Annotated in this window: 58 protein-coding genes (1 of these 58 running past the window's edge); 27 read left to right on the top strand and 31 right to left on the bottom strand. The window is 54.7% G+C overall.

Features of this window, described 5'->3' with window-relative positions; genetic code table 11:
• Positions 1 to 125: 125 nt before the first annotated feature.
• Entirely contained in the window at positions 126 to 1,613 is a 1,488-nt protein-coding gene (locus tag HX778_RS15070; protein WP_176982434.1) for a UxaA family hydrolase, read from the bottom strand.
• Positions 1,614 to 1,620: 7 nt separating this feature from the next.
• Positions 1,621 to 3,033: a glucuronate isomerase gene (gene uxaC, locus HX778_RS15075; protein ID WP_038476048.1), complete on the bottom strand. Its 1,413-nt coding sequence runs from the start codon at positions 3,031 to 3,033 to the stop codon at positions 1,621 to 1,623.
• 374 nt (positions 3,034 to 3,407) lie between these two features.
• Between uxaC and HX778_RS15080 the strand changes: the two genes are divergently transcribed.
• From HX778_RS15080 to HX778_RS15130, 11 genes are all read left to right on the top strand, one after another.
• On the top strand, positions 3,408 to 4,709 hold the full coding sequence (locus tag HX778_RS15080) for an MFS transporter (protein WP_038476051.1): 1,302 nt from the start codon (positions 3,408 to 3,410) through the stop codon (positions 4,707 to 4,709).
• A 108-nt stretch (positions 4,710 to 4,817) separates the two neighbouring features.
• On the top strand, positions 4,818 to 5,594 hold the full coding sequence (gene exuR / locus HX778_RS15085) for a transcriptional regulator ExuR (protein WP_038476054.1): 777 nt from the start codon (positions 4,818 to 4,820) through the stop codon (positions 5,592 to 5,594).
• Positions 5,595 to 5,914: 320 nt separating this feature from the next.
• Positions 5,915 to 6,577 (top strand): DedA family general envelope maintenance protein YqjA, encoded by a 663-nt coding sequence (gene yqjA, locus HX778_RS15090; RefSeq protein WP_038476057.1) that lies wholly within the window; start codon positions 5,915 to 5,917, stop codon positions 6,575 to 6,577.
• A 9-nt stretch (positions 6,578 to 6,586) separates the two neighbouring features.
• The gene (gene mzrA, locus HX778_RS15095; protein ID WP_038476060.1) at positions 6,587 to 6,964 is read left to right on the top strand and encodes an EnvZ/OmpR regulon moderator MzrA; all 378 of its coding nucleotides are present in this window, start codon (positions 6,587 to 6,589) and stop codon (positions 6,962 to 6,964) included.
• Between the two features lie 175 nt (positions 6,965 to 7,139).
• Entirely contained in the window at positions 7,140 to 7,508 is a 369-nt protein-coding gene (locus tag HX778_RS15100) for a DUF1090 domain-containing protein (protein WP_038476063.1), read from the top strand.
• 50 nt (positions 7,509 to 7,558) lie between these two features.
• Entirely contained in the window at positions 7,559 to 7,864 is a 306-nt protein-coding gene (locus tag HX778_RS15105; RefSeq protein WP_038476066.1) for a YqjD family protein, read from the top strand.
• A gap of 1 nt (position 7,865) precedes the next feature.
• Entirely contained in the window at positions 7,866 to 8,261 is a 396-nt protein-coding gene (locus HX778_RS15110) for a phage holin family protein (RefSeq protein WP_038476070.1), read from the top strand.
• Complete coding sequence (locus tag HX778_RS15115) at positions 8,261 to 8,551, top strand: YqjK-like family protein (RefSeq protein ID WP_176982435.1); 291 nt, start codon at positions 8,261 to 8,263, stop codon at positions 8,549 to 8,551. The genes HX778_RS15110 and HX778_RS15115 overlap by 1 nt, the downstream gene beginning before the upstream one ends.
• 249 nt (positions 8,552 to 8,800) lie before the next feature.
• Entirely contained in the window at positions 8,801 to 9,193 is a 393-nt protein-coding gene (locus HX778_RS15120; protein ID WP_038476076.1) for a DoxX family protein, read from the top strand.
• 73 nt (positions 9,194 to 9,266) lie between these two features.
• Positions 9,267 to 10,259, top strand: a complete 993-nt coding sequence (locus HX778_RS15125; protein WP_038476079.1) for a glutathione S-transferase family protein — start codon at positions 9,267 to 9,269, stop codon at positions 10,257 to 10,259.
• 104 nt (positions 10,260 to 10,363) lie between these two features.
• Positions 10,364 to 10,735, top strand: coding sequence for a DUF805 domain-containing protein (locus tag HX778_RS15130; protein ID WP_038476082.1), 372 nt, complete (start codon positions 10,364 to 10,366; stop codon positions 10,733 to 10,735).
• 51 nt (positions 10,736 to 10,786) lie between these two features.
• Here HX778_RS15130 and mpl read toward each other — a convergent pair whose 3' ends face one another.
• Positions 10,787 to 12,172, bottom strand: a complete 1,386-nt coding sequence (mpl, locus tag HX778_RS15135; RefSeq protein WP_038476085.1) for a UDP-N-acetylmuramate:L-alanyl-gamma-D-glutamyl-meso-diaminopimelate ligase — start codon at positions 12,170 to 12,172, stop codon at positions 10,787 to 10,789.
• A 175-nt stretch (positions 12,173 to 12,347) separates the two neighbouring features.
• Here mpl and fbp point away from each other — a divergent pair, with 175 nt between their 5' ends.
• A complete protein-coding gene (gene fbp / locus HX778_RS15140) occupies positions 12,348 to 13,346 on the top strand; it encodes a class 1 fructose-bisphosphatase (protein ID WP_038476089.1) in 999 nt (332 codons plus the stop codon).
• 48 nt (positions 13,347 to 13,394) lie between these two features.
• On the opposite strand, the gene HX778_RS15145 is transcribed toward fbp, so the two are convergent.
• Complete coding sequence (locus tag HX778_RS15145; protein WP_176982436.1) at positions 13,395 to 14,948, bottom strand: methyl-accepting chemotaxis protein; 1,554 nt, start codon at positions 14,946 to 14,948, stop codon at positions 13,395 to 13,397.
• A 281-nt stretch (positions 14,949 to 15,229) separates the two neighbouring features.
• Here HX778_RS15145 and ppa point away from each other — a divergent pair, with 281 nt between their 5' ends.
• Positions 15,230 to 15,757 (top strand): inorganic diphosphatase, encoded by a 528-nt coding sequence (gene ppa / locus HX778_RS15150; protein ID WP_004857176.1) that lies wholly within the window; start codon positions 15,230 to 15,232, stop codon positions 15,755 to 15,757.
• Positions 15,758 to 15,801: 44 nt separating this feature from the next.
• Here the strand turns inward: ppa and HX778_RS15155 are convergent, their stop codons facing one another.
• The 5 genes from HX778_RS15155 to tamA form a co-directional block, all read right to left on the bottom strand.
• On the bottom strand, positions 15,802 to 16,152 hold the full coding sequence (locus HX778_RS15155; RefSeq protein WP_176982437.1) for a type II toxin-antitoxin system ChpB family toxin: 351 nt from the start codon (positions 16,150 to 16,152) through the stop codon (positions 15,802 to 15,804).
• A complete protein-coding gene (locus HX778_RS15160; protein WP_176982438.1) occupies positions 16,146 to 16,397 on the bottom strand; it encodes an AbrB/MazE/SpoVT family DNA-binding domain-containing protein in 252 nt (83 codons plus the stop codon). The genes HX778_RS15155 and HX778_RS15160 overlap by 7 nt, the downstream gene beginning before the upstream one ends.
• A gap of 221 nt (positions 16,398 to 16,618) precedes the next feature.
• A complete protein-coding gene (locus tag HX778_RS15165) occupies positions 16,619 to 16,963 on the bottom strand; it encodes a gamma-glutamylcyclotransferase (protein WP_038476103.1) in 345 nt (114 codons plus the stop codon).
• Positions 16,964 to 16,965: 2 nt separating this feature from the next.
• The gene (locus HX778_RS15170; protein WP_176982439.1) at positions 16,966 to 20,742 is read right to left on the bottom strand and encodes a translocation/assembly module TamB domain-containing protein; all 3,777 of its coding nucleotides are present in this window, start codon (positions 20,740 to 20,742) and stop codon (positions 16,966 to 16,968) included.
• On the bottom strand, positions 20,739 to 22,475 hold the full coding sequence (gene tamA, locus HX778_RS15175) for an autotransporter assembly complex protein TamA (RefSeq protein WP_176982440.1): 1,737 nt from the start codon (positions 22,473 to 22,475) through the stop codon (positions 20,739 to 20,741). The genes HX778_RS15170 and tamA overlap by 4 nt, the downstream gene beginning before the upstream one ends.
• Positions 22,476 to 22,689: 214 nt before the next feature.
• Here tamA and msrA point away from each other — a divergent pair, with 214 nt between their 5' ends.
• Entirely contained in the window at positions 22,690 to 23,325 is a 636-nt protein-coding gene (gene msrA, locus HX778_RS15180; RefSeq protein WP_038476109.1) for a peptide-methionine (S)-S-oxide reductase MsrA, read from the top strand.
• A 194-nt stretch (positions 23,326 to 23,519) separates the two neighbouring features.
• Positions 23,520 to 24,857 carry a hemolysin family protein gene (locus HX778_RS15185; protein WP_038476112.1) on the top strand — a complete coding sequence of 446 codons (1,338 nt, stop codon included), beginning with the start codon at positions 23,520 to 23,522 and terminating at the stop codon, positions 24,855 to 24,857.
• A 59-nt stretch (positions 24,858 to 24,916) separates the two neighbouring features.
• Here the strand turns inward: HX778_RS15185 and HX778_RS15190 are convergent, their stop codons facing one another.
• A complete protein-coding gene (locus HX778_RS15190) occupies positions 24,917 to 25,123 on the bottom strand; it encodes a DUF1107 domain-containing protein (protein ID WP_008460430.1) in 207 nt (68 codons plus the stop codon).
• 325 nt (positions 25,124 to 25,448) lie between these two features.
• On the opposite strand from HX778_RS15190, the gene HX778_RS15195 reads away from it, so the two are divergent.
• Positions 25,449 to 26,003: a YtfJ family protein gene (locus tag HX778_RS15195; RefSeq protein WP_038476115.1), complete on the top strand. Its 555-nt coding sequence runs from the start codon at positions 25,449 to 25,451 to the stop codon at positions 26,001 to 26,003.
• On the opposite strand, the gene cysQ is transcribed toward HX778_RS15195, so the two are convergent.
• Positions 25,993 to 26,739: a 3'(2'),5'-bisphosphate nucleotidase CysQ gene (gene cysQ, locus HX778_RS15200; RefSeq protein ID WP_038476118.1), complete on the bottom strand. Its 747-nt coding sequence runs from the start codon at positions 26,737 to 26,739 to the stop codon at positions 25,993 to 25,995. The two genes, HX778_RS15195 and cysQ, sit on opposite strands and share 11 nt — an antisense overlap.
• Before the next feature lie 201 nt (positions 26,740 to 26,940).
• Between cysQ and HX778_RS15205 the strand changes: the two genes are divergently transcribed.
• Positions 26,941 to 28,872 (top strand): bifunctional 2',3'-cyclic-nucleotide 2'-phosphodiesterase/3'-nucleotidase, encoded by a 1,932-nt coding sequence (locus HX778_RS15205; protein ID WP_176982441.1) that lies wholly within the window; start codon positions 26,941 to 26,943, stop codon positions 28,870 to 28,872.
• 5 nt (positions 28,873 to 28,877) lie between these two features.
• Here the strand turns inward: HX778_RS15205 and HX778_RS15210 are convergent, their stop codons facing one another.
• On the bottom strand, positions 28,878 to 29,273 hold the full coding sequence (locus tag HX778_RS15210; protein WP_038476124.1) for a helix-turn-helix domain-containing protein: 396 nt from the start codon (positions 29,271 to 29,273) through the stop codon (positions 28,878 to 28,880).
• Positions 29,274 to 29,365: 92 nt separating this feature from the next.
• On the opposite strand from HX778_RS15210, the gene HX778_RS15215 reads away from it, so the two are divergent.
• The 3 genes from HX778_RS15215 to HX778_RS15225 all read left to right on the top strand — a co-directional run bounded on the left by HX778_RS15215 (position 29,366) and on the right by HX778_RS15225 (position 32,190).
• Entirely contained in the window at positions 29,366 to 30,214 is an 849-nt protein-coding gene (locus tag HX778_RS15215) for an SDR family oxidoreductase (RefSeq protein WP_176982442.1), read from the top strand.
• 108 nt (positions 30,215 to 30,322) lie between these two features.
• A complete protein-coding gene (locus tag HX778_RS15220; RefSeq protein ID WP_176982464.1) occupies positions 30,323 to 31,144 on the top strand; it encodes an AraC family transcriptional regulator in 822 nt (273 codons plus the stop codon).
• A gap of 80 nt (positions 31,145 to 31,224) precedes the next feature.
• A complete protein-coding gene (locus HX778_RS15225) occupies positions 31,225 to 32,190 on the top strand; it encodes a DMT family transporter (protein ID WP_176982443.1) in 966 nt (321 codons plus the stop codon).
• 62 nt (positions 32,191 to 32,252) lie between these two features.
• Here HX778_RS15225 and HX778_RS15230 read toward each other — a convergent pair whose 3' ends face one another.
• The gene (locus tag HX778_RS15230) at positions 32,253 to 33,908 is read right to left on the bottom strand and encodes a methyl-accepting chemotaxis protein (RefSeq protein ID WP_176982444.1); all 1,656 of its coding nucleotides are present in this window, start codon (positions 33,906 to 33,908) and stop codon (positions 32,253 to 32,255) included.
• Positions 33,909 to 34,152: 244 nt separating this feature from the next.
• Between HX778_RS15230 and ytfE the strand changes: the two genes are divergently transcribed.
• A complete protein-coding gene (gene ytfE / locus HX778_RS15235) occupies positions 34,153 to 34,815 on the top strand; it encodes an iron-sulfur cluster repair protein YtfE (protein ID WP_176982445.1) in 663 nt (220 codons plus the stop codon).
• A 72-nt stretch (positions 34,816 to 34,887) separates the two neighbouring features.
• Here ytfE and cycA read toward each other — a convergent pair whose 3' ends face one another.
• Both cycA and fklB read right to left on the bottom strand, forming a co-directional pair.
• Positions 34,888 to 36,300, bottom strand: coding sequence for a D-serine/D-alanine/glycine transporter (gene cycA / locus HX778_RS15240; protein WP_038476142.1), 1,413 nt, complete (start codon positions 36,298 to 36,300; stop codon positions 34,888 to 34,890).
• Positions 36,301 to 36,577: 277 nt separating this feature from the next.
• Positions 36,578 to 37,198, bottom strand: a complete 621-nt coding sequence (gene fklB / locus HX778_RS15245) for an FKBP-type peptidyl-prolyl cis-trans isomerase (RefSeq protein ID WP_038476145.1) — start codon at positions 37,196 to 37,198, stop codon at positions 36,578 to 36,580.
• Positions 37,199 to 37,472: 274 nt separating this feature from the next.
• Between fklB and HX778_RS15250 the strand changes: the two genes are divergently transcribed.
• On the top strand, positions 37,473 to 38,069 hold the full coding sequence (locus tag HX778_RS15250; protein ID WP_038476148.1) for an OapA family protein: 597 nt from the start codon (positions 37,473 to 37,475) through the stop codon (positions 38,067 to 38,069).
• A gap of 231 nt (positions 38,070 to 38,300) precedes the next feature.
• On the opposite strand, the gene rplI is transcribed toward HX778_RS15250, so the two are convergent.
• From rplI to rpsF, 4 genes are read right to left on the bottom strand one after another with little or no spacing between them, the layout of a single operon-like run.
• Positions 38,301 to 38,750 carry a 50S ribosomal protein L9 gene (rplI, locus tag HX778_RS15255; RefSeq protein WP_008460412.1) on the bottom strand — a complete coding sequence of 150 codons (450 nt, stop codon included), beginning with the start codon at positions 38,748 to 38,750 and terminating at the stop codon, positions 38,301 to 38,303.
• Positions 38,751 to 38,791: 41 nt separating this feature from the next.
• Positions 38,792 to 39,019 (bottom strand): 30S ribosomal protein S18, encoded by a 228-nt coding sequence (gene rpsR, locus HX778_RS15260; RefSeq protein WP_000135199.1) that lies wholly within the window; start codon positions 39,017 to 39,019, stop codon positions 38,792 to 38,794.
• Between the two features lie 4 nt (positions 39,020 to 39,023).
• Positions 39,024 to 39,338, bottom strand: coding sequence for a primosomal replication protein N (gene priB, locus HX778_RS15265; RefSeq protein WP_008460409.1), 315 nt, complete (start codon positions 39,336 to 39,338; stop codon positions 39,024 to 39,026).
• 8 nt (positions 39,339 to 39,346) lie between these two features.
• Entirely contained in the window at positions 39,347 to 39,742 is a 396-nt protein-coding gene (gene rpsF / locus HX778_RS15270; RefSeq protein WP_038476158.1) for a 30S ribosomal protein S6, read from the bottom strand.
• Between the two features lie 347 nt (positions 39,743 to 40,089).
• Here rpsF and yjfY point away from each other — a divergent pair, with 347 nt between their 5' ends.
• Positions 40,090 to 40,365 carry a DUF1471 family protein YjfY gene (yjfY, locus tag HX778_RS15275; RefSeq protein ID WP_038476161.1) on the top strand — a complete coding sequence of 92 codons (276 nt, stop codon included), beginning with the start codon at positions 40,090 to 40,092 and terminating at the stop codon, positions 40,363 to 40,365.
• Positions 40,366 to 40,447: 82 nt separating this feature from the next.
• Here the strand turns inward: yjfY and HX778_RS15280 are convergent, their stop codons facing one another.
• The 6 genes from HX778_RS15280 to ulaA are packed head-to-tail and all read right to left on the bottom strand — an operon-like array spanning position 40,448 to position 44,857.
• Positions 40,448 to 41,137 (bottom strand): L-ribulose-5-phosphate 4-epimerase, encoded by a 690-nt coding sequence (locus HX778_RS15280; protein WP_176982446.1) that lies wholly within the window; start codon positions 41,135 to 41,137, stop codon positions 40,448 to 40,450.
• Complete coding sequence (locus tag HX778_RS15285; protein ID WP_038476166.1) at positions 41,124 to 41,993, bottom strand: L-ribulose-5-phosphate 3-epimerase; 870 nt, start codon at positions 41,991 to 41,993, stop codon at positions 41,124 to 41,126. Before HX778_RS15285 ends, HX778_RS15280 begins: the two co-directional genes overlap by 14 nt.
• A 9-nt stretch (positions 41,994 to 42,002) precedes the next feature.
• A complete protein-coding gene (locus HX778_RS15290; protein WP_144244040.1) occupies positions 42,003 to 42,659 on the bottom strand; it encodes a 3-keto-L-gulonate-6-phosphate decarboxylase UlaD in 657 nt (218 codons plus the stop codon).
• A gap of 10 nt (positions 42,660 to 42,669) precedes the next feature.
• Positions 42,670 to 43,134 (bottom strand): PTS ascorbate transporter subunit IIA, encoded by a 465-nt coding sequence (gene ulaC / locus HX778_RS15295; RefSeq protein ID WP_176982447.1) that lies wholly within the window; start codon positions 43,132 to 43,134, stop codon positions 42,670 to 42,672.
• 9 nt (positions 43,135 to 43,143) lie between these two features.
• Positions 43,144 to 43,449 carry a PTS ascorbate transporter subunit IIB gene (gene ulaB / locus HX778_RS15300; protein WP_038476172.1) on the bottom strand — a complete coding sequence of 102 codons (306 nt, stop codon included), beginning with the start codon at positions 43,447 to 43,449 and terminating at the stop codon, positions 43,144 to 43,146.
• A 13-nt stretch (positions 43,450 to 43,462) separates the two neighbouring features.
• Positions 43,463 to 44,857, bottom strand: a complete 1,395-nt coding sequence (gene ulaA, locus HX778_RS15305; RefSeq protein WP_176982448.1) for a PTS ascorbate transporter subunit IIC — start codon at positions 44,855 to 44,857, stop codon at positions 43,463 to 43,465.
• A gap of 366 nt (positions 44,858 to 45,223) precedes the next feature.
• On the opposite strand from ulaA, the gene ulaG reads away from it, so the two are divergent.
• Together ulaG and ulaR are read left to right on the top strand one after the other, a co-directional pair.
• Entirely contained in the window at positions 45,224 to 46,288 is a 1,065-nt protein-coding gene (ulaG, locus tag HX778_RS15310) for an L-ascorbate 6-phosphate lactonase (RefSeq protein WP_176982449.1), read from the top strand.
• 99 nt (positions 46,289 to 46,387) lie between these two features.
• Entirely contained in the window at positions 46,388 to 47,143 is a 756-nt protein-coding gene (gene ulaR, locus HX778_RS15315) for an HTH-type transcriptional regulator UlaR (protein ID WP_176982450.1), read from the top strand.
• Between the two features lie 2 nt (positions 47,144 to 47,145).
• Here the strand turns inward: ulaR and yjfP are convergent, their stop codons facing one another.
• Positions 47,146 to 47,874: an esterase gene (gene yjfP / locus HX778_RS15320; RefSeq protein WP_176982451.1), complete on the bottom strand. Its 729-nt coding sequence runs from the start codon at positions 47,872 to 47,874 to the stop codon at positions 47,146 to 47,148.
• Between the two features lie 166 nt (positions 47,875 to 48,040).
• On the opposite strand from yjfP, the gene bsmA reads away from it, so the two are divergent.
• Both bsmA and yjfN read left to right on the top strand, forming a co-directional pair.
• Entirely contained in the window at positions 48,041 to 48,370 is a 330-nt protein-coding gene (gene bsmA, locus HX778_RS15325) for a biofilm peroxide resistance protein BsmA (protein ID WP_176982452.1), read from the top strand.
• 157 nt (positions 48,371 to 48,527) lie between these two features.
• Positions 48,528 to 48,803, top strand: coding sequence for a DUF1471 family protease activator YjfN (yjfN, locus tag HX778_RS15330; protein WP_038476187.1), 276 nt, complete (start codon positions 48,528 to 48,530; stop codon positions 48,801 to 48,803).
• A gap of 15 nt (positions 48,804 to 48,818) precedes the next feature.
• On the opposite strand, the gene HX778_RS15335 is transcribed toward yjfN, so the two are convergent.
• The 5 genes from HX778_RS15335 to HX778_RS15355 all read right to left on the bottom strand — a co-directional run.
• Positions 48,819 to 50,453 carry an isovaleryl-CoA dehydrogenase gene (locus HX778_RS15335; RefSeq protein ID WP_176982453.1) on the bottom strand — a complete coding sequence of 545 codons (1,635 nt, stop codon included), beginning with the start codon at positions 50,451 to 50,453 and terminating at the stop codon, positions 48,819 to 48,821.
• 108 nt (positions 50,454 to 50,561) lie between these two features.
• Positions 50,562 to 51,293, bottom strand: a complete 732-nt coding sequence (gene rlmB / locus HX778_RS15340) for a 23S rRNA (guanosine(2251)-2'-O)-methyltransferase RlmB (RefSeq protein ID WP_038476193.1) — start codon at positions 51,291 to 51,293, stop codon at positions 50,562 to 50,564.
• Positions 51,294 to 51,472: 179 nt separating this feature from the next.
• The gene (gene rnr / locus HX778_RS15345; RefSeq protein ID WP_176982454.1) at positions 51,473 to 53,920 is read right to left on the bottom strand and encodes a ribonuclease R; all 2,448 of its coding nucleotides are present in this window, start codon (positions 53,918 to 53,920) and stop codon (positions 51,473 to 51,475) included.
• A 38-nt stretch (positions 53,921 to 53,958) separates the two neighbouring features.
• Complete coding sequence (gene nsrR, locus HX778_RS15350; RefSeq protein WP_038476199.1) at positions 53,959 to 54,384, bottom strand: nitric oxide-sensing transcriptional repressor NsrR; 426 nt, start codon at positions 54,382 to 54,384, stop codon at positions 53,959 to 53,961.
• A gap of 177 nt (positions 54,385 to 54,561) precedes the next feature.
• A protein-coding gene (locus tag HX778_RS15355; protein ID WP_038476202.1) for an adenylosuccinate synthase crosses the window boundary here: on the bottom strand, positions 54,562 to 55,565 show its 3' portion. 295 nt of this gene lie beyond the right edge of the window; the window shows 1,004 of its 1,299 coding nt (coding positions 296–1,299); the start codon falls outside the window, past its right edge; it ends in the stop codon at positions 54,562 to 54,564.

Below are 55,565 nucleotides of genomic sequence, written 5' to 3' on the forward strand. Positions count from 1 at the left end.
CACGTTCACCGTGATCTGAACGTGCAGGGAAAACTGATCTGCAGGTGAACGGGATCACTGAGAAGTGAAATATATCTCCCGGAAGATTTAAAAAGGCTATGTGTGTAAGAGACGGGACCGGGAAATCAAAGCGTGACACCACTCTTAAACAGCGCCAGCTCGCGGAAATCATTTTTCTCGTTGCAGGTTGGCGCGCCGTTAACTTTCTCAACGATCGTCCCGATAAACTGCTCCAGCAGATCAGGCAGGGTGCTGCCGTGCAGCAGCTTCCCGGCGTCAAAATCGATCCAGTGCGGTTTCTTCGCGGCCAGCTCGCTGTTAGTGGCAATTTTCACCGTTGGCACAAACCCGCCGTAGGGCGTTCCGCGCCCGGTGCTAAACAACACCATGTGGCAGCCTGCCCCCGCTAAAGCGCTGGTAGCAACAGCATCGTTGCCGGGCGCGCTCAGCAGGTTTAATCCAGCCTGTTTTAACCTTTCGCCATAGCGAAGGACGTCAACGATTTGGCTTTCACCGGCCTTCTGCGTACAGCCGAGCGATTTCTCTTCGAGCGTGGTGATCCCGCCCGCTTTGTTGCCCGGGGAGGGATTCTCATAAATAGGCTGCCGGTGCTCGATAAAATAGCGTTTGAAGTCGTTGATCATCGCCACCGTTTTCTCGAACGTGGCTTCGTCACGACAGTGGCTCATCAGCAGCCTCTCCGCGCCAAACATTTCCGGTACTTCCGTCAGCACCGTCGTGCCGCCGTTCGCTACGACATAGTCAGAAAAACGGCCCAGCATAGGGTTCGCGGTAATGCCGGAGAGGCCGTCCGAGCCGCCGCATTCGAGCCCGAATTTCAGCTCGCTCAGTTTGCCCGGTTCGCGCCTGTCGTGGCGCATTGCCTCATACAAAGCGTGCAGATGCTCCAGCCCGGCTTCAACCTCATCGTCCTGCTGCTGAAGTGCCATGAAATGGACGCGCTCAGGGTCGTATTCCCCTAAGGTTTCGCGGAACGCGCTAATTTGGTTGTTTTCGCAGCCCAGGCCGACCACCAGCACCGCACCTGCGTTCGGGTGATGCACCATGTTTTGCAGCATGGTGCGGGTGTTGAGATGGTCGTCGCCCAGCTGAGAGCAGCCAAACTGGTGGCTGAACAGCCAGGCCCCGTCGATATCCGGCGCATTGCCCGTCTGCTGCAGAAAACGGCTCAGCATTTGCCGCGCAATGCCGTTCACGCAGCCGACGGTGGGCAGGACCCATAGCTCATTGCGGATGCCAACCGCGCCGTTGCTACGGCGATAAATGCTTACCTCACGGTCGCCGAAAGGTTCCACCGCTGGCACTATTTCCGGCTGGTAGCGATATTCATCGACATCATTAAGGTTAGTGCGCAGGTTATGGGAATGAAGATGCTCCCCGGCGGCGACATCGCAAAGCGCGTGGCCTATCGGCAGGCCGTACTTCACGACGTTTTCCCCTTCGGCAATCGGCTGGAGCGCGAACTTGTGGCCACGGGCGATCGGCTGTCGAAGCCTGAAAGTTTCCGCCGCAGCGCCCACCTCTTCGCCCTCCGCCAGGTCCACCAACGCAACCGCAACGTTATCCAGCGCATGGATCCTGATATATCGCATCTCAGCCTCAGTTCAGCTCAATGGCAAAGTAGTCGCGGGCGTTGTTGAAGCAGATGTTTTGCACCATCTCCCCTAACAGCGGCAAATCTTCAGGCACTTCGCCCGCCTGCACCCAATGGCCAAGCATGCGGCACAAAATGCGGCGGAAGTACTCGTGACGGGTGTAGGAGAGGAAGCTGCGGCTGTCGGTCAGCATACCGACAAAACGGCTCAGCAGGCCGAGCTGTGCAAGCTGGGTCATTTGCCGTTCCATACCGTCTTTCTGATCGTTAAACCACCAGCCGGATCCGAACTGCATTTTTCCCGGCATGCCCTCGCCCTGGAAGTTACCGACCATCGTACCAATCACTTCGTTGTCTCGTGGATTGAGGCAGTAGAGAATGGTTTTAGGCAACAGATTTTCCTCATTCTGTTTGCTCAGCAGCTTCGACAGCGGCTCGGCCAGCGGGCGATCGTTGATGGAATCAAAGCCTACGTCCGGCCCCAGCAGGCGAAACTGGCGCTGGTTATTATTGCGCAGCGCGCCGATGTGGTACTGCTGCACCCAGCCGCGACGGGCGTATTCGGTTCCCAGCCACGCCAGCACCGCCGTTTTAAACTGCGCGGCTTCGGTTTCATTGACCGGATTACCCGCCAGACGACGGGCAAGAATAGCGTCCAGCGTGGCTTCATCCGCTTCGGCAAAGACCACCACGTCCAGCGCATGGTCGGCAACCTTGCAGCCGTGGGCGGCAAAATGATCGAGTCTTTTACCTAACGCCGCCTGAAGATCGCCGAAGCGGCGGATGTCGGTATCAGAAACCGCTGACAGCGTCGAAATGTAGTCGCTGAACGTTGCCTGCTCGATATTAAAGGCCTTGTCCGGGCGCCAGCTCGGCAGCACTTTGACGTCGAAGCTGCCGTCTTTAGCTACGGCGGCGTGGTGCTCCAGAGAGTCCACCGGATCGTCGGTTGTCCCCACCATTTTCACGTTCATCTGCTGCATGATGCCGCGGGCGGTGAATGCGTCCTGCTCCAGCAGCCCGTTGCACTGATGCCAGATTTCATCCGCCGTTGCCGGGGAAAACAGCTTGCCGGTGATGCCAAACGGGCGGCGCAGCTCCAGATGCGTCCAGTGATACAGCGGATTGCCAAGGGTGTGCGGCACCGTTGCCGCCCAGGCGTCAAACTTTTCGCGATCGCTGGCATCGCCGGTACAAAGCCGCTCGGCCACGCCGTTAGTGCGCATCGCGCGCCACTTGTAGTGATCCCCTTTCAGCCAGATGTCATACAGGTTTTTAAAGCGATAGTTGTCGGCTATTTGCTGCGGCGGCAGATGGCAGTGGTAGTCAAAAATGGGCTGTGATTTCGCGTAGTCGTGATACAGGCGGCGGGCGAATTCGGTATCAAGAAGAAAATCTTCGGTCATAAACGGGGCCATAGTGGAGCGTCCTCAGCAAAGAGCGTTTCTGTGCTTGTGCATGATGGAACAAAGTTATCACACCAATTTTTAGGCAACGACCTCAATTTTGCGTTAAAGCTCACAAAACAGACACATCAATCCCGCCTTCTCACGGCAAAACAGGGCTAAATCCCGCACCATTTCTGGCTTCAAGCCGCTATCCAGCATGGTATTACCTGAAAATGCTTTTGTGATATCACTCAACTTATAAAGATGTATGACAAGTTATCTTTCAAGCCGTCGCAGTACCTCTTGCCGGGCAACGCTTGCCACGGCCCATAGGTGACAAGAGCAGGAACGGCAGCCGGTTTACCTGGAACAACGTTCACAATAAAGACGGGATGGGGTTATAAATGCGAAAAATTAAAGGCTTACGCTGGTACATGATAGCGCTGGTGACGCTGGGCACCGTGCTGGGCTATCTGACCCGTAACACGGTGGCCGTTGCGGCCCCCACGCTGATGAGCGAGCTGAATATCACCACGCAGCAGTATTCGTGGATCATTGCAGCTTATTCAGCTTGTTATACCATTATGCAGCCGGTTGCTGGCTACCTGCTGGACGTGCTCGGCACCAAAGTTGGCTACGCGGTGTTTGCCGTGGCCTGGGCGATATTCTGTGGCGCAACCGCTCTCGCGGGTAGCTGGGGCGGCCTGGCGCTAGCCCGTGGCGCGGTCGGTGCCGCTGAAGCGGCGATGATCCCCGCCGGATTAAAGGCCAGCAGCGAGTGGTTCCCCGCCAAAGAGCGCTCTATTGCGGTGGGCTACTTCAACGTGGGCTCTTCCATTGGGGCAATGATTGCCCCGCCGCTGGTGGTCTGGGCCATTGTGATGCACAGCTGGCAGATGGCATTTATGATAACCGGCGTGCTGAGTTTTATCTGGGCAATGGTCTGGCTGTGGTTCTATAAAAATCCGCGTGATCAGAAAAAGCTCTCCAGCGAAGAGCGCGAATACATCATTAGCGGCCAGGAAGCCCATCACCAGACTGATAACACGAAAAAGATGTCGGCCTGGAAAATCCTGCGCAACCGCCAGTTCTGGGGCATCGCTCTGCCGCGCTTCCTGGCAGAACCTGCGTGGGGCACATTCAACGCCTGGATCCCTCTGTTCATGTTTAAAGCCTACGGCTTTAATCTGAAAGAGATTGCGATGTTCGCGTGGATGCCGATGCTTTTCGCCGACTTTGGCTGCATTCTTGGGGGTTATTTGCCGCCGCTGTTCCAGCGCTGGTTTGGCGTCAACCTGATTGTTTCCCGCAAGCTGGTCGTGACGATGGGCGCGGTATTGATGATTGGCCCTGGCACCATTGGCCTGTTTACCAGCCCTTACGTGGCGATTGCTTTGCTCTGCGTGGGCGGATTTGCACACCAGGCGCTGTCCGGCGCGTTAATCACCCTGTCTTCCGACGTTTTCGGGCGTAACGAGGTGGCGACGGCTAACGGACTGACGGGAATGGCAGCCTGGACTGCCAGCACGCTGTTTGCTCTGGTTGTAGGTGCCCTGGCCGACACAATGGGCTTCAGCCCGCTCTTCGCGGCGCTTGCCGTGTTCGATCTTCTCGGCGCGATTGTTATCTGGACGGTGCTGAAAAACCAGTCTGCCAGCGAACTTGCGGCCGAGAGCGTCGTGCCAAACGCCGTGACACAATCCTGATCTCTGATGTCGCCTACGGGCGGCATTTCTCACCCTCGTTGCTAGAGCGCTATCGGAAAAAGTGGTATAACAAATTCACTCACGCGCAGCCCTCTTCCGGAGCAACTTATGGACGCCATTGAACCCCGCCGCCTTTACCAGCAGCTCGCCGCCGAACTTAAGCAACGTATTGAAACAGGTGTTTACCGGGTCGGAGAAAAACTGCCTGCGGAGCGTTACATTGCGGAAGAAAAAAACGTCAGCCGCACCGTTGTCCGTGAAGCCATTATCATGCTGGAAGTTGAAGGATACGTTGAGGTACGCAAAGGCTCAGGCATTCACGTCATGTCCAGCCAGGCGAAGTACATGACCGTGCCGGACGAGCGCTTTGAATTTGCCAATTATGGCCCTTTCGAACTTTTGCAGGCGAGGCAGCTTATTGAGAGCAATATTGCCGAGTTTGCCGCCACCCAGGTCACCAAGCAGGATATTGTGAAGCTGATGGAGATCCAGGAAAAGGCGCGAAACGAGCAAACGTTTCGTGATTCTGAGTGGGATCTCCAGTTTCATGTGCAGGTTGCGCTGGCAACGCAAAACGGCGCGCTGGCGACTATCGTAGAAAAAATGTGGAGCCATCGCGTTCACAATCCATACTGGAAGAAACTGCACGAACACATCGATATGCGCCCGGTGGATAACTGGTGCGACGACCACGATCAGATTCTTAAAGCACTGATTAGGAAAGATTCTCATGCTGCGAAGCTGGCCATGTGGCAGCACCTCGAAAATACCCGCCAGATGCTGTTTAACGCCACCAGCGACGATTTTGAATTCAACGCCGACCGCTATTTATTTGCTGAAAATCCGGTGGTTCATCTGGATACGGCCGCAAACGGTCAAAAATAGTCATTTTTCCCGCCGAGGGTAAGCAAACCATAAATAGTGTCAGCGTTTGTAAATACCCTCGCCAGCCTCTCCCCCAGTAAGCAAAATCATTGCTCAACGAACTGCAAATACTGTGACGTGTAACGCGTAGTTTTGTTACAATTAGATGCAATTTCACCGTCTGTGTGGGCTTCGCGCCCTCTCGCTGTCGTTTCAGGTCATGTTATTTCGACTCAGCGGCGCGGGCAGTGGGTTGTAGCCAGCAAATGATAATAAAAACCATGCTGCATTCTGCTCATCCGTTTACACCGGCGACCTAAACGAAGTGCCAGGAACCCTGAATGGAACTACTGACTCAACTGCTCTCCGCTCTCTGGAGCCAGGATTTTGAAACGCTCTCCAATCCGTCAATGATTGGCATGCTCTATTTTGTGCTGTTCATGATTTTATTTCTTGAGAACGGCCTGCTTCCGGCGGCGTTTTTACCCGGCGATAGCCTGTTGGTGCTGGTCGGCGTTCTGATTGCCAAAGGAACAATGGGTTTCCCGGAAACGATCGCGCTGCTCACCATTGCCGCGAGCCTCGGCAGCTGGCTTGGCTACATCCAGGGGCGCTGGCTCGGGAATACGCGCCTCGTGCAAAACTGGCTTTCGCACCTGCCGGCCCATTATCACCAGCGTTCACACCAGCTCTTCCATAAACACGGGCTGTCTGCGCTGCTGGTTGGCCGCTTTATCGCTTTTGTTCGCACTCTGTTGCCAACTATTGCCGGATTATCGGGTCTTAGCAGCACCCGCTTCCAGTTCTTCAACTGGATGAGCGGCCTGCTGTGGATATTGATTCTGACTACCCTGGGCTATTTGCTGGGCAAAACGCCGGTCTTCCTGAAGTACGAAGACGCCTTAATGTCGTGCCTGATGCTGATCCCGGTGGTGCTTCTGGTCATCGGTCTGGTCGGTTCGTTAATCGTGCTTTGGCGTAAAAAACGCGGCCAAAGTAGCTAGAGGGATTCGATGAAATTAGCATTCACACGCCGCCTGAGGGCGGCGCTGCTTGTTGGAGCCCTGGCGATTGCTTCGCTGATGGTGTGGTCCAGCATGCAGAATCAGGATTCAACCCTCGAAATTCGTGCCTCACGGCAGGGTGGAAGCATTCCCGACGGTTTTTATGTCTGGCACCACCTTGATGCCAACGGCATTCGTTTCAAAAGCATTACGCCGCTCAACAACACGCTGCTGGTAACGTTTGACTCCAGCGCCCAGAGCGAAGCCGCGAAAGAAGTGCTGAACCGCACGCTGCCGCAAGGGTACGTAATTGCCCAGCAGGACAGCGATAAAGACGCGCTAGCATGGCTCTCTATTCTGCGCCCTGACCACAATCATCTCGGCTAATCTCCTTTCTCTCTGTCTGAATTTGCTATCATCTTCTGGGTTTTTAGCCAATTCATGACTATGCTTTAGCTGTTTTTACCGCTATTCATCAGCGCTTTTTCGACACTCTGGAACGACGCATGGAGTATGATCGCCTGATACTTTTATGAGTCATCTTACAATGGAAGGTTTAACCATGAATTACCGCACCGTACTGGCACTTGCTTTACTCACCCTGACCTCTGCCGCCCAGGCAAATACCCTTTGCAGCGAGAAAGAGCAGGATATTCAACGCGAGATTGGCTATGCGGAAAAACACAACAATCAGCACCGTATTGATGGTCTGAAAAAAGCCCTGAGCGAAGTACGCGAAAACTGCAGCGACGCCGGCCTGCGCGCCGAGCACCAAAAGAAGATTGCTAAGCAGAAAGCTGAAATCGAAGAGCGTAAAGCCGATCTCGTTGAAGCCCGTCAGAAGGGTGACCCGGACAAAATCACCAAACGCGAAAAGAAACTTGCAGAAGCAGAAGATAGCCTCAAAGCTTTAGAGAAGCGTGATTACTGATTGTGTAGTCGCAGACTTTAAGGATCCACCTCAAACACTCGGAGAGAACTATGTCAAAAGATACTACGTCAGAACATTTACGCGCTGAGTTGAAATCCCTGGCAGATACGCTTGAAGAAGTCCTGAGTGCTTCCACGGACAAGTCAAAAACCGAACTGGATAAACTGCGTACCAAAGCGGAAAAAACGCTCAAAGAGAGCCGTGACCGCCTCGGTGAAACCAGCGAAGCCATCGCCAAACAAACCCGCGAAGCCGCAGCCAAAGCGGATGATTACGTCCGCGAGAACCCGTGGACCGGCGTTGGCATTGGCGCGGCGGTAGGCGTCGTGCTGGGTGTGCTGCTGGCGCGTCGTTAAGATGGCGGATTCTCACCAAAGCCAGGGGCCGGGCAAAAGCGTACTCGGCATTGGCCAACGGCTGGTCACCATTCTGGTCGGCATGGTCGAAACGCGCGTTCGTCTTGCCGTGGTTGAGCTGGAAGAGGAGAAATCACACCTCGTTCAGCTGCTGCTGATGCTCGGCCTGACCATGCTGTTCGCCGCGTTTGGCTTAATGAGCCTGATGGTCCTGATTATCTGGGCCGTCGACCCGCAGTATCGCCTCAACGCCATGATTGCAACGACGGTTGTACTGCTGTCGCTGGCGCTGATTGGCGGTATCTGGACGCTGCGAAAATCCCGTCAATCCACCCTGCTGCGCCATACCCGCCGCGAGCTGGAAAACGACAGGGCCTTGCTGGAAGAGGATAAGTAATGAGCGATGCAGAACGTGCAAAGCGAAAAGCGTATCTGCTCAGCCAGGTTCAGCAGCAGCGGCTTGATCTCAGCGCGGCAAGACGCGACTGGCTGCAGGTCACCGGCCCGTACGATCGCGGCTGGAACACGTTACTCAGCCTGCGTAGCTACGTCATGATAGCCAGTAGCGTACTGGCTATCTGGACGGTGAAGCACCCGGGCAGATTTATGCGCTGGGCAAAACGAGGATTTGGCGCCTGGAGCACCTGGCGACTTATCCGCAATACGCTGAATCCGCCCTCGCGCTAAGCTTAAAACACCGCCTCTGGCGGTGTTTTTATTTGCCCCATTCAAGCCCTTTTACCCCGTAGTTTTACTTTTCCCGCTTAGTTCACTCAGGATATTTGAAGGACTTAGACAGTTTTCCTTGCTAACAATCCTTTTTCACCCCGTCTATTATCCTCTCCATCGACAGCAAGCGCCGGTAATTACTGGAGTTTGCACCCCTTTTAAGCCCTGGCCGAGTAAGCCGGAAAAAAAGAACCGCTGGAGAGTAAAATGAAAAAATTAGAAGATGTTGGCGTACTGGTTGCTCGTATTCTGATGCCAATCCTGTTTATTACCGCTGGCTGGGGCAAAATTACCGGTTATGCAGGCACCCAACAGTACATGGAAGCGATGGGCGTGCCGGGCGCACTGCTGCCGCTGACCATCCTGCTTGAGTTCGGCGGCGGCCTGGCCATTCTGTTCGGCTTCCTGACCCGTACTACCGCGCTGATTACCGCGCTGTTTACCGTACTGACGGCGTTCCTGTTCCACAGCAACTTCGCAGAAGGCGTGAACTCCATTATGTTTATGAAGAACTTCACCATCGCGGGTGGCTACCTGCTGCTGGCGGTCTTCGGCCCGGGCGCCATCAGCCTTGACCGCGTACTGAATAAAAAATGGTAAGCGTTCTATACTGATGAACACTGAGAAAGCGAAGACACCGTCTTCGCTTTTTTGCTATTGAGGAGGAGAAAAAATGGGACAACTCATCGACGGCGTATGGCATGACGTCTGGTACGACACCAAATCGACCGGCGGCCGCTTTAAACGTTCGGAATCCGCCTTCCGCAACTGGCTAACCGCCGACGGCGCACCCGGCCCAACGGGAAAAGAGGGATTTGCCGCGGAGAAAGACCGCTATCATCTTTATGTTTCTCTTGCCTGCCCCTGGGCACACCGCACGCTGATTGTGCGTAAGCTGAAAGGGCTTGAACCGTTTATCTCCGTTTCCGTCGTCAACCCGCTGATGCTGCAAAACGGCTGGACGTTTGCCGAGGATTTTCCGGAGGCAACCGGCGACACGCTTTATCACCACGATTTTCTCTATCAGCTCTACCTGCAGGCCGATCCTCACTACACCGGCCGCGTGACGGTGCCCGTGCTTTGGGACAAGAAAAACCAGACAATAGTCAGCAATGAGTCCGCAGAAATCATTCGTATGTTTAATACGGCCTTTGATGCTCTCGGTGCCCGTGCAGGGGATTATTACCCTGACGCTTTAAAAAGCGAGATTGATGAGCTGAACGGCTGGATTTATGACACGGTAAATAACGGCGTGTACAAATCAGGTTTTGCCACCTCTCAGGAAGCCTATGACGAAGCCGTGGAGAAAGTCTTTACTTCCCTGGCACGCCTTGAGCAAATCCTCGGTCAGCATCGCTACTTAACCGGCCAGCAGTTGACCGAAGCGGATATTCGCCTGTGGACCACTCTGGTGCGCTTTGACCCGGTGTACGTCACCCACTTTAAGTGCGATAAGTACCGCATCAGTGATTACCCAAATCTTTACGGCTTCCTGCGCGATATCTATCAGATACCCGGCGTGCGTGAAACGGTAAGCTTCCCGCATATCCGCACTCACTATTATTGCAGCCACAAAACCATCAACCCAACGGGCATTATTTCCATCGGCCCTGCTCAAGATTTAGACGAGCCGCACGGGCGCGATGAGCGGTTTAGGAAGCGTTAGGAATATTCAGTACAACAACGATTTACGGCCAATGTATTCACGACTATCCTTGAGTCGATCGCTTATCGTTCAGGTGATTGTCGGATAATTAAGGCAGGCCTTAAATGGATTGGTATTTCAAAGCACTAACAAATTACATTGGGTTTGGCGGCCGTGCGCGCCGCAAAGAATACTGGATGTTTCATCTGGTGAACTTCGTTCTGGCGGCGGTGCTAAGCGTGCTGGATAAGATGCTTGGGCTACACATTTATAAAGACGAAGGTGCGCTCACCACGATTTACAGCGTCCTGGTTTTCCTGCCGCTTTGGGCAGTACAGTTCCGTCGCCTGCACGACACCGATCGCTCTGCCTGGTGGCTGCTGTTGCTGTTAATTCCGATTGTCGGTTGGTTGATCATTCTGGCATTCAACTGCCAGGACGGCACCCCGGCAACCAACCGCTTCGGGCCAGATCCTAAAGCCCCGAACCTCTACTAAACAAAAAGGGCGTACCTTTCGGTGCGCCCTTTTCTTATCAGACCGACGCGCTTAAAAAGCCTGTTCGTTCTGCTGTTCCGCTTTCTTCGCCAGGCCATCCAGCAGTTTCTGGTGAATACCGCCGAAACCGCCGTTGCTCATGACCAGAATGTGGTCGCCCGGCTGTGCCGTTTTCACCACCATTTCCGCCAGCGTGTCCACATCTGCGCTCCAGTGTGCCGGCTGCACGCAGGCTTCGGCGACTTCAGCCACCTGCCAAGGAATATGCTGCGGCTGAAGCAGGAAGACTTCGTCTGCGCGCCCCAGCGACGGCGCCAGATCATCTTTGCAGACGCCCATCTTCATGGTGTTTGAACGAGGCTCCAGCACGGCCAGAATACGTGCGGTGCCGCCCACTTTCCCACGCAGGGCTGCCAGCGTCGCCAGAATAGCCGTTGGGTGGTGAGCAAAATCGTCATAAACCGTGACGCCATGCGCTTCGCCGCGCAGTTCAAGGCGGCGGCGTGCGTTAACAAAACCATCCAACGCCTGAGCGGCATCGGCCGGGGTCACGCCAACGTGGCGAGCGGCGGCAATAGCCATCAGCCCGTTATGCATGTTGTGCTCGCCGACTAGCTGCCAGTTCACGTTGCCCACGCATTCCCCGTCCAGATACACTTCCCACTGAGAAGCATCGGTGGTCAGTTTCTTCGCCTGCCAGTGGCCTTGCTCGCCCACCAGTTCCTGCTCGCTCCAGCAGCCCATGGCGAGGGTTTGCTTCAGATTAGCGTCATTTTCCGGCCAGATGATTTTTCCCTGACCCGGCACGATGCGCACGAGGTGGTGGAACTGCTTCTGGATAGCTTTCAGGTCGTCAAAGATATCGGCGTGATCGAACTCAAGGTTGTTGAGGATCAGCGTGCGCGGGCAGTAATGCACAAATTTGGAACGCTTGTCGAAGAACGCGCAGTCATATTCATCGGCTTCAATCACGAAGAATGGGCTGTCACCCAGGCGAGCGGACACTTCAAAGTTGCCCGGCACGCCGCCAATGACAAAACCAGGCTTGTAGCCGCAGGCTTCCAGAATCCAGGTGGCCATACCGGCCGTCGTGGTTTTCCCGTGCGTCCCCGCAACCGCAATCACCCAGCGGTCACGCAGCACAAAGTCATGCAGCCACTGCGGGCCAGACATATAAGGAATGCCCTGTTCCAGAACGGCTTCCACACACGGATTCCCGCGCGTCATCGCGTTACCGATGATAACCAGATCAGGATGTGGGTCGAGCTGGCTGGCGTCATAACCTTCGATTAACGAGATCCCCTGCTCTTCAAGCAGCGTACTCATCGGTGGGTAAACATTGGCGTCCGAGCCCGTCACTTCATGCCCTAAAGAGCGTGCCAGCATCGCCAGGCCGCCCATAAAGGTGCCACAGATCCCTAGAATGTGAATGCGCATACGAAACTTTCCTTTTTTTGTTTGGCGCACATTCTAACCGCATGGCTCAGGAGGTGAAACGCATTTCAGGATATTCCTTATCTTGCTGGCGCGATTCACCTGTGCGCGACAATTTGAAAATTTGTTAAGATTGTTGCGATCGCTTTATCCAACATAATGATGCAGGGAAAGTGTTATGAAAACGTTAGGTGAATTTATTGTCGAAAAACAGCATGAGTTTTCGCATGCAACCGGTGAGCTCACGGCTTTACTGTCGGCAATAAAGCTGGGCGCTAAAATCATCCACCGCGATATCAATAAGGCCGGTCTGGTTGATATCCTGGGGGCGAGCGGTGCCGAAAACGTGCAGGGAGAAGAGCAGCAAAAACTCGACCTGTTCGCAAACGAAAAACTCAAGGCAGCGCTGAAAGCACGCGGCATTGTGGCCGGTATCGCCTCTGAAGAAGAAGACGATATCGTCGTCTTTGAAGGCGCCGAGCAGGCAAAATACGTCGTGCTGATGGACCCGCTTGACGGCTCTTCTAACATCGACGTCAACGTTTCTGTTGGCACCATCTTCTCTATCTACCGCCGCATTACGCCGGTCGGTACGCCGGTCACCGAAGAAGATTTCCTTCAGCCGGGCAACCAGCAGGTCGCCGCTGGCTACGTAGTGTATGGCTCGTCGACCATGCTGGTTTACACCACCGGCTGCGGCGTACACGCCTTCACCTACGATCCTTCCCTTGGCGTGTTCTGCCTGAGCCAGGAACGTATGCGCTTCCCGGAGAGAGGCAACACCTACTCCATTAACGAAGGCAACTACATTAAATTCCCGAACGGCGTGAAGAAGTACATCAAGTTCTGCCAGGAAGAAGATACCGCCAGCAAGCGCCCGTACACCTCGCGCTACATTGGCTCCCTGGTGGCGGACTTCCACCGTAACCTGCTGAAAGGCGGGATTTATCTCTATCCAAGCACCGCCAGCCACCCGGAAGGCAAGCTGCGTTTACTGTATGAAGGTAACCCGATGGCGTTCCTTGCGGAACAGGCCGGCGGTAAAGCCAGCGACGGTAAAGAGAGAATTCTGGATATCATCCCAACCACGCTACACCAGCGCCGCCCGTTCTTCGTCGGCACTCAGCATATGGTCGAGGACGTAGAGCGCTTTATTCGCGAATACCCGGACGCCTGATTTACTCTGCACCATATGCCTCTTCCCCAGGGAAGAGGCATTAATCGATTAATAACGGAACGAGGCCATCGCGGCGACCAGCTGCTGCGACTGCTCTTCCAGCGAATGCGTGGCGGCGGTGGACTGCTCGACCAATGCCGCGTTCTGCTGCGCCGCCTCATCCATCTGGCTTACCGCAATATTCACCTGCTCAATACCGTGGCTCTGTTCGTTAGAGGCATTGGCAATTTCGCGAACCAGTTTGGTCATCCGCATAATTTCTTCGGCGATTTCGTCCATAGTTTCCCCGGCCTGCTGCGCCAGATCGCTGCCCTCACCCACGTGGGTCTGAGAGTTAGAGATCAGGGTACGGATCTCTTTTGCAGCTTCCGCGCTGCGGCTTGCCAGAGTACGAACTTCACCGGCCACCACGGCAAAACCACGGCCTTGCTCACCCGCCCGGGCCGCTTCAACCGAGGCGTTAAGCGCCAGAATATTAGTCTGGAAAGCGATGCCGTCGATAACGCTCAGAATGTCGGCAATACGGCCTGCGCTGCCTGAGATGTCGCGCATTTTTTCAATCACGTAGCAAACCATTTCGCTGCCGCGGTCGGCGGTGTCGGAAACCACTTTAGCCAGCTTGTGTGCCTGCTCCGCGTTGTCGGCGTTTTGTTTTACCGTCGCGGTAATTTGCTCCATGCTGGCCGCGGTTTCTTCCAGAGATGTCGCGGTAGATTCCGTACGCTGGGAGAGATTGAGGTTGCCTGCCGCCAGCTCGCGGCTGCCGGTATCAATCTGTGAAGAAGCGTCACGCACGCGGCTGACGGATTCCACCAGCGAGGTTCTCATCGCCACAATCGCGCCGGCAAGACGGCCAAATTCGTTATTGCCCGTTTGCGGAAGCGGCTGGGTTAAATCCCCTTCCGCCACAAACTCCAGCTGATGAATTGCCTCATCCAAAGGCTTCAGCAGCAGGTGGCGCAGCGCCAGCCAGACCAGCACAATAATGGCGGCAGTCAGCAGCGCGGCGAGAATAATAAAGCCCAGAACGATTTTTTTGTGCAGCTGTACGGCTGCTACTTCGCTGTTGCCGCGCGCTTCACCCCAGCGCTGGAATGCCTGCACGTCGTTATCAAACTTCAGCCCCAGCGGGATCAGGCTTTTTTCCAGCAGATCGTAATAGTCATCCGGGCTTTGTTTTTGTAACGCGGCCAGCATCGGGGTAATCCCCTGCGCCTGATAGGTGCCAAAGCTTTGCGCCAGGCTGGCAAGCAGCGCGTTGCCCTGGTCGTCGTTCACGCCGCTGTCGATAACGGACTTGAGGTTTTTCTGCGCCTGGCCAACTTCACCGGCAATGTTTTTCGTGGCTTTTGTCGCATCGTCCAGCATGCCTATTTCCATCTGGCGTACCGCCTGGCTTGCCTCATTGCGGGCACGAAGCAGCAGAATATAACCATCGCTAAGGCGCACCATTTGCTCTCCCTGCAGGCGGTTTATGCGCTCAAGAGAGGAGGAACTTTGCTGCAGGGCATAAATGCCGATGCCGCTTACAACCAACAGCAAGAACGTCATAACCGCTAACAGCGTCAGCAGCCCCGTACGAATCGACAAATTTCTCAACATGCTACATTCCCGGTTAACGATGGCTCATGAATAAAGTAGTGAGCGTGTTATCGGCAATTTTCGGAAAATGTTTAATCAGTTTGCGTTATTTATGCTCGTTAAGTGCTTGTTGCGGTGATGTTTACCTCAATCATGACAATGGCGTGACGCCAGGCTTCCGTAGCCTAAAGCAGCGGATTTGGCGGCGAGAAGGGTCGCGGTCAAAAAACAGCAAAAGACATTTAACCGCAGTTGGCTATAATATCGGGCACTTGAAATACACCAGGTTAAAGGAAACAGACATGAGCTTACTCAACGTCCCAGCGGGTAAAGATCTGCCGGAAGATATCTACGTTGTTATCGAAATCCCTGCTAACGCTGACCCAATCAAATACGAAGTAGACAAAGAGAGCGGCGCGCTGTTTGTTGACCGTTTCATGTCTACCGCGATGTTCTATCCGTGCAACTACGGCTACATCAACCACACCCTGTCTCTGGACGGTGATCCGGTTGACGTGCTGGTCCCAACGCCATACCCACTGGAGCCAGGTAGCGTTATCCGTTGCCGCCCAGTTGGCGTGCTGAAAATGACCGATGAGTCTGGCGAAGACGCGAAGCTGGTTGCCGTGCCGCACACCAAACTGAGCAAAGAGTACGATCACATCAAAGATGTGAACGACCTGCCAGAACTGCTGAAAGCGCAGATCACTCACTTCTTCGAGCACTACAAAGATCTCGAGAAAGGCAAATGGGTGAAAGTTGACGGTTGGGACAACGCCGAAGCCGCTAAAGCTGAAATCATCGCCTCTTTCGAACGCGCTAAGAAGTAAGTTAGCCCGGAAGAAAAAACACCGCCTGAGGGCGGTGTTTTTGTTTATTCGATGATGGCCTGGAGTCTGGCTAAAACTTCCTCGACAACGTCTGCCGGCGCTGTTTCGCGTTTCTGCGCCCCGCGGCATTCAAGATCTACCATTCTGGCCTGGTTAATTAATACCACGCCGCAGGTCTCTGTCCCGCATCCACTCAGGGATACGGCAAAACCTGCGTCCCTTGCGTAATTTCCGCCCTGGGTTATAGGTGCCACTAGCGCAGTGCCCGTCTGGTTAAATGCCCGGGTTGAAAGCACAAGAGCAGGACGGCCTTCCCCCTGTTGCTCCCGGCCAACGGCGGGATTGAACCCCACAAGAACAATATCTCCCCTTTCAAAATCCCCTCGTCTCACCATACTTCTTTCCCGACCGGGTTATCCTTGCCCCAAATGTCTTCTTCAGAAAATTTTGGCGCCGACGGGTCGCCATGAGCTAATAGCTCATCCAGGGTATATTTTTTCCTTGCGGGTTTCATAATCAGCTGATTATCAATCACTTCTGCCTCCATGCTTTGTCCGATTTTTACGCCTAGCTCATCCATTAGTGCACCGGGAATGACCATACCAGCACTGTTCCCCCATTTTTTGATGGTGATGCGCATGCTCTCTCCTGACAGATAAAGTTATACGAAGTATAAACAAATCTGCTCAAGATATCGTCAGTTATAAAAGGGACTCGGCAGAATAGCCAGCATGAAAGGGAAGCTGATTAACATTATGGGAGCGACTTCCCAGCATGTGTTGCAAAACCAGAAGGGGAGACAAATAGATGGGAGGCAGGCAAAAAAAACGGCCACGTGTTGGCGTGGCCGCTTAGGTTTGCTTAGTTCTTTTCTCGATCCAGCCAGTTACCGCTGTCGATGCGGGTTAACCCCTCCACCGGGCGCTGGTAGACGTACATCCACGCGCCGCCGTAAGGTGTCTGAATCAGCTGACGGCTGTACTCGCCCCCTTTGGTGCGCAGCGCGTCAAGCTCGGAAAGCGTGGAGGCATCTATTCGGTAAACTTCTCCCAATACCACGCCATCTCCCGGCACGGCGCCTGGATAATGCCCAAGGCTATACAACACGTAGTTTTCCTGCGTGTGGTCGCCCAGCCACTGGGCGTTGGTCATCCAGTGGCTGTTGCCTTGTTTGCGTCGTAAACTGCCGTAAACAAATATTCGCATTGCTAAAACTCAAACTGATAGAGCAGATCTAGTGCCTGATCTACGCCAGACACCGCTTCCAGATATAGCTTAGGCATCAGACGATAACGCAGCGTTAACGTCGCCAGAGAGTCAAAAATACCTACGCCATACTTAACCTGTAGACCCGGCAGTACATAGCCGCTGACCACCACCTGAGAGGAATCACCCACCCCTGCGGTATCGAGCGCCAGATTGCTTACGCCAAACGTCTCGCCGATTTTACCCACAACCTGACCACTTTGTGCAACCCCCAGGCCCACAAGCATTGACGTCATGGCGTCGCCGTCGTTGCCGGAAGTGTCCAAACCCTGGCCGCGAAGCAGGTAGGACAAGGCTTCCTGCTGCGACATTGCCGGGTCAGAGAATATTTCAGCTTTGGGTTCATCTGCCGGGCCGGTCACGCGCACGCCCGCCGTAACGCTGTTTTCGGTCGAGTCAGGGTTACGAATAGCTTCGATATTCAGATATGGGTTGTCCGGTGGGCCAGAGAACAGCAGTTCACCTTTGCGGACGATAAGATCCTGACCGTACGCGTGGAAGCGCCCCTGCGGGATATTTATCTGGCCGTTCAGGCCCAGCCCCTGTTTGTCCTGAACCATTTTCAGGTCACCGGTCAGGCGAGCTTTCAGGCCAAAGGCATCCAACCGCACGTTGTTGCCAACGTGAATCGTCAGGTTGCTGTTGATAGGGATCCCGGCGGACTGCGGATTAACCGGCTTCAGCTCTTTGTCCAGCATCACTTCGTCGCTGGAGACGCCAACGGCGCTTTCCGGCACGTCATGCACGACAATACGCGCCCAAGGCACATCCACGTTCCCGTTAAGGGTGAACAGGCTTGGCGTCGCCACAAACTCAATGTCCGGGGAAACGTCCAGCCGCACCATCGGCGGAACGGTGATACGCACTTTGCTGCCCTTCGCGGCAATGCGTGCCCGCCAGTTGTCGATTTGCGTCCAGTCGGCATCGCCGCTCAACACAATCTGCCCCTGCTTGGTACGCACCACGCCCTGCAGCGTGGAGTTCATGCCGTTGAAGTTCATGGCAATCTGGCTCGGCTGCATGTCGAACGGCATGAAGTTGCCTTCAACATCTACGCCATTAAGCTGCATTTGCCCGAACATCTGCGGCCGTTCAAGGTTCCCGCCAAGACGCAGGTTCGCATTTAGCGTCCCGTCAGCTTTTTCACCTTTCGAGAAGATGGCGTTGGCAATCGCCAGGGAGAAGTTGCGAATATTGACGTTGCCGCCAAGGTTACGCCGCCCCTGTGGATCGGTGATTTGCACCTGGCCGTCAAACTGCCCGTTATTCGCCACCTTCACCAGCCAGCCAAGCTGAGCGCGGTTATTTTTCAGTTCGGCGTTGAGATTCAGCGTGTCGAAGGCAACCGGCAAGGTATTGCCATTCACCACCTGCGCCACCTTCACGCCACGCCCGCTGAGCGTGACCTGGCCCTGCGGCAGGCCACCGGCTTCGCTGTCCCAGCTCACGTCAGCCTTACCGGTAAATACGCCGCTGGCCTGAGTATCCGCCGGCATCACCGGTTTGAGCATGGCCAGATCGAAGCGGTTGAGGTTAACCAGCGCCCGGCCTTTCGCCCCGGCGTCGATAGTTTGCGGCACACAAAGCTCGGCATTCGGGTTTACCCAGCAGTGCGGGCCAATGGCGATTTTCTGTTCTTTGTTGCGGAAGTCCAGCGTCAGCTCGCGGTTTAGCGCCCACGGCCCCACCGGCGTCTCAAAGCGGGTATCACTGAGCTTGCCGCGCCAGCGCTCTTCGTTGCGATCGAAGCTACCGCTCAGGTTAAGGCGTCCGGAAACCGGCTCTCCCTGAACGCGTAGCTGAAGCTGATGCTGTTTCTCATCGCCCTTCGCTTCCAGCGTGACCAGGTCAACCTTCACGCCCGGCTGAGCCACTCGCTCTACGCGCAGGTTGAGGTTACCGGCGATTTGGTCGCTCGATTTCACATCGCCTTTCAGCAGAACCCTGGCAATCGTCAGCTCCTGCCAGCGCAGGCCGTTTGCGGTCAGGTCAGCCAGCAGCTGCGGGGCTTTCACGTCACCGCGAACCTTCACAATACCTTTCGCCGTGCCGCCCAGCCCCGGCAGGGCGTTGTCCAGGTTCGGGGCATTAATGTTGGCGTCGAGGTTCAGCTCTTTCTCACCCAGCTCCCCTTTGACGTCCACGGTATTGCGGCCCAGCTCCAGATGCAGGCCCGGCACCTTCCACTGCATGTAGTTGTTGCCCTGCAGCGTGCCCTGAACGTTGACCTTATTCTGCTTCACGTTGCCCGCAAGCTTCAGCTCAGGAATATCCAGCTGCCAGCTGCCGCCATACAGGCTACCGCGCGTTTTAATTTTGCCATCAAGCTTTGCAGGCCAGTCCGGGAACTGCTTCGCGGTGTTGATTCCGGCAAGCGTTAATTCCCCGCGCCAGCTGATCGCTTTGCTCCAGTCCACCAGCGCTTTCAGGTCAGTGTTGCCCTGCAGCGCGGCCACGCGCAGCTTATCGAGGCTAAACTGCTGTTCGTTTCCTTTGCCGTCCAGCGTGATGGTAGCAGGCGGCACCTGGTCACCCTTCACGGCGGTGCTAAAGGCAAGCTTGTAGTCGGTCATTTTGCCGGTCAGGCGAAGCTTAAGGTCGTCGGCCTGATATTGCTTCGCGCCGGTCAGCGGCCAGTAAAGCTGCTTGCTGTCCAGCTCGATATTCAGCGGCAATCCGGCTTCCGCAAGGCGGGTTTGGGCATTCAACTGCATCCCCACCGGGCCGGAAAGATTGACGCCCACTTTCAGCTCGTCGCGCAATGCACCACCGACAGTCATCTTCACCTTTTCGCCTTTCAGCGGGTCGATGTTCAGCGTGCTGTTAAGCGTCAGGTCAACCGGCCAGTTGTCGCGCAGCTGGGCGCTACCGGTGGCGTTCACCAGCCCCTGAGAGGAGTCCACATCCAGCACATCCAGCTTAAGGTTGCCGTCGATGCTGCTCACTTTCAGCAGCAGCGAGTTGACCATCAGGTCGGTGTCGCCGGTCAGGCGCAGGCGCGCTCCGCGGAATTCCTGAATATTCAGATTCACCGGCAAATTAACGTCGGTCATTTCCGGCAGCAGCGGCTTTTCAAACAGCTTTGTCAGCGTTTCACCCAGCGGCGCTTCTTCCGGCTGAGGGTTCTGGATCTTCGGCTCAACAATTTCTTCTTTTGCCACCTGCGCCGCCTTCGGCAGGGCAATCAGCAGGCCTTCCAGGCTGGTTGGCGTCAGCGTCAGGTTGCGCTGCTCCCAGTTCAGGCCGCTGGTGAAATCCATCACCGAAACGGTGGTGTCGTCGATTTTCACATTGACGTTATTCAGCGCCACGCGGCTGAGAGTAATCGGATACGGCGTGGAGAGGTTCAGCGGGCCGCTGTCTTCCTCCTGAACAGGCGCAGACGGCGGCATTTTTTTCGTGTCGACCGCGACATCCACATCTTTCAGCGAGAAATCATTCACGCACAGGCTGCTGTGCCACAGGCACTTAAGCTCAACGGCGAGATGAACCTCGCCCGCACGAACGGCGACGCCTGGCTGCTCGTAGCTCAGGTTTTTCAGCGTCAGATTGCGCCACCCGCCGTCAACCTGGGCGATATTCAGCCCCGGCACCCAGCGATTAGCGCCTTTAAACAACAAATGCAGGCCTGACGTCGTACCTACCAGGAAACCTACTGCGGCGATCAGCAACACAATAACCGCCAACACCGCGAGGCTTATTTTCTTCCAGCGACTCATAGTTCAGGCCCCAAACCGATGTAAAACTGTAAACCGTGCTCTTCCTTGTCACCCACCGGTACCGCGAAGTCGAGCTTGATAGGCCCAACCGGGGACTGCCAGCGCACGCCAACGCCCGCGCCGGTTTTGAAGTTGCTGCGTTTGATGTCGTTCACCGCTTCACCAGAGTCAACGAACGCGGCGCCCCACCATTTGCCGGTCACGTTGTACTGATATTCCAGCGAGCCGGTCGCCAGCTTGGAGGCACCGGTCAGCTTGCCGTTGCTGTCTTCTGGCGAAATAGATTTGTATTTATAGCCGCGAATGCTGCGGTCGCCCCCGGCGAAGAAACGCAGGTCAGGCGGCACTTTTTTAAAGTTGTTGGTTTCTATCCAGCCGAGATTGCCTCGCACCACAAAACGATGCTTTTCGTACAGCGAGCGGATCCAGACGTTTTGAGCCTGGAATACGCCGAAATCGACGTCAGAACCCCAGGTCGTGTTGGAGACATCAATCGAGTAGCGCTGGGAGTCGCCCCACGTGGGCATCAGGCCGCCGCGTGAGCGAGTGCGGTTCAGGCTAACGCCAGGATAAAGCAGCATTGTCGTGTTCGTGACGTCGGCCTGAGTAAAGTGGTCGAGGCTCCAGCGCAGGTTAACCGCGCGCTGCCAGCCGCTCGACATATCCCAATAGCGGGACAGCGCCACCGTGGTGGAGTCTGATTTGGTGTCGTTGAGATCGGTGCGCTTAAAACCGCCCTGCACCAGGTAATATTGCTCCAGCGGGCTTTTCAACAGCGGCACTTTATAGCTGAAGTCGAGCGTTTGCTCAGGCCCGGAGAGGCTGGTGCTGGTCGTCAGGCTGTGGCCATAGGAGTTCATCCACGGCTTTTTCCAGCTCGCCTTTACGCGCGGGCCAACGTCAGTGGAGTAGCCCACACCGGTTTCAATGGTGTTTTCGGTGCGCGGCGTCACCACGCCCTGCAGCGGCAGTACTTTGGTCTGGCGAGATTTTTCAAACTCGGGCGCCACCACCACGGAGTTAAACCAGCCCGTAGCAGACAGGCGGCGGTTCAGCTCGGCCAGATCGCTTGACTGGTAATAATCGCCCTGCTTAAAGGGCACCAGATTTTGCAGGTACTCTTCGCGAATCTGTGAACCTTCAAAAGTCACTGCGCCAAAGCGGTAACGCTCGCCGCTGTCGTAGTCGATATCCCAGAAAGCCTGATGCCTGTCGAGAGAAACGCCCAGCTGGCTTTTACGGAAATCGCTGTCGAAGTAGCCCTTACGCAGCGCAATGCTGGAGAGGCTTTTCTTGAAGTTATCGTAATCCGCATGGTCAAGGACGGTGCCGATTTTTGGTCGTTTAGGCAGCAGCGCCAGATAGTCTTTATCGGTTCGCGCTCCCCCACGCAAAATTACGTCGGTGCCGCCAATTAACACCGGCTGACCGGCATCGACTTTGGCAAGCAGCACCTGGCGGCCTCCGTTCTGCGGAGGCGGCTTTAGCGTGAAATCTATGGTTGGCTCGTAGTAGCCCAGCGCCTTTAACCCTGCGCGAATAGCGTCATCAACGCGAGCCTGGAAGCGACGATCCGGCGTCACTTCATCGCTTTCAATGGTTGAAAGCTGAGCACGGACGTTTTTTTGCAGTTCGCCGCTGAGTCCCTCAACCTGCAAACGCACGCTCGCGGCGTTAGCCCATGCGCTCGCCACACACAGGCTGGTAATACACAAAGTACGGATTACTGGCACGTTTTCTCCTGAATATCCTTGTTCCCACCCCTGGAAGGAAACGTCATTCCCGCTCCGCGGATTAACAAAACCCTAACATTAAGGGTTGAAAATAACTCACTAGCCTAAATCTTTCTTATATGTAATGTAGTCTCTAACTTGTGTGTATTGTCTGAAATTGCACGCCTGATGACAACCGCTCACTTTTTTGCCGATTTCCGGGAGATCCAACACCATGCCATTGTTCGAAAAAACTCACTCTGTGGCGCAGGCAGACGCCCTGCCAGGCCGCAATACGCCAATGCCGGTAGCCACGCTTCACGCGGTTAACGAACACTCAATGACAAATGTACCAGATGGGATGGAAATCGCTCTGTTTGCGATGGGATGTTTCTGGGGCGTAGAACGTTTGTACTGGGAGATACCTGGGGTTTACAGCACGGCGGCCGGCTACAGCGGCGGCTACACGCCAAACCCAACCTATCGCGAAGTTTGCAGCGGTCAAACAGGCCATGCAGAAGCCGTACGCGTGGTTTATGACCCGAACGTGGTCAGCTACGAGCAGCTTCTGCAGGTGTTCTGGGAAAACCACGACCCGGCTCAGGGGATGCGCCAGGGGGGCGACGTTGGCACCCAGTATCGCTCAGCGATTTACCCGCTGACGCCAGAACAGGACAGCGCCGCACGAGCCAGCCTCGAACGCTTCCAGGCCGCCATGGATGCCGCCGGTGATAAACGCCAGGTCACCACCGAAATCGCTAATGCGGGCCCGTTCTATTACGCAGAAGACGATCATCAGCAGTATCTGTATAAAAATCCGCACGGCTACTGCGGCATTGGCGGCATCGGGGTTTGCCTGCCGCCTCAATAATTTTCGCTACCTTTCCGGGCGCTGAGAATGTGGCGATAAATTACGCCCTCTGGTAGCAGATCCCTTCCTTACGCTATACTACTCCTTGAATTTGCTGGCTCGTTCACAAAAGCGGCCAGCATTTCTTGTGTTTGACCCCTTAGATTTATCAACTTTTCCCTTCCGAGGACCTGGCCACAACAGCCAGATAAATTATGTTAAACAGTATTTTGATAATACTTATCCTTATTGCTATCAGTGCCTTTTTCTCAATCTCTGAGATCTCGCTTGCCGCCTCTCGCAAAATCAAACTTAAGCTGCTGGCCGATGAAGGCAACGTCAACGCGCAGCGTGTTCTGAAGATGCAGGAAACGCCGGGCATGTTCTTTACCGTGGTGCAAATTGGCCTGAACGCCGTGGCCATTCTCGGCGGTATCGTCGGCGATGCGGCCTTCTCACCGGCGTTTAAAATGCTGCTGGAGCGCTTTCTGGCTCCGGAACTCGCCGACCAGCTTAGCTTCATTATCTCCTTCACCCTCGTCACCAGCCTGTTCATTCTGTTCGCAGACCTCACCCCGAAACGCATCGGTATGATTTCTCCCGAAACGGTTGCTTTACGTATTATCAACCCGATGCGCTTCTGTCTGTTTGTTTTCAGACCTCTGGTGTGGTTCTTCAACGGCCTGGCTAACGTTATCTTCCGCATCTTCAAGCTGCCGATGGTGCGTAAAGACGACATCACGTCCGACGACGTTTATGCGGTGTTTGAAGCCGGTGCGCTGGCGGGCGTGCTGCGTAAGCAGGAACACGAGCTGATCGAAAACGTCTTTGAGCTTGAATCCCGTACCGTGCCGTCTTCCATGACCTCGCGTGAAAACGTGATTTGGTTCGACCTGCACGCCGACGAACAGAGCCTGAAGTCCACCATCGCCGAGCACCCGCACTCCAAGTTCCTGGTGTGTAACGGCGATATCGACCACGTGGTCGGCTACGTTGATTCCAAAGAGCTGCTGAACCGCGTGCTGGGCAACCAGAGTATGGCGCTGAACAGCGGCGTACACCTGCGTAACGCCCTGATTGTGCCGGACACGTTAACCCTGTCCGAAGCGCTGGAAAGCTTTAAAACCGCCGGTGAAGACTTCGCGGTTATCATGAATGAATACGCGCTGGTGGTGGGCATCATTACCCTGAATGACGTGATGACGACCCTGATGGGCGACCTGGTCGGCCAGGGTATGGAAGAGCAAATCGTTGCCCGTGACGAGAACTCGTGGCTGGTTGAAGGCGGTACGCCGATTGATGACGTGATGCGCGTGCTGGATATCGACGAGTTCCCGCAGTCAGGTAACTACGAAACCATCGGCGGCTTCATGATGTTTATGCTGCGTAAGATCCCAAAACGTACCGACGCGGTGAAATTCTCCGGCTACAAGTTTGAAGTAGTGGATATTGATAACTACCGCATCGACCAGCTGCTGGTCACGCGTATCGACAATAAGCCTGTCGCGCTGACGCCAAAGCTGCCTGATGGTGAAGAGCCTCAGGAGCAGTAAGCAAGCTCTACAAACACTAACGGCCCCTTCGGGGGCCGTTTTTTTTACAACGTTTGGGCCTAGCCCATGTCCGCCTGCAAACGCATCACCTGGCGGTTCACCTCGGACATCACCGAGTAATGTTGCTTATCCTTAACCTTCGGGACAAGGATTTTGCCCTTATCAAATTCGAAAGCGCCAACGTCCTTGATATACAACCGTCCGCGGAACAGGATCTTCACGTACTTCGCCACCTGAAGGGGGTTGTAACGTTGGAAAATTTTCATTGTTCTTTACTCCTGCATGTTAACGCCTCTGCGAGCCACATTTGGCCCGACAAGCTGAGGCGAAAAAGTTTGGTGCACGAAAACTATAGTCCAGATATCGAAGGTCACCTAGTGTGTAGAAGTTTTTTTACTAAAAGATTACAAAGTTGCAGAATAATATTTTTAAATGTAAAAAACGGCAGCGTAAGCCTTCAAATTTCAGGGTTATGTGCGTCAGCCCGCAAACTGGCATTTTGATTGCGGGACAGATGCTTATTCAGCACATATGCTTAAATCATCGACTCAAGTGGTCGGATCACCTGCTAACAACAATAAGGAGTCACCTATGACTTTGCGCGGAATGCTGGCGCTGTCTCTGCTGCTGCCGTTAATGGCCTCGGCCCATAACTTTGAGAACAACCAGCGGGTTTCTCCTATCGGTATTACCGACAGGGGCGAGCTGGTGCTGGATAACAGTAAGTTTAGTTATAAAAACTGGAATAGCGCGCAGCTCCCTGGGAAAGTGAGAGTCCTGCAGCATATTGCCGGGCGTTCGAGTGCAAAAGAAGAAAATGCGGCGATGGTCGAGGCGATTAAAGCGGCGAAATTCCCACACGATAAGTACCAGACCACGACGATTGTGAATACCGATGATGCTATCGTCGGCACCAGCATGTTCGTGCGCAGCAGTATCGAAAGTAATAAGAAAGAGTTTCCGTGGTCGCAGTTTATCGTCGACGGCAACGGCGTAGCGGCCAAAGCGTGGCAGCTGCAACAGGGCGGCTCCGCCATCGTGGTACTGGACAAGGAAGGGCGGGTTCAGTTTGCGAAAGACGGTCCGTTAACCCAGCAGGAAGTGCAGCAGGTTATCAGCCTGCTGCAAGGGTTGCTCAGTAAATAGAGACGCGGAAGCCGGGGTTAAGGAACGACTCGCGCGGGGTATAGTCCAGCGGCTTGCCCTGCCAGTCATGAACGTGCGCCCCGGCGGCGACCGCTACGGCATGGCCCGCGGCGGTATCCCAGATATTGGTTGGCCCAAAACGCGGATAAAGCTGAGCCTGGCCGTCCGCCACCAGGCAGAACTTCAGCGATGAACCAATGGCCGTGGTCTGATGCTCTCCCATCTGCTGGAGGTATTCTTTCAGCTCGCTGTCGCTGGCGGCGTGAGAACGGCTCACAACTACGCGAGGTGGGCGGGCGTCACGCACATGAATTTGGTTGCGAACGCCACACTCTTCCTTCCAGGCCTTCCCTTCTGCCGCGCTGTACATGATCTTCAGCACCGGGGCATACACAACGCCCATCACAGCTTTCCCACCGTCGATAAGTGCGATATTCACGGTGAACTCGCCGTTACGTTTAAGAAACTCTTTGGTGCCGTCTAACGGATCCACCAGCCAGTAACGCTGCCAGCCCTGGCGCGTATCCCACGACTGGGGATCCTCTTCAGACAGCACAGGGATATCCGGCGTTAAGGCCTTTAATCCTTTCAGAATAATGTCGTGCGCGGCAAGATCGGCGGCCGTGACCGGCGAATCATCAGTCTTATGCGTCGCCTCAAGCGGCTTCTCTCCCTCATAGACCTGCATGATAGCGACCCCGGCCTCGCGGGCCAGCTGGCAAATTTGTTCTAACATTCTCCACCTCGTGTTGTGTCTCTGCGCTACACCGAGCGAATAACTTATTGTTTTACTTATATCTCATTGCACCCCGATGCGCTATCTGTGAAGCATTTCCGGTTTAACGGGCAAATTTTCTGGCAGACTTCACAAAATTGTAAGCAACAGTCTGTATATACATTGCCCTTTGTGGCGTACCTCTAAAAAGGACATTTAAACATGATTAAGTTTAGCGCAACGCTTCTGGCGACGCTGATAGCCGCCAGCGTCAATGCGGCAACCGTTGACCTGCGGATCATGGAAACGACCGATCTGCACAGCAACATGATGGACTTCGATTACTACAAAGATACGCCTACTGAGAAGTTCGGTCTGGTACGCACAGCAAGTTTAATCAACGCTGCCCGCGGCGAAGTCACCAACAGCGTACTGGTGGATAACGGCGACATTATTCAGGGCAGTCCGCTGGGCGATTACGCGGCGGCAAAAGGCCTTAAGGCCGGGGAAACCCACCCGGTCTATAAAGCGCTGAATACGCTCGACTATACCGTCGGCAACCTTGGCAATCACGAATTCAATTACGGCCTCGACTTCCTGCATAAAGCCCTCGCAGGTGCGAAGTTCCCGTACGTTAACGCCAATATCATCGACGTGAAAACCCAGAAGCCGATGTTCACGCCGTACCTGATTAAAGAAACCGAAGTCAAAGACAAAGACGGTAAAACCCAAACGCTGCGCATCGGCTACATCGGCTTCGTGCCACCGCAAATCATGACCTGGGATAAAGCGAACCTGACCGGCAAAGTAACGGTGAACGACATCACCGAAACCGCCAGGAAATACGTGCCGGAAATGCGCAAACAGGGCGCGGATGTGGTGGTGGTGATTGCCCACTCGGGGCTTTCCAGCGAACCTTATCAGGCGATGGCCGAAAACTCAGTTTACTACCTCAGCCAGGTGCCGGGCGTGGACGCCATCATGTTCGGCCATGCTCATGCCGTGTTCCCAGGGAAAGACTTTGCCAATATTAAAGGGGCCGATATCGAAAAAGGCACCCTGAACGGTATTCCTGCCGTGATGCCGGGCATGTGGGGCGATCATCTCGGCGTGGTAGATCTGGTGCTGAACAACGACTCCGGCAGCTGGAAAGTCACCGGCAGCAAGGCCGAAGCACGGCCGATTTATGACAGCGTAGCTAAAAAGTCGCTGGCCGCAGAAGACGAGAAGCTGGTGAAAGTGCTGGAACACGATCACAACGCAACTCGTGAATTTGTCAGCAAGCCGGTCGGCAAGTCAGCGGACAACATGTACAGCTATCTGGCGCTGGTGCAGGACGATCCTACCGTTCAGGTGGTGAATAATGCGCAGAAAGCCTACGTCGAGAAATACATTCAGGGCGATCCGGATCTTGCCAACCTGCCGGTACTCTCCGCCGCAGCACCGTTCAAAGTGGGCGGACGTAAAAACGATCCGGCCAGCTTCGTTGAAGTAGAAAAAGGCCAGCTGACCTTCCGCAATGCCGCCGATCTCTACCTTTACCCAAACACGCTGGTGGTGGTGAAAGCGACCGGCAAAGAAGTAAAAGAGTGGCTGGAATGTTCCGCCGGGCAGTACAACCAGATCGACGTGAACAGCGCTAAGCCTCAGGAACTGATCAACTGGGACGGCTTCCGTACCTATAACTTCGACGTCATCGACGGCGTGAACTACCAGATTGACGTTAGCCAGCCGGCCCGCTACGACGGCGAATGCCAAATAGTGAACCCGAAGGCAGAGCGCATCAAAGATCTGACCTTCAAGGGCAAACCTATCGATCCGAACGCGGTCTTCCTGGTGGCGACCAATAACTACCGCGCCTACGGCGGCAAGTTTGCCGGCACCGGCGATAGCCACATCGCTTTTGCTTCACCGGATGAAAACCGCTCGGTACTGGCTAACTGGATCGGCGCTCAGGGCGAAATTCACCCTGCCGCAGACAACAACTGGCGTCTGGCGCCGATAGCCAGCAAGCAGCCGCTGGATATCCGCTTTGAAACCTCGCCAACCGACAAAGCAGCCGCGTTTATCAAAGAAAAAGGGCAATACCCAATGAAAAAAGTCGCTAACGACGACATTGGTTTTGCCATCTACCAGCTTGATTTAAGCAAGTAAGTCTCTCAGGCGTCCCGTTTTTCGCGGGACGCCATCACCTGCGGCAAATTCTCTTCTATCCAGTCGGCCAGCGCGGCCACTTTATCGGCAATTTCATGCCCCATCGGCGTCAGCGTGTACTCCACGTGCGGCGGCACAACCGGGTAAGATTTGCGATCTACAAAACCGTCCGCTTCCAGCCATTGCAGCGTCTGCGCCAGCATCTTCTCGCTCACGCCGCCCATCTTGCGCCTTAAATCGCTGAACCGATGAGTGCCGTCCTGTAATGCCACTAGAATTAAAACACCCCAGCGGCTGGTCACGTGCTTCAGCACGTCCCGCGATGGGCATTTATCGCTAAACAGGTTGCCGTTGCGCATTTGCTCACCCAGCGTCATGGGCGCTTCGCTGATTTCACTCATTTAACACTTACCTTTTTGTACGTACTTACTAAAAGTTAGTTAGGGTGTTAGTGTGGCACAACTTGTTCGAAACATCACCCAGGAGATTTATCATGATTGCGATTACCGGCGCATCCGGCCAGCTAGGCCGCCTTGTGATTGAAGATTTACTGAAAACGGTGAAAGCCGAAGATATTGTGGCCGTGGTGCGTAACCCGGCCAAAGTAGAAGATTTTGCCCGCCGAGGCGTGCAGGTTCGTGCGGCGGATTACGGCGACGTGTCAGCCCTGGCGAAGGCTTTCTCCGGCGTGGAAAAAGTGCTGCTGATCTCCTCCAGCGAGGTAGGTCAACGAGCCGTTCAGCACAGCAATATTATTGCCGCAGCAAAACAAGCGGGCGTTAAGCTCATCGCCTACACTAGCCTGCTGCATGCCGACAAATCGCCGCTGGCCCTTGCCGAAGAACACATCGTCACCGAGCAACAGCTCAAAGAATCCGGCGTAGCGTTCGTGCTGCTGCGTAATGGCTGGTATACCGAAAACTATCTGGCCAGCGTACCGCCGGCTATTCAGCATGGCGTGTTTATCGGCAGCGCCGGGGAAGGCAAAATCGCCTCAGCTACGCGTGCTGATTACGCGGCAGCAGCAGCTAAAGTCCTGACGCTGGATAACCAGGCGGGCAAAGTTTACGAGCTGGCGGGTGACCACGGCTGGACGCTAACGGAACTGGCGGCGGAAGTAAGCCTGCAAAGCGGCAAACCTGTGGTTTATCAGAACCTGGACGAAGCCGATTTTAAAGCTGCACTTCAGGGCGCAGGCCTGCCGGAAGGTTTCGCGGCGCTGCTGGCAAACTCCGATGCAGGCGCGGAAAAAGGCGGTCTGTTTGACGACGGCCACCAGCTCAGCAAGCTGATTGGCCGCCCAACGACCTCGCTCAGCGACAGCGTCAAAAGTGCCCTGTAGTTGTTAAAAACTGGTTGTTAAAATCTGGTTGTTAAAAACTGGTTAATAACTAGCCCTGCACGCGGACATCTCTATAATAACGGGAGAGTCCGCGTGGAGAGACAGAGCGTGCAGGGAGTTCCCGAGCAGTTTAGCGATGAGAGAGATAGCGCCCAGTTCCGGCATTTGCCACAGCTGCCGGGCGTTGAGCTCTATCATGCCCATATTGCGAAGTACGCCTTTGAACCTCACACCCATGAAGCCTTCGGCATCGGGGCCATCACCTGGGGAGCAGAACGCTTCCGCTATCGTGGCGAGCAGCTGGTTGCCCCCACGGATTCGCTGGTGCTGATGAACCCGGACGAGCTGCATACCGGCGAAGCCGCCAGCGAAGACGGCTGGCAGTACCGCATGATTTATCTTGAGCCCGATCTGCTGGAGTCGCTAACCGGGGAGAGAAGCTGGTGGTTTAACGCCGCCGTGAATCACGATCCCGCCCGCGCCCGCCAGGTTTCGCAGTTTATCGCTGGCCTGTGGCAGGCCGAAGACACGCTAACCCAGCAGGGGCTACTGCTCAACCTCGTCGAAGCTTTTCGGCCCTATGCGCGTCATCTGCCCGGACTCCATGAGGCGACCAACCGCTTCGCCCTGGTGCGCGAGTATCTCTACGATAACTACATGCACACCATCACCCTTGAAGATTTAGCGGCGCTGATGTCCCTTAGCCCTTACCATTTTCAGCGACAGTTCAAAGCCTGCTATCACGTCACCCCGCATCAAATGCTGATGGCTATCCGCCTGTGGCACGCCAAGCAGTTTCTTACCGACGGCATGCCTGCCGCTCAGGTTGCCGCCGCCAGCGGCCTGACGGACCAGGCGCACCTGACGCGGGCGTTTGCCCAGCGCTACGGCATTACCCCCGTGCGTTACCAAAAGCAGGTCACCCGCTAACAAGACAGCAACCTGGTACAATACGCCGTCGCGCTGCGCCCCTACACTGCGGCTAAATTGTGTTGTTGCAGGAAATGAAGATGTTAAGTGGTGTGTTGTACGCCCTGCTGGCGGGGCTGATGTGGGGATTAATTTTCGTTGGGCCGATTATTGTCCCGGACTACCCGGCGGCCCTGCAGTCGACCGGCCGTTATTTAGCCCTTGGGCTGATTGCTATTCCCATCGCCTGGCTTGGGCGCAAACGCCTGCGCGAGCTGAGCCGCCAGGACTGGTTTACCGCCCTGAAGCTCTCAAGCGTGGGGAATCTGATTTATTACGTCTGCCTGGCGAGCGCCATTCAACGTACCGGGGCGCCTATCGCGACGATGATCATCGGCACGCTGCCGGTCGTTATCCCTGTTTTTGCTAACCTGCTGTACAGCAAAAGGGATGGGAAGCTGCCGTGGCGGCGTCTTGCCCCGGCGCTGGTGGTGATTGCCGCTGGTTTGATCATGGTGAATACCGCCGAACTTCGCGGCGAGCAGGCCGATTTCAGCTGGTGGCGCTACGTGAGCGGTATTCTGCTGGCGTTTGTTTCGGTTGCCTGCTGGGCCTGGTATGCCCTGCGCAATGCCCGCTGGCTGCGTGAGAACCCGGACAAAAACCCGATGATGTGGGCCACGGTTCAGGGGCTTTCCACGCTGCCGTTTTCGCTTATCGGCTATATCGCCGTGTGCATCTGGATGGGCAGCCACGAGACGGACTTTACCCTGCCCTTCGGCCCGCGCCCTGAAGTGTTTATTACTTTGATGCTGGCGATTGCCATTCTCTGTTCGTGGCTGGGCAATCTGTGCTGGAACATCGCCTGCCAGCGCCTGCCGACGGTGATTGTCGGCCCGCTGATCGTCTTTGAGACCTTAGCCGGCCTGGCTTACACCTTTATGATTCGCCAAAGCTGGCCGCCGCTGTTAACGCTTTGCGGAGTGTTATGCCTGACGATTGGCGTGGTGCTGGCGGTGCGATCCAAACCAGAAAAAACGACGGTGGTTCAGGTTTCCGGGGCATAAAAAAGCCGGGGTTTAGCCCGGCCTGAGAGAAAGAGATCCCGGCTTAGCGTAGCCGGGATTTTTTAGAAGGTTTCCCAGTTCGCATCCGAAACCGGCATCGCCTGTTTTGTTTTCAGCTGCGGCGTTTTGGCCTGAGCAACTTTCACCTGCGCCGGAGAGCGACGGTTAATTTTAAACACCGCCACCGCTTCGTTAAGACGAGAAGCCTGCTCCTCAAGCGCAGATGCTGCGGCCGCGGACTCTTCTACCAGCGAGGCATTCTGCTGGGTCACGCGGTCCATCTCCGCCACGGCCTGCCCGACCTGATCGATACCCCGGCTTTGTTCGTCAGACGCAGAAGCAATTTCGCCCATAATATCGGTGACACGAGTAACGGCGCTGACGATTTCCGCCATCGTTTTACCGGCTTCATTGACCAGATCGGAACCCGCATTTACGCGCTCGCCGGAATCGTCAATCAGGGCTTTAATCTCTTTCGCCGCCTGCGCGCTGCGCTGGGCAAGTGTACGCACCTCACCGGCAACCACGGCAAAACCACGCCCCTGCTCGCCCGCTCTTGCGGCTTCTACCGCTGCGTTAAGGGCCAGAATGTTGGTCTGGAAAGCAATACCGTCGATCACGCTGGTAATTTGGGCAATTTTGCTGGAACTGGTGGCAATTTCGTCCATCGTCCGCACCACGCCTTCCACTACGTTACCGCCTTTCTTCGCGGTCGTGGAGGCATCCAGCGCAAGGCGTGACGCCTGGCGGGCGTTATCGGCATTTTGCTTCACCGTGGCCGTAAGCTGTTCCATGCTGGCCGCCGTTTCTTCCAGCGAAGCCGCCTGCTGCTCGGTACGAGAAGAGAGATCGTTGCTGCCAGCGGAAATTTCACCGGCACCGGTATAAATCGTGTCGGCGCCATCGCGAACCACGCTGACCGTATTCGCCAACGAGGCCTGCATCTCTTGTACGCTGCTTGCCAGCAGCGCCATTTCGTTTTTGCCCTGGGCCTCAATCGGCTGGGTCAGGTCGCCTGCAGCAATGGCACGAATATGGTCCATCACGTCACGCAGAGGCATCAGCAGGACGCGGCGCATCGCCACCCAGCTCATCACAATCACCCCAATCACGCCGAGCATGACGACGCCGAGGATCCACAGAATCCGCTGATAGTCGGCCTGATTATCGCGAACGCCTTCGCTGGAAAGCTCCGCCTGTTCGTCACGCCATTCACGGTAGACCTTCTGCATCGCAACCTGCTTCTGTTCCGCATTTTGCTTGAACATTTGCTCCAGGTTGCCCTGCGCGAGGAAGGTGTTCATTCTGGCGAGCGTGGAAGAGTAGTTGCGGTACTGCTCTTCCAGTTCATCGCTCAGGTGTGGACGTAAACCTGGGGTATCCGGCAGCGCCTGGTATTTCTCAAAATGGCTTTGCGCCTCCGCAAGCAGCGCGTTGGCCGTCGCGACGAGTTCCTGGAGCTGCCCGCCGTTAATCTGGTTGGCCATGCTGCCCTGAATGCGCAGCATGCCTCGGTTCAGCGTCACACGTGCCTGGTTAAGGCCTATCCAGGCGTCGGTAAATTCAGCCACGTTCTGGCTGGAAAGCTGAGAAACGGTGAAGTTGTTCTTATCGTTGTTGAGGGCATTGATGAAAACCGTGGCTGACAGTAGCTGCATAGCGCCCAGCACAATCAATACGGTAATGAGTAAGGTAATAACTTTCATTCTTTTAAACATGTGTAGCCTTTTCTTATGCAGGTATTGTCCGACGTCTAACTATCGGCAGCGTCCCCGGGTTATTTATGCTTCCCCTCCCAACAAACCACCATTTCTGGGGATTTTTTGTAATCATTCAGTATGTTAAGGAAAAAACTTTTTTTGTGATCCATGTCTCGCTATGAACGCTGCTCCGAAAGGGTTATAGTGCTCACATAAAGATGCATTTAAAATACATCTTATATTTCACTATGAGGAGCCTGCTATGGCCTACCGCGATCAACCCCTGGGCGAACTGGCGCTGACGATTCCCCGCGCCTCTGCGCTATTCCGTAAACTGGACCTGGATTTTTGCTGTGGCGGCAAGCAGACGCTGCTGCGCGCGGCAACACGTAAAGAACTCAACCTGGAAGACATTGAGGCTCAGCTCGCCGCGTTAGCCGAAGAACCGGCGGAGAAAGACTGGCGTGCAGCTCCGCTGGCAGAGATCATCGATCACATCATCGTGCGCTTCCACGACCGCCATCGCGAGCAGGTGCCGGAGCTGATTCTGCAGGCAACCAAGGTCGAGCGGGTGCACGCCGATAAGCCAAACGTACCGAAAGGGCTGGCAAAATACCTCACCATGCTGCATCAGGAATTGAGCAGCCATATGATGAAAGAAGAGCAGATCCTGTTCCCGATGATTAAACAGGGCATGGGCACTCAGGCCGCTGGGCCAATCAGCGTGATGGAAAGCGAGCATGATGATGCAGGCGAGCTGCTGGAGGTTATCAAACACACCACCAATAATGTGACGCCGCCGCCGGAAGCCTGCACGACGTGGAAAGCGATGTATAACGGGATCAATGAACTGATTGAGGACCTGATGAACCACATCAGCCTGGAGAATAACGTCCTGTTCCCAAGAGCGTTAAGCGGCGAATAACTACGATTTTTCCCTCACTAAAAACCTCTCCCTTTTGGGGAGAGGTTTTTTTTAGCACGTATTCTAACGCGTCTATTTCCGGATATTTGCCTGACGTTTCTTACTGATGAAAAGCCAGCCGGCGCCCAGCACCACGAACCACAGCGGCGTCACGATAAGCGCCTGACGGGTGTCGTCTTCAAGCGTCAGCAGAACAATCACAAAGACGAAGAACGCCATACACACCCAGCACATCAGCTTGCCCAGCGGCATTTTGTAGATGGACTTCTCATGCAGGTGAGGACGCTGTTTGCGGTACACCAGGTACGAGCAAAGAATAATAGTCCAGACGAACATGAACAGAATCGCGGAAACCGTGGTGATCATGGTGAAGGCAGCAATCACGTTCGGGTTCACGTAGAGCATCACCACGCCGCCCAGCAGGCAGATACAGGAGAAGGTTAACCCTTTCGCCGGCACCGCGCGTTTGGAGAGCTTGGCGAACGCTTTAGGCGCTACGCCGTCCTGCGCCAGGCCAAACAGCATACGGCTGGTAGAGAACACGCCGCTGTTCGCGGAGGAAGCAGCAGACGTCAGCACCACAAAGTTGATGATACTCGCCGCTGCCGGCAGGCCGACCAGCACGAACAGCTCAACGAACGGGCTCTTATCTGGCACAACGGAGCTCCACGGCGTCACCGACATGATGATGATCAGCGAGAAGACGTAGAACATAATGATACGCAGCGGGATCGAGTTAATCGCGCGCGGCAGTGATTTCTCCGGGTCTTTGGTTTCAGCCGCCGTGGTCCCCACCAGCTCAATGCCGACGAAGGCAAAGACCGCTATCTGGAATCCGGCAAAGAAGCCGCTGATACCTTTAGGGAACCAGCCGCCGTCGTTCCAGAGGTTATTAAAGGAAGCCTCAACGCCGGACGGAGAATGGAAGCTGGTCAGCACCATCACCAGGCCGATGACGATCAGCGCAACGATGGCGACGATTTTGATCATCGCGAACCAGAACTCCATCTCACCGAACATCTTCACGGTGGCCAGGTTCAGGCTCAGCAAGACCAGCACGACCGCCAGAGAAGCGACCCAGTCAGAAAGCCCGGGGAACCAGAACTGGGCGTAGGCGGTTATCGCTACCACGTCCGCCATGCCGGTCACCACCCAACAGAACCAGTACGTCCAGCCGGTGAAATACCCCGCCCACGGCCCCAGTAAATCCGCGGCAAAATCGCTGAACGACTTATATTCCAGATTCGATAGCAGCAGCTCGCCCATCGCTCGCATCACGAAGAACAGCATGAAGCCGATTATCATGTAGACGAAGATGATGGACGGCCCCGCAAGGCTGATGGTTTTGCCTGACCCCATAAACAAGCCGGTGCCGATGGCACCCCCAATGGCAATAAGCTGGATATGACGGTTTGTTAAATTACGCCGCAGCGACTGCTCGGTCGGAGCCTGAGCTTCGTCCGCGACTTTGACCTGATCTACCATGTTAGTATTTTCCTGTACCTGTCTGTTTTTTCAGGCTCTACTGGCCCGTGAACTGTTTTTACGTGATGTTGTTTGCGTGATACGAGGTAAGAATCGGCGGGATAAATAATAAGCACAAGGGTAATGTTAATTTTTTGTTTTATTTGAGTGTGAAATCGCATTCACAGCGGGATATGGCTCACAAAAATACCCGTAAAACGGGTTAATGCAAGATAAAATCACGCTAGTTTATTATCAGGCAATGCAAAACCCCGCGCTCGGCGGGGTTCTGAGGACTTTACAGAATTTCCAGCAGCTCGACTTCAAAGACCAGGGTGCTGAATGGCGGGATAGAAGCACCCGCACCGCGCTCGCCGTAAGCGAGGTTGTGTGGAATAGTCAGTTCCCATTTAGAGCCTACCGGCATCAGGGTCAGCGCCTCAATCCAGCCCGCGATAACGCCGCTTACCGGGAACTCTGCCGGCTCGCCACGCTGTACGGAGCTGTCGAAGACGGTGCCGTCGATTAGCTTGCCGGTGTAGTGCACGCGCACGTGGTCTTTACGGGCAGGAATCGGGCCGGTGCCCTGGGTGATAACACGGAACTGCAGGCCGGATTCGGTGCTGCTCACGCCTTCTTTCTCTGCGTTCTCCGTCAGGTATTTCTGGCCTTCTACAGCCAGCTCTTTCTGACGCTCACGACGCACTTCATCCGCACGCTCATGAACTTCACGCAGGGCGCGGTGTACAACGTCAACAGGAACGGCCGGGGCATTCCCTTCCAGCGCGTCACGGAGACCTGCGACCAGCGCTTCTGGCAGTAAACCTTGCAGGCCTGATTCACTCAGCTGCTGGCCTACCTGTAAACCAATACCGTAACTTGCTTGCGCTTCGACGCTGTCAAAAGAAGGGGTTGTCATGGATTTTCCTTTCATGATGTTTAAAAGCAAGCCCGAAGCATAACAGCGTCAATACGCAGGGTAAATGGCAACGGAGGAAAGGTGACAAATGCAAACGAAACGGGAACAATAGCTTAATCGGGCGTAAAATTGCGGTTTGCCGTCACGGAAACCAGGATTGCTTCAGGCATCAAGCAGTTAGCGTTTATACTCTACATAATTCGAGCTGTAGCCCACATACCAGCAGCTTGAAGTATGACGAGTCTATACTGGAAAAGTATTACTTCGAGGAGGGTTGCCAATGCAATTCGCTGTTAAACCATGGCTTACGCGGATTTGGCATGCACCTGATCATTTCCGCTTGATGGATCCGTTACCTCCCCTGCATCGCCGAGGCATTATCATTGGCTTTGCGCTCGTGATTCTCGGCTTCCTGCTGCCTGGCGCAGATGACGCCAGCCGTCCGGTCACGCGCGACGCGCAGCTTTCCGTGCAGTCCCAGTCGCCTATGCAGGCCGAACTCGCCCCCTCTTCAAATACCAGCAATGCACCGGCCACGCCGGTTGAGCCTCAACGGCTTGAGGAGCAAACTCAGGCTCCCGTCCCCCACGACAATAATGATATCGATCAGCAGTGGCGCTCTTATCGCGTAGCCTCCGGGCAGACAATGGCCCAGCTGTTCCGTGACCATAATTTACCGCCGGCAGACGTTTACGCCATGGCGCAGGTGGAAGGGGATAGCAAGCCGCTGAGTAATCTGCAAACCGGGCAGATGGTGCAAATCAGGCAAAATGCCAACGGCGTGGTGACGGGCTTAACGATTGATATCGGCAACGAACAGCAGGTGCTGTTTACCCGCCAGCCGAACGGCAGCTTTATTCGCGCGCAGTAAAAATTGAGACCTTAGAAAAGCAAAACGCCAGCACGAGGCTGGCGTTTTTAGACTGGTGACAAACAGCCGAAAAACGTGGTTTTCGGCTGTTTGGGGTAAACCAGAAGAGATACTTTATCTTCTTAATTCAACCCGCATTCAAACATTTCATCGAGATGAACTTCGCCACCAGTTCCTGAAAAGCAAAACGCCAGCACGAGGCTGGCGTTTTTACGAGCAGTGAATAATAAATTATTCAGCTACAACGTTTACAGTCAGTTTAGCGAATACTTCGCTGTGAACCTGGAAGTCCACTTCGTGCTCACCGGTGGTGCGCAGAACGCCGTTCGGCAGGCGAACTTCGCTCTTAGCAACAGCAACGCCAGCCGCAGTAACAGCGTCAGCGATGTCGCGAGTACCGATGGAACCGAACAGTTTACCTTCGTCGCCAGCTTTGGACGCGATGGTTACGGTTTCCAGTGCGTTGATTTTCTCAGCGCGAGCTGCAGCTGCAGCCAGAACGTCAGCCAGTTTAGCTTCCAGTTCTGCACGGCGTGCTTCGAAGAACTCAACGTTTTTCTTGGTAGCAGGAACAGCTTTACCCTGTGGTACCAGGAAGTTACGAGCATAACCCGCTTTAACGTTAACCTGATCACCCAGGCTACCCAGGTTTGCTACTTTATCAAGCAGAATAACTTGCATTACCTTATCCTCTCAAAGTCGTATTAATGGACCGTGACCGATTACTGATGACGATCAGTGTACGGCAGCAGAGACAGGTAGCGAGCGCGTTTGATAGCGCGAGCCAGCTGACGCTGGTATTTTGCACGGGTACCGGTGATACGGCTTGGGACAATCTTACCGCTTTCGGTGATGTAGTTTTTCAGCGTAGCGATATCTTTATAGTCGATCTCTTGAACGCCTTCCGCGGTGAAACGGCAGAACTTGCGACGACGGAAATAACGTGCCATATGGCTAGTCTCCAGAATCTATCAATTCAATCTGCTCGGCATGCAATACCACTTTGTTCAGGCCATTTTTCATCTGATGACAAGTAATGAACCCGTGAACCGTGATTTGCGTACCGACCGTTATACTGTGAGTAATGGCCTGGTTCGCGTGCCCGCTAACAATAACCGGCATTCGGCACCATGCCTGCCGGTTAAGACCGGCTTCCTCTTGCACAGAACGATGCTCAAGCACGAACTGGCAGTGTGGAATTCCTGAGGGGCTGACCTTGCGAAGGGGCGTCTTGCACACTGTGCCAGACAGCGCCAGGCGGTTGGCCATCATCAGAATTACTCTTCAGAATCCCCAGCATCTGCATCATCAGCGGTTTCGCTAGCGAAATCATCGCGACGCTCACGGCGCTCGTCTTTCGCTTTAACCATTGGAGATGCTTCGGTAACCGCGTGCTTAACGCGCATAACCATGCTGCGGATAACGGCGTCGTTGAAGCGGAAGTTAGTTTCCAGCTCATCGATCGCTTCCTGCGGAGCTTCAACGTTCAGCAGAACGTAGTGAGCTTTGTGCAGTTTGTTGATCGGGTAAGCCAGCTGACGGCGGCCCCAGTCTTCCAGACGGTGGATCGTACCTGCTGCTGCAGTGATTGCACCAGTGTAACGTTCGATCATGCCCGGAACCTGTTCGCTCTGGTCAGGATGGACCATAAAAACGATTTCGTAATGACGCATCGAATTGCTCCTTACGGATTATTCAGCCTCCTGTCAGGGTCAGCCGCGGCCCATGGAAGCAAGGAACGTGTTTGAATTGCGGCTGAAAAATTGACGCGTAATCATACTTATCCAGGCCACTAAACTCAAGGCCGCGAGCAAATTAATTCCCTTTATTTCTGCGGATGTCGCTAAGCATGTGAATTACAAAACAAACCGGCGGATCGCCTAAATATTTTGAAAGAGACCATCAGAAATGGTCACTTTTTATTCAGCCATCAGGGATTACACTTATTGATAACAGGCCGCCACAGCCATTAACAGGAGCGACGACCACTGATTACACATCTGTTGTAGTGGAGCGCATCATGAAAAACATCGTAATTGCCCTTGCCGCAGTACTGTTTTTAAGCGCCAGCGCGTCGGCAGCCATCAAAATCGACGGCCGGCAGGCCAGAAATATGGACGACGTTCAAAGCCTTGGCGTCATTTATATCAACCACAATTTTGCGACCGTCGCTGAAGCAGAAACGGCCATCCAGCAGGATGCAGACCAGCACAACGCGACGTTTTATCACACGATAATCATGAGAGAACCCGGCAGTAACGGCAACATGCACGTCAGTGCAGATATCTACCGGTAGCTTAAGAGTACGCGTAGACACCAGAGAAGACACCACGACCTAAAAACTCATGTTTGACTTGCCCCCGCTTGCGGGGGCTTTTTTATTTGGGCTGCCCATAATATGCACCAGGCCCGTGCTTGCGATGAAAGTGCTTATTCATCAAATAGTCATCAATCATCTTTTGCTTTGGATTGATTTCCCCCGTTATCCAGGCCATACGGGCGACTTCCTCCATCACCACAGCATTATGCAAAGCCTGCCCCGCGTCCTCCCCCCAGGCGAAGGGACCGTGCTGATAAACCAGAACGCCGGGCGTATGCAGAGGATTAGCCTGCCCTATGGTTTCGATAATCACCCTGCCGGTGTTGAGCTCATATTCTCCGGCCACCTCAGCGCTGGTTAGCGGACGCGTACAAGGGATATCCCCAAAAAAATAATCTGCATGGGTAGTGCCTAGTGCCGGAATCGATCTCCCCGCCTGAGCCCAGGCCGTAGCGTGGGTCGAGTGGGTATGCACCACGCCGCCAATGTCGGAATAACGCTGATAAAGGGCCAGATGTGTCGCAGTATCCGATGAGGGACGGTAACGCCCCTCAATTACCTCTCCGCTCAGGCTAACAACCACCATGTCATCCGCAGCCATCTGTTCATATGCTACGCCGCTTGGCTTTATAACAATGCAGCCACGATCTCGATCGATTGCGCTGACGTTACCCCAGGTGAAAGTGACCAGTCCGTGGAGCGGAAGCGCCATGTTCGCCTCGTATACCTGCTGCTTAAGCTGCCACATGGTTTATCTCCACCGGCAGTCCTGCATTTTTCATTCTGAGCAGTACCCAGTCTCGCGCAGCTCGCACCTCGGCGACAGGGTCTGCGGCCGTTTCACTCCACATCTCAATAAGATACGGCCCGCGGTAGCCGCTTTGCCGTAGCGTCCTGAAGCAGCGTTCAAACTCGACAATGCCTGTACCAAACGGCACATTCTTAAACACGCCTGGCAGAGTGTCTTTTACGTGCACGGCGACAATGTGCCCGCTGCCCGCCTGCAGCTCCATCTGCACGTCATTATCCCAGGCCGAGAGATTGCCAATATCAGGGTAGAGCTGGAACCACGGATTATTTAAATAGTGAGCATAGCCCAGCGCCTTACTGATGGAATTCATCAGTGGAGAATCCATGATTTCCATGGCCAGCGTTACCTGAGCGCGAGCCGCCATTTCCAACGCCTGCTGCAAACCATCAAGGAAACGCCTGCGGGTTTCATTATTTGCCTGCTGATAGTAGACGTCGTATCCCGCCAGCTGAATCACACGGATGCCGACGTCCTGTGCCAGCACGATCGCTTTGCCCATGATCTCCAGCCCCTGATTACGCACTTCATCATCTTCACTGCCCAGCGGGTAGCGGCGATGAGCACTCAGGCACATCGACGGCACGCGCACGCCCGTTTCAGCCACAGCCTCCACCAGCGCCCTACGCTGTTCACGGCTCCAGTCCAGCCTTGCCAGTCGTTCGTCTGATTCATCTACCGACATTTCGACAAAATCAAAATGCAGCTCGCCGGCCAGGGCTAAGCGTTCCCGCCAGCACTCCCCTGAGGGAAGCGCCTTTTCATAAATACCCAGTGGAACCCGCTTGTCTAACATCGTTCCTCCTTAGCCCCAGAATTGGGCAATGGTGCGCTTGAACTGACGAGCGGCTTCGACCGGGTTTTCCACATCACGGATGCTGCGCCCGGCGATAAAGACATGGACAGGAATGCCTTTAAATAAAGACAGATCCTCCAGCGCCAGCCCGCCGGTTACGGTCACCTTGAAGCCCATGTCAGCAAGGCGCTTTATCGCGCTGATGTCTTCCTCACTCCACGCAATACCGGCGGCCTGAGCGTCCCGACTGCGGTGGTAAACCACCTGCTGAATACCAGCCTCACGCCACGCCTGGGCCTGCTCCCACGTCCAGAAGCCGGTCAGTTCAATCTGCACATCGCCGTTAAATTCGCCGGCCACTTCCAGGGCACCTTTGGCGGTGTTGATGTCGGCACAGCAAATGACCGTTACCCAGTCCGCATTTGCTTCAAAACACATGCGCGAGAGAATTTTCCCTGCATCAGCAATTTTGGCGTCCGCCAGTACGATCTTGTGCGGATAGAGCGCTTTCAGATCGCGAACGGCGCGTACGCCTTCTGCCACGCAAAGAATGGTGCCCACCTCAATAATGTCGACCTCTTCGGCTATCAGGCTCGTTGTCCGGTAGGCATCGGCCAGAGTCTGGTTATCCAGCGCCACTTGTAACATCGGTAATGAATGCGTCATTGACTAGTCCTTATGCAGCCGCCGTTGCGCGGTCGATTAAATCCAGCACCTCTTGCTCTGAGCGACAGGCGCGTAAACGATCAAAGTTTTCTTCGTCTTCAAACAGGGTCACAATCTGCATGATGCCAACCTCCTGATGAGCATGGGCATCCACCGCCGCCAGCGTAATCAGGATGTCTACCGGGTCATTGTCCTCATGATTAAATATCAGCGGTGTTTTCAAGGTCACCAGCGCAAACCCCGTTTGTTTAACGCCTTCTTCCGGGCGGCCATGAGGCATAGCCAGGCCCGGCGCGATAACAAAATAAGGGCCAAACTGCGCCACGCCGTCGAGAATCGCCTGGTAGTAACGTGGCTCGACAACGCCAGCCTCTACCAGTAAATCAACGCCTATCCCTACGGCCTCCTGCCAGGTACTTGCCTCCGCCTGCAGGCGTACAGAGTGGTTTTTCGCCAACGAATCACGTAGCTTCATACCCACTCCTTACGTCATGTCCTGAGAGAAATGCTCGCCAATCACCGCCATCAGCTTGGGGCCGAAGTCGTCAGCGGAAAGCATATTGCGTACACCGACCACGTATTTATTGCCCGTCACCGTTATTTCGCTGGCAACATGGGTCGACGCAATGATGATGTCAGCACCGCTCAATTCGCTTTTGTATTCCCCCACGGCACAGCTATTCACACTGTGGTTAACGCCTTGTTGAGTAAGAAATTGATCCACTTTCATTTTCATAATCATGGAACTGCCCTGCCCACAACCACAAACGGCGAGAATGCGTACGGTCATAATCTCAATTCCTTTAGTTAACTGAAGTTTCAGTGAGAGGTTGCATATCCTCCTCCTTGCGTAACGCACGCCCGGCGAAGAACATATAAACCAGTGCGATAGCGATAACGATGCCCATAAACCACAGGCCAAGGGTGAGCCCCTGCATCAGCGGCGGTGCAAGAATCGACCAGTCAGCCATACCCATCCACGCGCTAAGCCCGGTAAGGTGTACCGCCCAGACGCAGCCAAAGATTTCGATCATCCCCATGGCCAGGCAAATTTTGAGCGCGGCGCGCCAGCCGCCGAAATGGTTAGCGAAGACGCCTATAGTGGCGTTAGAGAAGAACATAGGAATAAAGCCCGGGATTATCATGATCGACGAGCCGCAGGCGATAAGAATCCCGACCGCGATGAGCTGGCCGACGGTGCCCCAAAGGAAGCCCCACACCACGGCATTTGGCGCAAAGCTGTAAATGGCCGCACAGTCGATGGCCAAAACGGCGCCGGGTATTAAACGCTGAGAAATACCGTTGAAAGCCTCTGAGAGTTCGGCCACAAACATGCGAACGCCCTGCACGATGATGAAAATGGCCACCGCGAACTGGAAACCGGTTTGCAATATATAGACAGACCAGTGCGTTTTTCCGGCCATAGCCTGAACGGTATCAAGGCCGAAGGAACAGAGGATTACGCCGAAGAAAAGCGTCATCACAATGGCGGTGGATACAATGTTGTCGTGGAAAATATTCAGCCAGCCGGGTAGCTTGAGATCCTCAACGCTTTCTTCTTTTTTCCCCAGCCATGGCGCAATTTTATAGGCAATCCACGAAGCAAACTGCTGCTGATGGCCAATGGAGAAACCGCTGTTTTCCGTCACCTCCTGCGTCGGCTTGAACATCATATTTGAGGTGATACCCCAATAAAGCGACACCAGCACCGCGGTACAAATAATGGTGGTCCACATCGAGTAGCCGAGGATAAAGAAAAAGACGGCAATGAGCCCCGCCTGCTGAAACATGATATGGCCCGTCAGCATGATGGTACGGATGCCGGTGATGCGGCGCAGCAGCACATAGCAGATGTTCAATGCCAGCGCGAGCAGCACCGCGTATCCCACCCAGCTGTATGCATCACCCATTTTTTCAATTGTCGCCATCATAGATGCATAAGTATCTGAAATAGCGCCGTTAATGCCGTACACCTCCGACATTTTTGCCACTACCGGCTTGAAGGTGCCGGTCAGGATGCCGGACCCCGCCTGGAGCAACATAAAGCCGATGATAGTTTTGATCGTCCCTTTGATAATCACGCTCGCACTTTTGCGAAGCAGCAGGTAACCAAGACAGGTAACGATCCCCAACAGCAACGGGGCGTTAGTCATTACCTGATCAAAAAAGAGGGTAAAGACACGATAAAAGATCTCCATAAAGCTCTCCGTAAGGTGGTCGCTTCCTGCTTGCTTAGAAACAGGCGGATTGAAAATGCCCCTACACTCTATTTTTCAAAAATAATCACAACAAGATCAAATATGATTATTTGTGAGATATCCCGCAATTTATTTCCTCCCCGCCTTAAAGTGGTGATTTTTATCTTTTAAACAGCAAACGCAACCCTTTAAAATCATAAACATACAAAACAAAAAGCATTTTAATTCTTTATAATCAAGCTCCTTGTCTTCTTTAGAATCTCAGCCACACGATCAAAAAGTGCTTCTTCTCGATGATTAATCATGTCAATATGAATCATTAATAATCACCACATGATCACATGATGACTAGAAAGGAGATATCCGATGAGTAAAGTTGCTTCGATTACCCGCGAATCCTGGATCCTGAATACTTTTCCTGAGTGGGGCTGCTGGCTTAATGAAGAGATTGAGCAAGAGGTTGTTGCCCCGGGGACATTTGCAATGTGGTGGCTTGGCTGTACGGGAATCTGGTTAAAATCCCAGGGGGGGGCAAACATCTGCGTGGATTTTTGGTGCGGTACCGGAAAGCAGAGTCACGCTAACCCGTTAATGAAAGCAGGCCATCAGATGCAGCGCATGGCGGGCGTTAAGAAGCTCCAGCCGAATCTTCGCACGACGCCATTTGTACTCGATCCTTTCGCGATTCGCGAGATCGATGCCGTGCTGGCTACGCACGATCACAACGATCATATTGATGTAAACGTTGCCGCTGCCGTCTTGCAAAACTGTGCCGCAGACGTGCCTTTTATCGGGCCACAAACCTGCGTGGATATCTGGATTAGCTGGGGGGTGCCGCGCGAACGCTGCATCGTAATGAAGCCGGGCGACGTGGTAAAAATAAAAGATACCGAAATCCATGCCCTCGATGCATTTGACCGTACCGCACTGATTACGCTGCCTGTCGGGCAGAAGGCTGCAGGCATATTGCCCGACGGCATGGATGAACGCGCGGTAAATTATCTCTTCAAAACGCCAGGGGGAACGCTCTATCACAGCGGGGACTCTCACTACTCTAACTACTACGCGAAGCACGGGAACGAGCACAAAATCGATGTAGCATTAGGTTCCTATGGCGAGAACCCGCGCGGTATTACTGACAAAATGACCAGCGCCGATATTCTTCGCATGGCCGAATCCCTTAACGCAAAAGTCGTTATCCCTTTTCATCATGATATCTGGTCCAATTTTCAGGCCGACCCACAGGAGATCCGCGTGCTGTGGGAGATGAAAAAAGATCGTTTAAAATATGGCTTTAAGCCGTTCATTTGGCAGGTTGGCGGCAAATTCACCTGGCCACAGGATAAAGATAACTTTGAATACCACTACCCACGCGGATTTGATGACTGCTTTATCCTTGAGCCAGATTTGCCGTTTAAGTCATTCCTGTGATGCAAAGCCGGACACAGGTCCGGCTTTTTCGTTTATCCATAGGTATTTCAAACATTTTCAAATATCATCTTTCTCTATCATCTCTCATCGGAACTACGCATGACAGAAGCACAGCGCCACCAGATCTTGCTCGATCTGCTACAGCAATCCGGGTTTATTACGGTTGAACAGGCAATTGAACGTCTGGGCATTTCTCCCGCAACCGCGAGGAGGGACATTAACAAGCTTGATGAGAGCGGCAAACTGAAGAAAGTTCGCAACGGCGCAGAGGCGATTACCCAGCAACGCCCACGCTGGACGCCGATGAATATTCATCTGGCTCAGAATCACGATGAAAAAATACGCATCGCCAACGCCGCATCGCAGTTGGTGAACCCCGGAGAAAGCGTGGTTATTAACTGCGGATCCACAGCGTTCTTACTCGGCCAACAGATTTGCGGTAAACCGGTACAAATCATCACCAATTACTTACCGCTGGCAAATTATCTTATCGAGCAGGAGCACGACAGCGTGGTCATCATGGGCGGCCAGTACAATAAGAGCCACTCGATTACGCTCGGCCCGCAGGAGAGTGAAACGTCGCTGTACGCAGGACACTGGATGTTCACCAGCGGCAAAGGACTTACCGCTGAAGGACTCTATAAAACCGATATGCTTACCGCTATGGCGGAGCAGAAAATGCTCAGCGTAGTGGGGAAACTTGCCGTACTAGTCGATAGCAGTAAAGTGGGGCAACGGGCTGGTATGCTCTTTAGCCGTGCAGACCAGATAGACCTGGTCATTACCGGCAAGCAGGCCGACCCTGAAGTCGTAAAAAAACTTCAGGATCGTGGTGTGAAAATGATGCTGGTCTAGCGTTAGAGATACCGGGCAAAAAACTGGCTTGTTGTTTCTAACGCCTCGGGCGTGATGCGATGCCTGACGCCCGTCTCCCATACGCAGGTCAGATTTTTATCCAGCCTGTTATCCGCCAGCGCCCGCTGCAGTCTGAACGTTTCTACGGCTGGCACGACGTCATCATCCTCTCCGTGCCACAGCAACAGCGGCCTGTCGCCCAGCTGCTCAAGCTGTTTACCGACGTCGTAATCCACCAGCCCGGCAATCACCTTTTCACGCACGTCGACCGGCGGCGGAAACAGCGTTTGTGCCAGCGTCGCAAAATAACCTGAGCCCATCAGACTGGCGACGCAGCGCACTTCAGGATGACGCGCCATAACCCCCAGCGCCGTCATTCCTCCCATTGAAGCTCCGCCCACCGCAAGCCTGCCGTCGGCAACGCCGCCCGTCTTTAGCAGCGCCTGATAAAGAGCCGGGAACTCATCAATACTGTTTTTTAAAATCGGCCAAAACTGCTGCAGGCGAGTATGAGCATCGCCGCCGTAGCGGGCCCCGTGGTCGAGAGCATCCGGCATAACAACGCGAAATCCCTGCTGCGCCAGCGCCACCGCAAAATAGCTGTACACCAGCTTTGAGGAGGTAAAACCGTGGTAGAAGATAACCGTAGGCAGCGGGGATTGTTTCATCCCGGTCGGTACCGCATGCAAAACTTCTACGTCGGCTAACCGCTCATTATAAATTTCGATCATCTACTCTTCTCCTACGGTGAAATATCAGGGAAAGTAACGCAGGTTAGTGATTATTGTAACGATGAGATCTAGTTATCGGTTTTCATTCGAAAGTCAGCGAAAAGCGCGCCTGAGATAACAAATCGGGAACATCCCCCCTTTTCAGGGCCAAACCCGGAACTACACTATGACTGTCAAGAAACGAGAAACCATCATGCTACGGCTATCTGTGCTATTTATGGCGGCGCTACTCAGCGCCTGCAGCGTACTTCAGGGTACACCGCAGCCCGCCCCGCCGCTGAAGAATTACCCGCAGGAAATACAGCGCCCTCAGACTGCGGAGTTAACAAAAATAGGCACAGTGACCGCCGTAGTACGCGGCTCTCCAATGGACTCAGAAGCCATTATTAAGAAGAAAGCCGCAGCAGCAAAAGCCGATTATTATCTCATCGTGATGAACGATGAAACGGTCATACCGGGCCAGTGGTACGCACAGGCTATTTTGTATCGAAAATAGCCCGCCCCGATAGCCGTTATTTATTGATATTTACACAGCTTTTCGCCGCTTGATCGTTTCTTATGCACAATGGACCTCGCCCTCAGGAAGTGAGGTCAGCTTTAAGTTAGCGAAGGACTGCCCTGTGACTTCGGGGTAAATTGATAAGGAACTGACAATGAAACGATCTCTTGCCTTAACTACACTGCTGTTATCTGTTGGCCTTATTCCGACTCTGGCGCAGTCCGCCGAGTTTGCCAGCGCGGATTGCGTGACAGGCCTGAACGAAATCGGATTAATTTCGGTGAATGATATTGCCGGCAGCCCGCAGGACGTCGAGCGCATGATCGCGCTGAAAGCTGACGAGCAGGGTGCTTCCTGGTACCGCATTATTCAGATGCAGGAAAACTCTCTGCCCGATAGCTGGCGGGCGCAGGCCATCCTCTACGCCTGATGGCCCACCTTCTTATTAAGCCACACCTCCCGTTGCCCGCAGCAGCACATCACTGATGACCTGCTCGGGCAAAAGCGATTCTCCCCTATCGTCCAGCATCATTCGGCACCAGGCTTCGGCTGCGGGTGGTGAAAGAAATTTAAGTAATTGTGCTCCACAGGCAAGATTAGCCAATTGATGGGTGATTTCTCTGCCCCGCTCTTCCTGCGGCTTACGCAAACGCTGCTGTAGCTGTCGCCAGCTGCGATCGAAGTGCCTGTTTTGCCCTCTGACCTCATCAAATTCGGCGTGCAGCATCTCCATCACCGCGGACTGTTTGGCCAGCACGCGCAGCACATCGAGACTCATGATATTGCCCGACCCCTCCCAAATGCTGTTTACCGGCATTTCGCGATACAGGCGCGGCAGATCGCTCTCTTCGCAGTAGCCCACTCCGCCCAGGACTTCCATCGCCTCAGCCACAAAAGGAATACCTGCTTTGCAGAGGCTGAATTTTGCTGCCGGGGTAAACAAGCGGCTATAGGCCAGTTGCTGAGCGTCACCAGGCGACTCCCACGCCCGCGCAAGGCGGAAAAGAAATGCCGTCTGGCCTTCAAGCTGAAGCGCCATTTTCCCCAGTAGCTGGCGCATCATCGGCTGCTCGATAAGCGTCTTGCCAAAGGCCTGCCGCTGGAGGGCGTGACACAAGGCCACCGACAACGCACGCCGCATCAGGCCGTGGCTGCCGAGCGCACAGTCGAAGCGGGTAAATCCGCCCATTTTCAGGATATGGCGTACCCCCTCACCTTCCTCACCAATAAGCCAGGCGGTGGCATCGCAAAACTCGGCTTCACTGCTGGCGTTTGAACGGTTACCGAGCTTGTCTTTCAGCCGCTCAAGGCGAACGGCATTGCGCTGGCCGTCCGGCAGAAAATGCGGCAGGAAGAAGCACGACAGCCCTCCCTTAGCCTGAGCAAGGACGAGGTGCGCATCGCTTTGCGGGACGGAGAAAAACCATTTGTGACCCACCAGCCGGTAAGCTTCACCAGAACCTCTGCCCGCCAGCGGCTCGGCGCGCGTGGTGTTACTCAGCACGTCAGAACCTCCCTGCTTCTCGGTCATCCCCATGCCAATCAGCAGACCACGCTTTTGCCCACCGGGCAGCAGATGCGCATCATAGCGATCGCTGAGCAGCGGCTTGCGCCAGGCGTCAAAGGCTTTGGGTAAATGCTGCAGCAGCAACGGCGTTGCGCCGAAGGTCATGGTGATCGGGCAAAGCGTTCCCGCCTCAACTTGAGCGTGCTGAATGAACCGGGCAGCACGAGCGACAAAAGCGCCCTGCCGCGCATCTTCCTGCCAGGCAAGATTGTGAACTCGATTTGCAAAAAGCCCCTGCATCAGCAGGTGCCAGGCGGGATGGAAGCGAACATCGTCCAGCCGTTCGCCGTTAGCGTCAAAGCGCAGTAGCTCAGGCGGATTGACGTTTGCCAGCCGGCCCAGTTCCAGAGATTCTGCAGAACCCAGCTGCTGGCCGATGCTGGCCAGAAGCTCAACGTCCCAACCTGCGCCTTCGCGGCTCACGGCTTCTCGCAGCGGAATATCTGAAAGAAAAAGATTGCTGTTGCTGAGGGGTATGGGTTGATTAAAAACGGTGTGAGTTTGCCAGCGCATCCTGTGCCCTCCATCTGTGGCAATGCCATTAAGTATGGACGGAGATGCGGGTTCTGCGCGGAGGGGGATCACAAACGGGGTGTTTCCACCCCGCAGAGATAACGCTAATTAACCGCGCTGACGCACGATTTCGAACAGGCAAACGCCGGTAGCGACGGAAACGTTCAGGGAAGAAACGGTCCCGGCCATTGGGATGCTGACCAGCTCATCACAGTGCTCGCGAGTCAGGCGGCGCATGCCTTCGCCTTCTGCACCCATCACCAGCGCCATTGGGCCGGTGAATTTGCTCTGAAACAGAGTGTGGTCCGCTTCACCGGCGGTGCCGACGATCCAGACGTTCTCTTCCTGCAGCAGGCGCATGGTGCGGGCCAGGTTGGTCACGCGGATAAGCGGAACGTTCTCCGCCGCGCCACAGGCCACTTTTTTCGCCGTCGCGTTCAGCTGTGCGGAACGATCCTTTGGCACGATAACCGCATGAACCCCGGCAGCGTCTGCGCTACGCAGGCAGGCCCCGAGATTATGTGGATCGGTTACGCCGTCTAAGATCAGCAGGAATGGACGTTCGTGCTCGGCAATCAGATCGGGCAGATCGTTTTCCTGATACTGGCGGCCCGGCTTCACGCGGGCGATGATGCCCTGGTGTACCGCGCCCTCGGCCTTCTCGTCGAGCCACTGGCGGTTTGCCACCTGCACCGGGATCCCCTGCGCTTCAACAGCGTGGATCAGCGGCAGCAGGCGCTTGTCTTCGCGACCTTTCAGGATAAAGACTTCCTGAAAACGCTGCGGAGCACGTTCAAGCAGGGCCTGGACGGCGTGAATGCCGTAAATAATTTCACTCATCGATATCACTCATTGCGGACGAGGGTTCGCCCGTGTTGGTTTGTTCATGGTCTGGATTTAGCCCCTCACCCCGCCCCTCTCCCCAAAGGGGCGAGGGGGAAAACGATAAAAGAATACACTATCGTTCTGTTTGCCCCCTCTCCCTTTGCGGGAGGGACTACGTCAGGGTGAGGGTAATATCAGCTTGCCTGCTTTTTCGCGGCGCGCTTCGCCTTCGTTGCTGCCGCTATTTTACGGGTTTTGTCCGACGGCGCTTTGGCTTTCTTCGGTTTCTTTCCAGCTTTCTCTTTCTTCGCTTTCGCGCCGTCTTTCTCTTTGCGGAAAGCATTGTCCGGCTCGAAGTTTACGCGTTTGCCAGCCTGGCGGCGCTTAGACGGCGCCCCACCATTTCCGCCTCGCTTCGCTTTGTCTTTTGCCGTTTTACCTTCGCCACGCGGCGCACGTGAGCTTGAGATCAGCGCGAAGTCGATTTTACGCTCGTCCATGTGGACGGCTTCCACCCGAACCTCAACGCGGTCACCCAGACGGTAAGTCTGGCCGCCGGATTCGCCAATCAGGCGCTGACCAATCTGGTCAAAGCGATAATAGTCGTTATCCAGCGTTGAGACGTGAACCAGCCCGTCGATGAACAGGTCTTCCAGGCGCACGAAGAAGCCGAAGCCGGTGACGCTGGCAATAATGCCGTTGAATACCTGGCCCACCTGATCCTGCATGAAGTCGCACTTCAGCCAGTCCGCTACGTCGCGAGTCGCTTCGTCGGCGCGGCGTTCGGTCATCGAGCAGTGCTGACCCAGCTGCAGCATTTCTTCCATGCTGTAGTGCCAGCCGCCGGATTCGGTGCTGTTCCCGGTATGCCCCTGTTCTTTCGCCAACAGGTATTTAATGGCGCGGTGCAGCGACAGATCCGGGTAGCGACGAATTGGCGAGGTAAAGTGCGCATAGGACTGCAGCGCCAGGCCGAAGTGGCCGCGGTTTTCCGGATCGTAGATAGCCTGCTTCATCGAGCGCAGCAGCATAGTTTGCAGCATCTCGTGGTCAGGGCGATCGGCGATGGACGCCAGCAGATCGGCGTAATCACGCGGTTCTGGCTTCTGCCCGCCCGGTAATTCAAGGCCCAGCTCCGCCAGTACCGAACGGAATGCAGTGATCGCATCGTTGCTCGGACGATCGTGATCGCGGAACAGCGCTGGCTCGTTGTTCTTCTCAACGAAGCGCGCCGCCGAGATATTGGCGAGGATCATGCACTCTTCGATTAGCTTGTGCGCATCATTACGCACGGTCTGTTCGACGCGCTCAATGCGACGCTCTGCGTTGAAGATAAACTTCGCTTCTTCGCTCTCGAAGGAAATACCGCCGCGTTGGGCACGGGAAACTTCCAGCACTTTGTAGAGGTTATGCAGCTCTTCGATGTGCTTAACCAGCGGCGCATACTGCTCGCGCAGCTCCTGGTCGCCCTGCAGCATATGCCAGACCTTGGTATAGGTCAGGCGAGCGTGAGAGCTCATCACCGCTTCATAGAATTTGTAGCCGGTCAGACGCCCTGCTGCGGAGATGGTCATCTCGCAAACCATACACAGGCGATCCACCTGCGGGTTCAGGGAACACAGGCCGTTTGAAAGCACTTCCGGCAGCATTGGAACCACCTGCGACGGGAAGTAAACCGAAGTCCCACGGTTGCGGGCTTCGTTATCCAGCGCCGTTGGCGGACGAACGTAGTAGCTTACGTCGGCAATGGCAACCCACAGGCGCCAGCCGCCGCCGCGTTTTTTCTCGCAGAATACGGCATCATCGAAGTCTCGGGCATCTTCACCATCGATGGTCATCAGCGGTAAGTCGCGCAGGTCGACGCGGCCCACTTTGGCCTCTTCCGGCACTTCTTCTTTCAGATTTGCGACCTGGGCTTCAACCTCTTTCGGCCAGACGTACGGAATTTCATGAGTACGCAGCGCCATATCCACGGCCATGCCGGTGCCCATATTGTCACCGAGCACTTCAACAATCTTGCCGATAGCCTTTGTGCGACGGGTCGGGCGCTGGGTCAGCTCAACCACTACCACAAAGCCCATACGGGCACCCATTAGCTCTTCAGGCGGGATCAGGATGTCGAAGCTCAGGCGGCTGTCGTCAGGCACCACAAAACCAATGCCCGCATCGGTAAAGTAGCGGCCTACGATTTGACCGGTTCTTGGCTCCAGTACGCGCACAATACGCGCTTCACGGCGGCCTTTACGATCGGCACCGAGCGGCTGTGCCAGCACCAGGTCGCCGTGCATGCACATCTTCATCTGTTCGGATGAAAGGTAGAGGTCGTCTTTACGGCCTTCTACGCGCAGGAAACCAAACCCGTCGCGGTGGCCAATAACTTTGCCTTTCAGCAGATCGAGGCGTTCCGGCAGCGCGTAGCACTGGCGGCGGGTAAAGACCAGTTGACCGTCACGCTCCATCGCGCGCAGGCGTCGACGTAAAGCTTCAATCTGTTCTTCACCGGAGATTTTTAGTTCTTCCGCCAGCTCATCGCGGCTGGCAGGTTTTTCACGTTTAGAAAGGTGATCGAGAATAAACTCCCGGCTCGGGATCGGGTTTTCGTATTTTTCGGCTTCTCGTTCCTGAAAAGGATCTTTTGACATTTCGGGTCCTCCGTTGTCATCCACAAATGGAATAATAGTTACTCCACCAGCAGTAATTTGTAGAGCGGTTGGTTTTGGTCCACCAGATCGGCCAGCGTATGCTTATCCAGTTCCTGTAGGAAACTTTGCACCGCCTCAGCCAAAGCCTGTTTCAGTCGGCAGGCAGGGGTGATATGACAAAACTCACTGCTACAGTTCACCAATGAGAGCGGCTCCAGCTCACGCACCACGTCGCCAATGCGGATCGTGCCCGCAGGCTTACCAAGGCGGATGCCGCCGTTTTTTCCTCGCACGGCCATAACATAGCCCGCGCGGCTGAGTTGATTGATGATTTTCACCATATGATTACGGGACACACCGTACACCTCTGTCACTTCAGAGATATTGGTCATTCTTCCTTCTGGAAGAGAAGCCATATAAATCAAAGCACGTAAACCGTAATCAGTAAAACTCGTTAACTGCACATCAACCTCATGGGTGGGAGGGGAAACGCTTTGCACAAGGCAAGTTGCACCTTAAAGCAGGTACATATTGATGATAAACCAGCCATATGGTTGCCAGCTAATTTATTTGATTGGAATGATGAATAAAGCGGCGGGGAGAAAGCAATACGGGGTGTGATACCACACCCCGTCACATCATTATGCGTCGAACGGATCGCGCAGAATCATGGTTTCAGTACGGTCTGGGCCGGTAGAGATAATATCAATCGGCACGCCGGTCACTTCTTCAATACGTTTGATGTAGTTCAGCGCTGCCTGCGGCAGACCGCTGCGCTCTTTCACGCCGAAAGTGGTTTCAGACCAGCCAGGCATCACTTCGTAAATCGGCTCGATACCTTCCCAGTCATCCGCTGCCATTGGGGTGGTGGTCACTTCGCGGCCATCTGGCATACGGTAGCCCACGCAGATTTTCACTTCTTTCAGGCCGTCCAGTACGTCCAGCTTGGTCAGGCAGAAGCCAGACAGGGAGTTAATCTGCACGGCACGGCGTACGGCAACCGCATCCAGCCAGCCGGTACGACGACGACGGCCGGTGGTAGCACCGAATTCGTTACCCTGTTTGCACAGGAACTCGCCGATGTCATCAAACAGTTCGGTTGGGAACGGACCCGCACCCACGCGAGTGGAGTAGGCTTTGATGATACCCAGAACGTAATCCACATAGCGTGGACCAATGCCGGAGCCGGTCGCAACGCCACCAGCGGTGGTGTTAGAGGAAGTTACGTACGGATAGGTACCGTGGTCGATATCCAGCAACGTACCCTGAGCGCCTTCGAACATGATGAAGTCGCCGCGTTTGCGCGCCTGATCCAGCAGATCGGATACGTCTACCACCATGGAGGTCAGGATGTCGGCAACCGCCATCGCATCATCCAGCACTTTCTGGTAGTCAACTGCGTCAACTTTGTAGAAGTTCACCAGCTGGAAGTTATGGTATTCCATCACTTCTTTCAGCTTGTCTGCAAAGGTGGCTTTGTCGAACAGGTCGCCAACGCGCAGGCCACGACGGGCCACTTTGTCTTCGTACGCAGGACCGATACCACGACCGGTAGTCCCGATAGCTTTCGCACCGCGAGCTTTTTCACGCGCTACGTCCAGCGCAACGTGGTAGTCAAGGATCAGCGGGCAAGCTTCAGACAGCA

The sequence above is a fragment of the Cedecea sp. P7760 genome, assembly GCF_013386425.1.
Taxonomy (GTDB): Bacteria; Pseudomonadota; Gammaproteobacteria; order Enterobacterales; family Enterobacteriaceae; genus Cedecea; species Cedecea selenatireducens.

What these genes read in the sequence shown, in the direction of transcription:
- HX778_RS15070 (WP_176982434.1), bottom strand. Translation starts at nt 1,613, where the DNA reads ATGCGATATATCAGGATCCATGCGCTGGATAACGTTGCGGTTGCGTTG.
- uxaC (WP_038476048.1), bottom strand. Translation starts at nt 3,033, where the DNA reads ATGGCCCCGTTTATGACCGAAGATTTTCTTCTTGATACCGAATTCGCC.
- HX778_RS15080 (WP_038476051.1), top strand. Translation starts at nt 3,408, where the DNA reads ATGCGAAAAATTAAAGGCTTACGCTGGTACATGATAGCGCTGGTGACG.
- exuR (WP_038476054.1), top strand. Translation starts at nt 4,818, where the DNA reads ATGGACGCCATTGAACCCCGCCGCCTTTACCAGCAGCTCGCCGCCGAA.
- yqjA (WP_038476057.1), top strand. Translation starts at nt 5,915, where the DNA reads ATGGAACTACTGACTCAACTGCTCTCCGCTCTCTGGAGCCAGGATTTT.
- mzrA (WP_038476060.1), top strand. Translation starts at nt 6,587, where the DNA reads ATGAAATTAGCATTCACACGCCGCCTGAGGGCGGCGCTGCTTGTTGGA.
- HX778_RS15100 (WP_038476063.1), top strand. Translation starts at nt 7,140, where the DNA reads ATGAATTACCGCACCGTACTGGCACTTGCTTTACTCACCCTGACCTCT.
- HX778_RS15105 (WP_038476066.1), top strand. Translation starts at nt 7,559, where the DNA reads ATGTCAAAAGATACTACGTCAGAACATTTACGCGCTGAGTTGAAATCC.
- HX778_RS15110 (WP_038476070.1), top strand. Translation starts at nt 7,866, where the DNA reads ATGGCGGATTCTCACCAAAGCCAGGGGCCGGGCAAAAGCGTACTCGGC.
- HX778_RS15115 (WP_176982435.1), top strand. Translation starts at nt 8,261, where the DNA reads ATGAGCGATGCAGAACGTGCAAAGCGAAAAGCGTATCTGCTCAGCCAG.
- HX778_RS15120 (WP_038476076.1), top strand. Translation starts at nt 8,801, where the DNA reads ATGAAAAAATTAGAAGATGTTGGCGTACTGGTTGCTCGTATTCTGATG.
- HX778_RS15125 (WP_038476079.1), top strand. Translation starts at nt 9,267, where the DNA reads ATGGGACAACTCATCGACGGCGTATGGCATGACGTCTGGTACGACACC.
- HX778_RS15130 (WP_038476082.1), top strand. Translation starts at nt 10,364, where the DNA reads ATGGATTGGTATTTCAAAGCACTAACAAATTACATTGGGTTTGGCGGC.
- mpl (WP_038476085.1), bottom strand. Translation starts at nt 12,172, where the DNA reads ATGCGCATTCACATTCTAGGGATCTGTGGCACCTTTATGGGCGGCCTG.
- fbp (WP_038476089.1), top strand. Translation starts at nt 12,348, where the DNA reads ATGAAAACGTTAGGTGAATTTATTGTCGAAAAACAGCATGAGTTTTCG.
- HX778_RS15145 (WP_176982436.1), bottom strand. Translation starts at nt 14,948, where the DNA reads ATGTTGAGAAATTTGTCGATTCGTACGGGGCTGCTGACGCTGTTAGCG.
- ppa (WP_004857176.1), top strand. Translation starts at nt 15,230, where the DNA reads ATGAGCTTACTCAACGTCCCAGCGGGTAAAGATCTGCCGGAAGATATC.
- HX778_RS15155 (WP_176982437.1), bottom strand. Translation starts at nt 16,152, where the DNA reads ATGGTGAGACGAGGGGATTTTGAAAGGGGAGATATTGTTCTTGTGGGG.
- HX778_RS15160 (WP_176982438.1), bottom strand. Translation starts at nt 16,397, where the DNA reads ATGCGCATCACCATCAAAAAATGGGGGAACAGTGCTGGTATGGTCATT.
- HX778_RS15165 (WP_038476103.1), bottom strand. Translation starts at nt 16,963, where the DNA reads ATGCGAATATTTGTTTACGGCAGTTTACGACGCAAACAAGGCAACAGC.
- HX778_RS15170 (WP_176982439.1), bottom strand. Translation starts at nt 20,742, where the DNA reads ATGAGTCGCTGGAAGAAAATAAGCCTCGCGGTGTTGGCGGTTATTGTG.
- msrA (WP_038476109.1), top strand. Translation starts at nt 22,690, where the DNA reads ATGCCATTGTTCGAAAAAACTCACTCTGTGGCGCAGGCAGACGCCCTG.
- HX778_RS15185 (WP_038476112.1), top strand. Translation starts at nt 23,520, where the DNA reads ATGTTAAACAGTATTTTGATAATACTTATCCTTATTGCTATCAGTGCC.
- HX778_RS15190 (WP_008460430.1), bottom strand. Translation starts at nt 25,123, where the DNA reads ATGAAAATTTTCCAACGTTACAACCCCCTTCAGGTGGCGAAGTACGTG.
- HX778_RS15195 (WP_038476115.1), top strand. Translation starts at nt 25,449, where the DNA reads ATGACTTTGCGCGGAATGCTGGCGCTGTCTCTGCTGCTGCCGTTAATG.
- cysQ (WP_038476118.1), bottom strand. Translation starts at nt 26,739, where the DNA reads ATGTTAGAACAAATTTGCCAGCTGGCCCGCGAGGCCGGGGTCGCTATC.
- HX778_RS15205 (WP_176982441.1), top strand. Translation starts at nt 26,941, where the DNA reads ATGATTAAGTTTAGCGCAACGCTTCTGGCGACGCTGATAGCCGCCAGC.
- HX778_RS15210 (WP_038476124.1), bottom strand. Translation starts at nt 29,273, where the DNA reads ATGAGTGAAATCAGCGAAGCGCCCATGACGCTGGGTGAGCAAATGCGC.
- HX778_RS15215 (WP_176982442.1), top strand. Translation starts at nt 29,366, where the DNA reads ATGATTGCGATTACCGGCGCATCCGGCCAGCTAGGCCGCCTTGTGATT.
- HX778_RS15225 (WP_176982443.1), top strand. Translation starts at nt 31,225, where the DNA reads ATGTTAAGTGGTGTGTTGTACGCCCTGCTGGCGGGGCTGATGTGGGGA.
- HX778_RS15230 (WP_176982444.1), bottom strand. Translation starts at nt 33,908, where the DNA reads ATGTTTAAAAGAATGAAAGTTATTACCTTACTCATTACCGTATTGATT.
- ytfE (WP_176982445.1), top strand. Translation starts at nt 34,153, where the DNA reads ATGGCCTACCGCGATCAACCCCTGGGCGAACTGGCGCTGACGATTCCC.
- cycA (WP_038476142.1), bottom strand. Translation starts at nt 36,300, where the DNA reads ATGGTAGATCAGGTCAAAGTCGCGGACGAAGCTCAGGCTCCGACCGAG.
- fklB (WP_038476145.1), bottom strand. Translation starts at nt 37,198, where the DNA reads ATGACAACCCCTTCTTTTGACAGCGTCGAAGCGCAAGCAAGTTACGGT.
- rplI (WP_008460412.1), bottom strand. Translation starts at nt 38,750, where the DNA reads ATGCAAGTTATTCTGCTTGATAAAGTAGCAAACCTGGGTAGCCTGGGT.
- rpsR (WP_000135199.1), bottom strand. Translation starts at nt 39,019, where the DNA reads ATGGCACGTTATTTCCGTCGTCGCAAGTTCTGCCGTTTCACCGCGGAA.
- priB (WP_008460409.1), bottom strand. Translation starts at nt 39,338, where the DNA reads ATGGCCAACCGCCTGGCGCTGTCTGGCACAGTGTGCAAGACGCCCCTT.
- rpsF (WP_038476158.1), bottom strand. Translation starts at nt 39,742, where the DNA reads ATGCGTCATTACGAAATCGTTTTTATGGTCCATCCTGACCAGAGCGAA.
- yjfY (WP_038476161.1), top strand. Translation starts at nt 40,090, where the DNA reads ATGAAAAACATCGTAATTGCCCTTGCCGCAGTACTGTTTTTAAGCGCC.
- HX778_RS15280 (WP_176982446.1), bottom strand. Translation starts at nt 41,137, where the DNA reads ATGTGGCAGCTTAAGCAGCAGGTATACGAGGCGAACATGGCGCTTCCG.
- HX778_RS15285 (WP_038476166.1), bottom strand. Translation starts at nt 41,993, where the DNA reads ATGTTAGACAAGCGGGTTCCACTGGGTATTTATGAAAAGGCGCTTCCC.
- HX778_RS15290 (WP_144244040.1), bottom strand. Translation starts at nt 42,659, where the DNA reads ATGACGCATTCATTACCGATGTTACAAGTGGCGCTGGATAACCAGACT.
- ulaC (WP_176982447.1), bottom strand. Translation starts at nt 43,134, where the DNA reads ATGAAGCTACGTGATTCGTTGGCGAAAAACCACTCTGTACGCCTGCAG.
- ulaB (WP_038476172.1), bottom strand. Translation starts at nt 43,449, where the DNA reads ATGACCGTACGCATTCTCGCCGTTTGTGGTTGTGGGCAGGGCAGTTCC.
- ulaA (WP_176982448.1), bottom strand. Translation starts at nt 44,857, where the DNA reads ATGGAGATCTTTTATCGTGTCTTTACCCTCTTTTTTGATCAGGTAATG.
- ulaG (WP_176982449.1), top strand. Translation starts at nt 45,224, where the DNA reads ATGAGTAAAGTTGCTTCGATTACCCGCGAATCCTGGATCCTGAATACT.
- ulaR (WP_176982450.1), top strand. Translation starts at nt 46,388, where the DNA reads ATGACAGAAGCACAGCGCCACCAGATCTTGCTCGATCTGCTACAGCAA.
- yjfP (WP_176982451.1), bottom strand. Translation starts at nt 47,874, where the DNA reads ATGATCGAAATTTATAATGAGCGGTTAGCCGACGTAGAAGTTTTGCAT.
- bsmA (WP_176982452.1), top strand. Translation starts at nt 48,041, where the DNA reads ATGACTGTCAAGAAACGAGAAACCATCATGCTACGGCTATCTGTGCTA.
- yjfN (WP_038476187.1), top strand. Translation starts at nt 48,528, where the DNA reads ATGAAACGATCTCTTGCCTTAACTACACTGCTGTTATCTGTTGGCCTT.
- HX778_RS15335 (WP_176982453.1), bottom strand. Translation starts at nt 50,453, where the DNA reads ATGCGCTGGCAAACTCACACCGTTTTTAATCAACCCATACCCCTCAGC.
- rlmB (WP_038476193.1), bottom strand. Translation starts at nt 51,293, where the DNA reads ATGAGTGAAATTATTTACGGCATTCACGCCGTCCAGGCCCTGCTTGAA.
- rnr (WP_176982454.1), bottom strand. Translation starts at nt 53,920, where the DNA reads ATGTCAAAAGATCCTTTTCAGGAACGAGAAGCCGAAAAATACGAAAAC.